The organism is Acinetobacter sp. FDAARGOS_559 (genome assembly GCF_003940475.1).
Classification (GTDB): domain Bacteria; phylum Pseudomonadota; class Gammaproteobacteria; order Pseudomonadales; family Moraxellaceae; genus Acinetobacter; species Acinetobacter baumannii.
In genome coordinates, this window is sequence record NZ_RKJG01000005.1 from 57,672 (window position 1) to 115,342 (window position 57,671).

A 57,671-nucleotide genomic window follows, 5' to 3' on the forward strand; every position below is an offset into this window, starting at 1 on the left:
GCAATCCGTTGGTATTTGTCCGAAAGCGATTTAAACCTGTTAAAGACTCATGTTGAATTTAAATTATTGCCACTACATCCTTGGCAAGCTCGTTATTTACAAGGTAAACCTTGGTTTGAGCAATTAAAACAAACAGGACAGTTAATTGATATCGGTTTACGTGGATGGCAATTTTCACCGACTACATCAATTCGGACCTTGGCAAGTTTTAACGCCCCTTGGATGGTTAAAACTTCACTATCAGTCATGATCACTAATTCAATTCGAGTGAATTTGGCAAAAGAGTGTCATCGTGGCGAAATTTCTTATCGTTTATGGCACAGTGAATTAGGTAAAAAAATATTAAAACAATGCCCAACACTGAAAGCAGTTAATGATCCAGCCTGGATAGCTCTGCAAATAGACGGCGAGATTATTAACGAGACAATTTGTATTTTCCGTGATCAACCATTTGCAGTACAGCAACAAGTCACTTGTATTGCATCTTTATGTCAAGACCATCCAAATAAAGAGTTAAATCGTTTTAATGCTTTATTTGACCAAATTGCTCAGAAAAATCAACAAACGAATTTTAAAGAAATTCCTTTGGATTGGTTTGATCATTTCTTGAAGATTGGCTTGGCTCCGTTAATGTATGTTTATCATAAATACGGTATGGCTTTTGAATCGCATCAACAAAATGTATTGCTTGAGCTAGAAGATGGTTTACCGAAAAATCTCTGGTTACGTGACAACCAAGGCTTTTATTATATTGAAGAGTTTGCAACTGAAATTGTAGAAGCATTACCAGATTTACTAGAAAAAGCTCATGCGGTTGGTCCTAAAGATTTTGTGGATGAACGCTTTAGTTATTATTTCTTTGGCAACACTTTATTTGGTTTGATTAATGCAATTGGAGCAACTGGCTATATCTCTGAAGATGAACTGTTAATCCATTTGCAACAAAATTTACTTCAATTATTAGAGCAATATCCAGATAGTACATTATTACAGGGTTTATTGTTTAACGATTCTTTACCGTATAAAGGCAATTTACTTACACGTTTACATGAATTAGATGAGCTTATTGCTCCATTAGAACATCAGTCCGTGTATGTGCAGCTACCAAATCCACTGTACGTTGAACAGAAGGATGTGAGCTATGCTTGATTTTATTGGAATTGGGCTAGGGCCGTTTAATTTAAGTCTGGCTAGTCTGTTACATGATAAAAGCGAGCTGCAATATCGCTTTTTTGATCAGCGTGAGAAATTTGACTGGCATGCTGGTATGCAATTGCCCAATGCGATGTTACAAGTTCCTTTTATGGCTGATTTGGTTAGTATGGTTGAGCCAACCAGCCCTTTTAGTTTTTTAAACTATTTAAAACACCATCAACGTTTATATAAATTCTATTTTAGAGAAAATTTGTATATACCGCGTCAGGAATATAACCATTATTGTCAATGGGTTGTAGAACAACTTAACCATATTGAGTTTAGTAGCCGTGTGCTGGACATTAAACCGATTATAGGTGGATTTGATGTGGAGGTAGTGTGTAATGGGCACCACCAACATTATCGTACTCGACAATTGGTATTGGGAGTGGGTACAACTCCACATTTACCAGAAAGCTTACAACAGATTTACTCAAAATCAGGAACCTGCCTGCATTCATCAGAATATTTACAGTACAGCTCCCAGAAGTTATCAGGAAATGTAATTTTAATTGGTTCTGGACAGTCCGCAGCAGAGATTTTTTTAGATCTATTTGATCGTCAGTATATGAATGGTCGAACTACACCAGACTTTCATCTTTATTGGTTAACCCGTTCTGCTGGTTTCTTTCCAATGGAAAATACACCATTCGGTTTAGAACATTTTAGTCCGGATTACATGCATTACTTTTACCATTTACCATCAGGTTTAAAGGCAGAGTTACCAGCGCAACAAGCAAATTTATATAAAGGTATTAGCAGTAAAACGATACGTGATATTTATGAGCGTTTATATCATCGTAGTATCGGTGGAATGCCTACAGATGTTACGTTGGCTGGACATCATCAACTGCAATATGCAGAGCTTCTAGAAAACCAGAAAACAAAGTTGTGTTTTGAACACCGTCAGCAAAATAAGAATTATATTCTGGAGGCTGATTGTGTTATTGCAGCAACGGGTTATCGTTATCCAAACCCTAAGTTTCTACAAAATTTACAATCTTTGATCCTACGAGATCAGGCCGACCATTGGCAGGTGGCTTCAAACTTTAAAGTCAATTATCAAGGTGAGGGATCTATATTTATTCAAAATATGGAAGTTTATCACCACGGCGTAGGTACGCCTGATTTAGGCTTAGGAGCATATAGGGCAGCCACAATTGCAAATCAATTGGTTGGTGAAGAGTTATTCAAACTTGATCATTCTCAGTCGTTCCAACAATTTGGAGTGAATGCATCAGCGCAAGAAGAAGTTTCTATTCGCAATATTGCAGCCTCAAAAATAACCGAGTTTTCAAGACCCTTAAATAAATCAGGGCCAATGCGTCATTCTGCTTTGGGAGCGTATGCACGAAGTAAATTATCTGAGCATATTGAATAAGCTGAACAGAGGATATGTGTATGGAACGTTCTTCTGTGTCCGCGGCTCAACCTCATGAGCAAAGTTTACAACGCTACGTACTTCTGACGGTTATGCTTGGTACAGGTACGGTTAGTTTAAATAACAGTAGTTTCAACCCTGCAATACCTCATTTAATGTCCTATTTTCAGGTAGGTGAGGTATGGGCAAGTTGGGTCGTTGTTGCCTTTTTATTAGCAATGAGTATCAGTTTGCCTTTAGCTGGGTTCCTAAGCCAGCGTTTTGGTAAGCGGTCAATTTATTTAATTGCCTTATTGGGGTTTGCTTTGGCTTCTACAGCAGGTGGTTTATTTAATCAGTTTGAATCGGTGTTGATTGCTAGAGCTCTGCAAGGCTTTTGTAGCGGATTAATGATTCCATTATCTCTTGGACTAATTTTTTCAGTTACTCCAAGTGAACAACGGGGAAGTACAACAGGATTATGGGGTGCCATGATCATGCTAACCTTAGCAGTTGGGCCTATGCTCGGAGCACTGGTTTTGGTATGGCTTAATTGGAAGGCCTTATTTTTTATCAATTTACCTGTTGCTTGTCTGGCATTAATTTTAGGCTATGTTTTTCTACCTAAAGAGCAAGGGGACAATAAGCAAGAGTTTGACTGGGCAGGATTCTTTTTTCTCGGTTCAAGCATAGTTTTATTACTTGGGACACTGAGCCAAATCCATCAAATTCAGGACTTATTTCAACCTCTATATGGTGCGCTTTTAGTTCTAAGTGTGCTGCTTTTTATAAGGTTTATTTTTTTACAAAAGAATAAGTCGATGCCATTAATCGAGCCAGCTTTGTTTGCTACGAAGGGTTTCCGCTACAGCTTAGTCATTTGTGTGGCACAAACAGTAGGCTTATTTATTGGCATGTTGCTCATTCCACTATGGATACAGCACCTTCTAAAGTTAAGCCCGCTTTGGACTGGTTTTGCGCTAATGAGCAGTGCAGTAGTTACCGGTATTTGTAGTCAACCTGCAGGAAAATATCTAGATCGTTACGGTGCTGCAAAAATCATGTCTCTTGGACTAATGATTACTGTGGCTTCTTTTCTTTTGCTTGCTTGGGCACCTATACAAAATGTCTGGTTCATTGTGTTTTGTATGATATTACATGGCTTAGGAATGGGACTTTCTTATATGCCATCGACTACGGCAGGTTTGAACAGCTTACGCCAGCATCAACAGCATCTAGTTACTCAAGCGGCCGCTCTAAATAATTTATTCCGACGTATTTTTGCAGCAGTGGCAGTCGTTATTGCCGCGTTATATCTTCAGCTAAGACAACAATCATTGCCGTTAAATACTCAAGCAATATTTACATCATTTCACACTATGCAGGAAATCTTTGTGTGTTGTGCAATTCTTATACTTTGCACTTTGCCTTTCGCATGGCGTTTTCCTGAACAGTACAGAATCGACCAATTAAAGAAATAGGATTAATAAAAATGGGACAATTACATCCAGTTTTATCAAATACACATGTGATTCAAAATGCTTTACAGGCTTGGCAGCATCCAAATTCGGATCAGGCAAAATATGTTGAGCAACGTGTTATTAAACAATTACTTCAAGCTTTAATTTTTGAAGATATTATTCATTCAGAATATGATGGAAAAAATTTTATTATAGAAGTACAAAATAGTCAGGGCCAAACCATTCGTTATGTCGCTGCAGGGCAAAGACAATATAGTTACAAACTAGTACGCCTCGCCCGTAATCAGGATGTATTTCGTCAAGATGAAAACGGTCATTATCAGATTGCTACTTTAAATTTAGTTATTGATGAAATTCTTAGAACCATAACCGATGCAGCAAAAGTTGAAGATTTTATTTTTGAATTAAAACGAACATTTATTCATGATTTACAGTCTCAAGCATGTTTTGATCACTATGCTTTGCCGGCAATTCAATATCCATATGATATTTTAGAATCATATTTAATGGATGGTCATCCATATCATCCGTGTTACAAGTCACGTGTAGGTTTTAGTTTACAAGACAATGTACGCTATGGTGTAGAGTTCGCCCAACCAATCGCCTTGGTCTGGTTGGCTGTGCATCAGGACATTGTTGCAACAAAACATTCAGAAGATATAGAGCCAGATTTATTTTTTAAGGAGCAATTGAATTCACAAGAACAAGAGCTATTCCTGCAACATCTCACAGATCGTGATTTGAAGGCTGATGAATATATTTGGATTCCGGTTCATCCTTGGCAATGGGAAAACCATTTAATTTCTATTTTTGCTGAAGAAATTCTAAATGGCAAAATTGTTTATTTAGGGCAAAGTCAGGATCGCTATTTAGCCCAACAATCTCTACGCACTATGACTAACTTGCAGCATCCGGAAAAGCCTTATATCAAACTGTCGATGAGTCTAACTAACACATCAAGCTCACGTGTTCTGGCTAAACATACAGTAATGAATGGGCCAATTATTACAGACTGGTTGCAACGCTTAATTAAACAGAGCAAAACCGCCCAAGAGCTTGATTTTGCTGTATTACGTGAAGTGTATGGTTTAAGCGTGGATTTTACTAAATTGCCAAAATCACATGCTCAACAGGCCTACGGCACAATTGGATGTCTATGGCGTGAGAGTGTGCATCAATATTTACGTGAAGGTGAAGATGCAATACCGTTAAATGGCGTGAGTCATATCCAAAAAGATGGGCAAGCATTAATTGCGCCATGGTTACAGCAATATGGTGTTGAATCATGGACACGTCAACTTTTGAAAGTTGTGATTACTCCTTTGATTCATTTACTTTTTGCGGAGGGAATTGCAACTGAATCACATGGCCAAAATATTATTCTTGTACATAAACAAGGTTGGCCAACACGAGTTCTTTTAAAAGACTTCCATGATGGTGTGCGCTATAGTCCAGCACATTTAGCGCACCCTGAATTGGCTCCTGAACTCGATCAGTTGCCGCCTGAGCATGCGAAAACCAACAGTATGTCATTTATTTTGACAGATGATTTAAATGGTATTCGTGATTTTAGCTGTGCCTGTCTGTTTTTTGTCGCTTTAACCGATATTGCAATATTTTTAAATCAAAACTTTGATCTTCCAGAAAAAAATTTCTGGCAATGGGCTGCGGAAGTCATCCAAAATTACCAGCAGCAACATCCAGAGCATGCTTCACGTTACCAATTATTTGATGTTTTTGCCGAAAAATTGCGCATTGAGTCATTAACTAAACGGCGTTTATTTGGCGATCGTAGTATACAAATTAAATTTGTCGATAACCCGTTAGCTCCTTTTAAATTGCAGGTGAAGTGAGATTTATCTATGAATGCACTTCAGCCCGTTTATCAAGTAATGAACCAAGGAATCTTACAGGGTTTTATCAATAGCCTACTGGTTGAAACGATTATTCCTGAACAGTTTATTTTTGATTTTGCGACTGCCCAAACTGCGCTAAATCAACATGGCAAAAATCTTCAAGAAGTTTTTAAAAACACGTCTGAACAATTTTCTTTTGTGCTATTACACGAAGAGAGTCGGCAAGGCTTGGTCACGTTTACGATACAAAAAGGTATTACTCAAGCCTGGAAGTTTGCTAATGAAACAGAAGTTTTTCTATTGGAACGTACAAATGATCATGTTCAGATCAATGTGATTGGGATAATAGAACTTTTTGAGTTTATTCAAGCGATAGGTCTTTTTAATCATTGTAGTGCTGATAAAGTTCAAGCCTTTTATGAGCAGCTGCAAAAATGTTTAAAGCAATATCATTTATTACAACAGCATCGGGTAAATGCACATGATTTATTGAATCAAAGCTTGGCACATAGATTCCGCATTTTAGAGCAATATGCAGGTTATCGGGACCGCCCATATCATCCTTTAGCCAAATTAAAAGAAGGTCTCAGTCAGCAAGAGTATATGCAATATTGTCCGGAATTTGCTCAAGAATTATCTATTCATTGGGTGGCTGTACATAAGGATAAAATGATGTTTGGTGAAGGGGTAGAAAATATTTTCAAACAACAGCCAAGCGAAATTTTTATTCCTCGTTCTGAGCGATATCAATTAAAACAGGAAATGTTTCAACGTGGGTTAAATGAAACCCACATTGCAATGCCAATTCATCCTTGGCAATTTGAGCATTTATTTCCCAAGTTCTATGCGGATGATATTGCCGACGGCGTTTGTCATCCTTTGAATTTTATCTCTAAAGGAATGTATGCCAGTGCGTCTATGCGTAGCCTCTTATCAAAAAATGTTTTAGAAGAAAGTCTAAAATTACCGATAGGAATTAAAGCTCTTGGTTCATTAAGATTTTTGCCTATTGTGAAAATGATTAATGGTGAAAAAAATCAGAAATTATTACAGCAAGTCAAGGCAAAAGATGCTGTCTTAAAACAAAAATTATGGCTTTGTGAAGAAACACAATGGTGGTCATATTTACCCGAGAAGCAAAATGACCGGACAGCAGACAATGAGTGGTTATTTGTAGAGAAACCTACCCATTTGGCAGCTCAGCGCCGTCATATTCCAGCTGAATTATTGCAAGAACCTTATCAACTTATACCAATGGCAAGTCTTGGACATACCATTACGGGACAGCCTGCCATTTTTGATTATATTTTGCAGCTTCAACACAAGGACATAAATTCCAAGCAGATACTTATCGAGTTTGAGAAACTGTGTACATGTTTCTTTGATGTAAATTTGCGATTATTCCGCTTAGGGCTTATGGGTGAAATTCATGGGCAAAACATATGTCTTGTGCTGAAAAATGGCGAATTTGATGGATTGATGTTCCGTGATCATGATTCATTACGTATTTATTTACCTTGGGTAGAGCAAAACGGATTAAAAGATCCTAATTATTTGAGTCCACATGATTTTAGAAATACGCTTTATCATGAATCGGTAGAGGCTCTGTTATTTTATATTCAAACTTTAGGTATTCAGGTTAATCTAGGGTGTATTGTTGATAATTTAGCGAGTCATTATCAAATTGAAGTTAAGAATCTATGGTCTGTACTTGCTCATGCGTTACAGCAAGTTATTCAAAATCTAAATTTCCAGCCAGAGATTTTGACTCAGCTCCAACATTTACTATTTGAAGTGCCTGAATGGCCATATAAGCAGTTACTTCGACCTTTGCTAGAACAAGATACACGGATTGGTAGTATGCCATCGGGAATTGGGAAAACCCGAAACCCACTTTGGTATGCCTTAAATTGTTAGTGATATCTGACGATGAATACGTCTTTTAAAATACAGGCAGAGAAGTGCGCAACTCTGCCTATATTGCAACAGCGTCTGAAATTAAATGTTCAAATACTACCTGAAAGTTCAACAACCTTAGATTGTCTGTTGAATGATGATGTATGTCGACAGGTGTTACAGGATTTTGCAACACGTATTCATGCTAAAAATCTAACTTGTGCGACCTCATTGTTTGTCAAATATTGGTGTACAAGTTGGATCTTACCTTTTTTATATTGCCATGTGGCTGTTTTGCCATTTGTAAAATGGGATAGTTCAGCATTAGTTATAGACTTGCCGGAACAATGGTATTGGGATAGGACTTTACAGTTAAACCAAACAAGTTTTTATTCTTTTCAGATTATACATTTGCAAGAGTTTAATGACTTGATAGAACAACTGAATGTGCTATTTAAGCAGTTAGCGAAAATAGGTCGCGTACCTTATGTATTACTCTGGGAAAATGTAGCTGTTCGAGTAGTACAGTTTTATCATTCTTTTACAAATCAAAATCTAAATCCGGATATACAGTCTCGGTTAGAACAGCAAAAACAATTCTTTAAGTCAAAAGCTGCCGAAAGTTTTTATTTAACTGAAAATCCATTTGTGCGTTTATGGAATGGATGGCATCCAGAATTTAATACTTTTATGAGACAAAAATGCTGTTTCTATTTTCAGCTCGAAGAGGCTGAGCAGACCTTATGCCGTAATTGTCCCTTACGTTTAAAAGAAATCGGAAAATTTAAAGATGAATCAAATTGATACTTCTAAAGCACTTGTTACAGCATATAAAGAAATAGCAACCTCTACTATTGGTCATGTACTTGATCAGGGATATATTCCTCAGGTATTCCCCTTAAGACCTGAAGATAAGGTGGTAGGGATTGTACGTACAGTTCGGATTGAATCGATCAATGCGAGTGGTTTAAGACAAGTCTTGATGAGTTGTCAACCAAATGAAGTTCTCGTTATTGATGCAAGATATGATCTACAACGTGCTTGCTGGGGAGAGCAAAGGAGCGTAGCCGCTATACACTGTGGTCTGGCTGGGGTTGTGGTCTTAGGTGCTATTACAGATCGGCAGGCTTTACTTAAACTCAAACTTCCTATATTTGCTCATACAACCAGTTGTTTAACCACTCGCAATGAAGGGGAAAGTCTCATTGAAATAGATGCCAAGATTCATATTAATCATACCATTGTACAAACTGGAGATCTGATTGTAGGGGATGCAGATGGAATATTTATAATAAAAATGGATGTGGCACAGCAATATTTAGATGAATTTCAAATGCTTGAGCAAAATGAACAAAATAAGAAAAATGAATTCTTTTTAAAAAATAAGATAGATGACTATTATTTTTAATAAAAATCATTCTCATTAATGTTCGTATTTAGTATGATGTCGTGCCTCTTGAAAAATCGTTGAGTAACATTTGGGCTAGGGAGAAATGGAAAAAATGAATGTAAACAATAAGATTGGGGTTAAATCACGTAATCACATACGTTCAAAACAAGTACTTTTTAAGATGACACCTTGTTGTCTTGCCATATCGGCTATTTTTGCACAGCAGGCTTATGCAGAAACCGTAACTCAAACGGCTGAGGTAAGCGAAAATGCAACACAAAAACCAGTAGCCCAATTGCAAAAGATTGTAGTAACTGCGACTCGTACACCAAAAAATATTGCAGAGATTGCAGGTACAGTTCAATCTATTGATCAGAAACAAATTATCCAGCAAGCTACGGCGGGTCGTAAAGTTGCTGATATTCTTGCTCAACTTGTACCATCTCTTGCATCAAGTAGTGGAACAACAAGTAATTATGGTCAGACAATGCGTGGACGAAACGTATTAGTCATGATCGATGGCGTTTCGCAAACAGGTTCTCGCGATGTTTCTCGTCAATTAAATAGTATTAGTCCTGGTATGATTGAACGCATTGAAGTAATTTCAGGTGCGACTAGTATTTATGGGTCAGGTGCTACTGGCGGTATTATTAATATTATTACTAAAAGAGCAGATACATCTAAACCACTTAGCTTTGAAACAAAAGTAGGCATTACATCTTCAGATACATTCCGTAGTGACGGCTTAGCTTATGAAGCCGGACAATCTGTCTCATTTAATAAAGGCAATATGGATGGTTTCTTAGGAGCTAATTTTACAAGTAGAGGGTCTCAATTTGATGGAAATGGCGATAGAATTTCCTTAAGCCCTTGGCAAGGTAGTACGATGGACACTGATACTATCGATGTAAATGGGCGTTTAAATTTCAATTTAAATGATACTCAGACATTGAGCTTTGGTGCCCAGTACTATAAAGATAAGCAGGATACTGACTACGGACCGGATTACTCTTATTTACCGACAACCTCTAAGAGTAATGATGCTACAACGCCAACTTATAAGGCAATTAAAGGTTTAAAGCTTAGTAATCCATTATTTACCGAGCGTTATGCTGTTAATTCACAGTATCAAAATCAAGACTTTTTAGGCCAAATACTAAATGTTGAAGCATATTATAGAAATGAAAAATCACGTTTCTTCCCATATGGCCTATCAAATAAATCCGTGACTTCTGTAAACCAGTCTCAATCAGAAATTGAAGTAGCTGGATTACGTTCAACTATGCAAACCGATCTTAATATTGCCAATCGGGATATGAAAATAACCTATGGCCTTGATTATGATTGGGAAAAAGATAAGCAATTTGTTGATATTTTGGCAACTCAATATCCTTATTTAGTATATACGCCAACAGGCCAACGTAAAGGTTATGGACCAAACACTGAAATTCAAAATATTGGAGCATTTGTTCAAAGCGATTATGCAGTTACGGATAAATTGAACTTGCAAGCAGGTATTCGTTACCAATATATTCAAGCGGATACCGATGCTTATATTCCTAGCCGAGAGACAACAATGGTTCCGGCAGGATCAACACATGATGATAAGCCGTTATTTAATTTAGGTGCAGTTTATAAACTTACAGATGCACAGCAGGTATATGCTAATTTCTCTCAGGGCTTTAGTTTCCCTGACGTACAACGTATGTTGCGCGATGTTTCTACTTATACCGTTTCAACAGCAAATCTACAGCCAATTACAGTAAATAGTTATGAACTAGGTTGGCGTTTGAATCAGGATGATGGCCTAAATCTGGGATTGACTGGTTTTTACAATACTTCGGATAAAACTGTCCAATTCAACAATCGTGCAGCAAAGGTTGTAGATACAGATCAAAGAGTATACGGGGCGGAAGCAACTATTAGTTATCCATTTATGGAAAATTATAAGGTCGGTGGCACTTTAGGATATACCCGTGGTCAGTATAAAGACGTGGCGAATAAATGGCATGAATTAAACTCATTTACGGTTGCTCCAGTGAAAGGAACCCTTTTTGCTGAATGGGATAATAATGAAGGGTATGGTGTTCGTGTTCAGATGCAAGCTATTAAAGGAACAAATAAAGCTTATAAAGATGACCGTGAATTAGCAGCATTTGCAACAACTCAAGATGAAGCTTTCCAAAACGCTGTAAAGAATGATGCGAATAGTGCTGCGCAAATCAAAGGTTATACCACTATGGATGTATTAGCACATTTCCCGGCTTGGAAAGGTCGTGTAGATTTTGGTGTTTATAATGTGTGGAACCGTCAGTATCGAACAGTATTTGCTCAGCAAGCAGCCGTCTCTAATGCTAATCCGTTGTTAGCAATCCCTGCAGAAGGCCGTACTTATGGTTTAAGTTATACTTTTAACTATTAATGCAACTAACGAAAGAGATACCTGTATAGAGCAGGTATTTCTTTCAATCAAATCTGGCATATTTAAATTTTTAAGGCCATTTAAATGAGTCATCTAAAAAAACAAGAAAATTTTAATTTTACGTATAGCAGGATCTTTTTTATCTGTTTAGCCGCTTATTGCTACAGTTCATGGCTCAGCCTTGTTTTGGCTAAATGGTTACCTTTTGCTAAAGCAGAGAATGTTTATTTTTCGGTATTTATCAGTTTTATCTTTTTTATTTTTTATATTGTCTTTACGAGTTCCATTTTATCAAAACTATGGTTTTGGATGATCAATAGCTTAGGCGTAGTGTTATTAGTGAGCTATTGGCTATTAGCTAAATGGGGAGTGGCTTAAATGAATTTTCGTCAAATTCAGGCAATACTACATAGTTGGTTTGGAATTATTGTTCTTTGGGTTATCTTTTTCATTTTTTTTACGGGCTCTATTGCTTATTTTCGAACGGAAATTAATGTTTGGGCACAGCCAGAAGCAATCAGCCATATTCAAACAATCCCTTCTGCACAACATTCTGCGCAAACTGCGTTTAACTATCTCAACCAACATGCACCAAATGCCAAAAGATGGCGAGTCACAGTAGCCAATGAGCAGATGCCTGTGAACCTACTTCAATGGCATGATAAAGAGGGGAAACATCAAGAGCTACAAAACCCTAATACCGGAGAGCTATTAGGACCTGTACGGAAGACTTTGGGTGGAGATTTCTTTTTCAAACTACATTACACGCTTTATCCTTTGCCAAGTACGTTCGGTAGTTTAGTTGTAGCAGTTGTTGCCTTAATTCTATTAATTAGTTTAATCACTGGTGTGATTACGCATAAGAAAATTATTAAAGAGTTTTTTACCTTTAGGGCTTTTAAAGGACAGCGTTCTTTATTAGATCTTCATCACATAACAGGAGTTATCACTTTTCCTTTTTATTTGGTGATGGCCTTTACTGGGCTGTTGATTTTATTTTATCTAGTTTTACCGTGGGGATTATCGGAACAATATGGTAAAGCTGGTATACCAAAGTTCTATAATGAAATGCAGTTTACCGAGATGGCAAAACCTCGAGAACCTTCCTTAACAGAAGCGATGCAACCTTTTAATCAATTCATGGCACAAATGCCTAAGCGAACAGAATCTGGAGCTATTTTAGATAAATTTGAAGTTCAAAAGCCTAATACAGCCGATGGCATGATTACATTTGACTATAACTATAAAAATATTATTACCTTAAATACTCCTCAATATATTTTTGCAACAAATACGGCTGAACGACTCAATCAACCACGAAATTTAAGTGCAATTGCACAATTAGGTTCATCAAGTTATGGGATTCATTTAGGTTACTTTGCTTCTATCTGGATGCGTTTTATTTTGGCTTGTTTAGGAATAATAGGATGTGTCATGTTGGTTGCAGGCGCATTACTATGGCAAAAAAAGCGCATCAAAGAACAAAAGAAATTTGGATATAGATTAGTAAGACATTTGAACTTTTTTACTTTCTTAGGGCTGCCTTTTGCCTCAGCCTTTTATTTAATGGTTAGTCGGATTATACCTGCTTCATTTGAGCCGAGGGAACTATACGAGGTTTCAGCATTTTATATAGCATGGCTATTAAGCTTATTGATTAGCTTTAGCTGCTCAATAAGGAAGGGAATAATCATCATGCTATATATTACGGCTGCTGTTTTATTGCTTATTCCTGTTATTAGTGTCGTTCTGGTACCAGAAGCCTCTTTATTAAATAGTCTAAAGTCTGTGCATTGGTCTCTTGCCGGTGTTGATCTGGCGCTCATACTGCTCGGGCTATTCTATTTAGTAGTATTACGCTTCTACCAAACCAAATTTATTACGTTAGGAGAGGCTAAATGAGCTTTGCATCATTATTTTGGGCTATTGCTGCCATGATGCAAGCATGCATGCTCAGCCAATTTGGTCAGAAAAAGCTTCAATATAGCTGGCTTAAAAGTACATCTAGACGAATTTTATATGGAACAACCATATTATTTTTGCTTAGTTCATTGTTTTGGAATTGCTCCTTTGAAGGAAGCTCTGTAGGAGTCTTATCATGGTTTTTTGCCATAATCACAACCGCTTTCTTTTTTCAAATTATTGTTTTTTATTTTTTTAGAAAATATTTTATTCCTATTTGGTTAATGGTAATCGTCGTTGCAATTATTTTCTCGATTGTTGAGTGGGTACCTTAAATATTAGTAGGGGGAAAGCTGAATTTTTTGTCCATGATTTATGCAATAAAAAAAATAGTAAAAATAAGCTTGCATCTTAAATAAAAATGATTATCATTATCAATTATAGGTTATGTCATAGCAAGGACCGTTATAATGCTTACGCTTTCACAAAAGCTCCCAGATTATTTTGAATATATTGAAAATGATGTTAGCTACTCATTACGTCAGGTTCAGTATCCTCAAGATATACCACTATTACACCGCTGGATGCATGAGCCACACGTTATTCCTCAGTGGCAATTAAATAAAAGCGAAATAGAACTCAAAGTTTATTTTGAAAAAATGCTAGCTGATGATCATCAACGTTTAATGATTGTAGGAATCAATGGTCAAGACGTGGGGTATGCCGAAATTTATGAAGGGAAGCGTGATCGCCTAGCTCGTTATTATAAAGGTGAAGACAATGATTTAGGTTGGCATTTACTATTTGGGGAGAAATCTGCTTTTGGTCAAGGCTTTTTGCGCCCAACAATTCGTTTATTGAATTTCTATATTTTTGAAAATTCCCCAACAAATAGAATTGTAGGAGAGCCAGATCATACAGTGAAGCCTTATGCGGCTGTAGTAGAAGACATGTGCTATGAAGAGCAGGGCTTAATTCCAATGCCGGAAAAAACGGCAATGTTGTATTACTGTTTCCGTGAAAAGTTCTATGACAGATTTTTTGAGTTATACCAGGCATCGCGACAAAAATTACAGCAAAAAGCGAGTTAATTTCTGGTATGGGTAGACCTGCAAGACATAATAAAAACAATGCAGGTTTGTTTAGCAGTAAATGGACCTAAGAAAAATAAACATGATCAGCGCATAAAAAGAAGAAGCAAAAGTAGCAAGCGAGGAAGGCTTGCTACTTTTGTGTTTAAACTCAGTTTCAGAATTATCTATATTGTTCAACCTTTTTGAGTTTTTAACTCTTCTCAGTAACAGATTGCTTATATTTTTGATTAAAAAATAACCACTAATGTTTCATTTATTATCATCCTGCCTTTTTTAGCAATTTTTTGTATACCCTGAATAAAACACGATCAAAAAAGAGGTAAAAACGTGCTTATTTTTCATGGAAAACCTGTTCATGGAGCTATCTTCGATATGGATGGGACAATGTTTGATACTGAACGGTTGCGGTTTCAAACATTGCAACAGGCATCTCAAGAACTCATTGGGCAGGAGTTTTCACACGAATATTTAATGCAATGTTTGGGGTTAAGTGCGACTACAGCGGAAAAGCTTGCACAACGTTTATACGGAGTAGATGTTCCATATAAGGAAATTCGAAAACGTGCCGATGAGATGGAACTAGAACATATTCGAAAACACGGCGTGCCTATTAAAAAAGGTTTGGTTCAAGTTCTAGAGCGTTTAAGAAAATCTGGTTTAAGAATGGCTGTGGCTACTTCAAGCCGCAGAGCAATTGCCGAAGAATATTTAATTAATGCAAATGTTTATAAATTTTTTGATGTCATTACTTGTGGGGATGAAGTAGAACAAGGGAAGCCACATCCAGAAATCTTTTTAAAAGCGGCTAGTCAACTTCATTTAGACGCTAACCAGTGTCTTATGTTTGAAGATTCGGAAAATGGTTTAACTTCAGCACATACATCGAAAGGTTTAACGATTTTATTAAAAGATATTAAAGAACCAAATGATGAAATGCTGGAAAAAGCGCATTTTTATTATGACCAGATGTATGACTTTTTAACCGACCTTGACCAATTTATTTCCGTTATGGATATGCCAGAGATACAGGAACCTTTTCCGCAAAGTCTGAATCAGCTTACTGTTGGAATACATGGTTTCGGTGCTATTGGCGGTGGTTATATAGCGCAGATCTTGTCGCATTGGGATGGATATACGAAACCAAAACGTATAATTGCGTCAACACGAAATAGTCTTTTCCGCGAAGCTGTAAATGCGTTTGGAACCTATAGTATTCGCTATGGGCAATTTTCTTATGATGAACGTATTGAGAATATGACCATTGTTGATTCTGACAATGAACAACAAATGTTAGAGATGTATACTCATTCAAGTTTGATTGCATTATGTTTGCCTGAGCAAGCGATCAAATCTGAATCAAAGATAATTGCAAAAGGGTTATATGCGCGTTTTAATTCGCAACTTGAAACATGTATAGAACCTTTAACCTTTCTAATTATTTTAAATAAGGTTGGTGCGAAATATTTGGTTATGAAGCATCTTAAAGAAGCTCTATTAGAGTTAACCAACGATGAAGATGTAACCGAGCATATTTTAAAAGAGCATTACTTTTGCGACACCGTAGTTAATCGCATGGTTTCAAAACTTTCTAATCAGAATTTATATCGTCAACTTCGTATTAAACATAATTTTCTTGAACAGCATTTAGAAGATGTGGAGCAAGAAGACCAAATCGAAATTGAAGACTGTAATAAACTAACTCCAGATCAACTAAATCAGGCTTCTATCTATGTTGATAACATGCGCCGTAATTTCCAGCCGGGACATATCTTACAAAGCATGGATTTAATCTTGTTCCATAGCGAAACTGATATGCCAATCTATGTAGAGAAAGGCAGTCCTTTACTTGAAAAGTTGCGTCAGGTGGTATTGGTTGACCAAATTACTGACATTCAACTCATTAAAAATCGTTTATGGAATGGTGTACATGCAATGCTTGCTTGGTATGCATCTTTAATGGGTTATGAATCTATTGGTGTTGCCATGGGTGATCATTTAGTTAAAGCATTTGCAGAGAACTTAATTGTAGAAGTGAAGCAGGGACTTGCTATTGTATTACCTAACTATGCAAAAGATCTGGATCGAATGTCACAAAGTTTTCTAGACTCATGTGAATATGCATTTAAAGATCCTTGTCAACGCGTAGCTAGAGATCCACTACGCAAACTCAATCATAATGAACGTGTCATGGCATCAATTGCAGTGAATATTCGTCATGATTTGTCTTATAAAAATTTATTAAAAGGTGCTGCTTTAGGTTATGCCTATGCGATTCAATTTTTAGAAATTGAAGAGACTAAAGCTGTTGAACATCTGCAGCAACAAATTCAGAACCTAGACTTGGGTACAACTCAAAGAAGACAGCTTGAAGCTGAATTGGTTCAACTTATCCAATATTTGTTTTCTGAACAAGGTAAACAACCTTTGGACATTAAGCTGAACAATACCAAAACTACATCAAATCAATATGTTTGAGTTTGCTTATTGAATTAACCTCAACAATTGAAAGACAAACATGTTTTAATACAAAATTTGAATAATTTTGAATTAAAACTGTGCTGTTAAAACCCTCCACACTCATGGTGCCAACACCTATACGGGATTATCCCGAATGGCACCTTGGGCGTCAAAATTACGCATTGTGGTATCTAGAAATTAATGATCAGAAATTAGTTCATTATCTAGATCAATTGCGTGCGCATTTTTCAGAATTTTTAGTAGCACCTAACCACCGTCAATATCATGTCACGCTGTTTATATGTGGATTCTTGACCCATGAAAATAAAGTTCATGATGATGACTTTTGTTTTAGTGGCTTTGTGCAGCAAAGGGAAATTTTAAGAAAAGAAGATATTGCACCATTTCAATTAAAAATTGGATCAGTTGATAGTTTTAGTAGTGCTTTATTTGTAGAAGTCCAAGACACCGAAAATAACTTATCTCTCATACGGCAAAAATTAGGTACAGTTTCTAATGAAATTGCCGCTTTAGATTATTGCCCGCACATTACATTGGGTTTGTATAAGAAAGACTATAGTAGTAATTTGATTTTACAAAAAATTTCTCAATTACCTGTACAATACACACAGGCTGAATTTGATCTTAAAGTTGAGCATTTAAGCTTTGGCTATTATCAGGCTCAAACTTTACAAGGTCAGCTGTATTCGTATCAGCATTTGTTTTTAGGTGATTCATGTTGCAATTGATTTTAGGTGGTGCCCGTTCTGGCAAAAGCCGATTGGCTGAACAAACGGCCATATCTATGCAATTAGCTGTCACTTATGTGGCTACGGCGCAAGCGCTTGATCCAGAAATGCAAAGCCGAATCGTCCATCATCAAAATCAGCGTCCTGCTCACTGGTCTTTGGTTGAAGAACCATTATTTTTAGCAAAAACTCTGCAAGAAATTGATCGACCTAACCAAATTATTCTGGTGGATTGTTTAACACTTTGGCTAACCAATTTGTTACTTTTAGAAGATCAAAACATTCAACAATTTGAGTGTGAGCAACTGTTAAGAGTTTTACCCACACTCGAGTCAGAAATCATTTTAGTAAGTAATGAAACGGGGTTAGGCGTTGTGCCACTTGGTGAAATTAGCCGCCGTTTTGTCGATGAAGCAGGAAGGCTACATCAGGCTTTAGGACAAATTGCAGATAAAGTTGTGTTTTGTGTGGCTGGTTTTCCAATGATTTTAAAAGGTGATAAGTAAAATGAACTGGTGGTTAGAATCCGTACAGCAACCTAATTTAGATGCAAAACAACAAGCTGAGCAACATCAACTCCAACTTACCAAACCTACAGGTGCCTTAGGCGATCTAGAGCAAATTGCAATTACACTTGCCAGTTTACAGTCAAATGCACATCCACAAGTTAGCCATCCATGGATCACAATTTTTGCAGGTGATCATGGTGTAGTTGAAGAAAATATCTCTGCATATCCCCAAGCTGTTACCCGTCAAATGTTGCAAAACTTCACAACTGGCGGTGCGGCAATTAGTGTCATTGCCAAATATCATCAAGCTCATTTGCAAGTGATTGACTGCGGTACAGCAGGCGAAGCATACGAATATGCAGGTGTTGAACGTCATTGTATTCGTGCTGGCACAGCAAATTTTGCCAAACAAGCTGCAATGAATGCTGACGAGTGCCGTGCTGCCTTAGAGTTAGGGAAAAAAAGTGTAGATACTGCTAAAGCGAATGGAGCAGATATTTATATTGCGGGTGAAATGGGGATTGGAAATACCTGTTCTGCCTCTGCTTTAGCATGCCTTTTATTAAATGATACTGCCGAGCAATTGACTGGAGTAGGTACAGGAATTGGTGCCGATCAGTTAAGACATAAAATTGAAGTAATTGAAAAAGCAATTGAACTTCATCATAAACATGTCATTGGTGATGTCTTCAAAACACTATGTGCTGTAGGTGGTTTGGAAATTGCGGCAATTGTCGGTGCTTACATTCGCTGTGCGCAGGTGGGTTTACCTGTGATTGTAGACGGTTTTATTAGTTCTGTAGCCGCTTTATGTGCGGTGCGGATGAATCTTCAAGTGCGTGACTGGATGCTTTTTGGTCATCAATCGGCTGAATATGGACACCGTCGTATTTTACAAGAACTCAATGCTGAGCCAATTTTAAAAATGAATTTGCGTTTGGGTGAAGGTAGCGGTGCTGGTACTGCCTTAGTATTGGTTAAAATGGCTTGCGCTTTACATAACCAAATGGCTACCTTCGCTCAAGCGGCTGTAAGCGGAAATAAAATTGGCTAAATTTAGGATTGATTTGCTCAGACATGGCGAAAGTCAATATAGCCATACTTTACGTGGCCATTTAGATGATGAGTTAACAGCAAAAGGTTGGCAGCAAATGCAGGCAACCATTGAGCAAGTTACAAACCAGACATGGGATGTCATTGTAAGTTCTTCATTAAAACGTTGTGCTTGTTTTGCCGAGCAACTGGCCAAAACAGCAGAACTCCCTTTACTTCTAAATCATGACTTAAAAGAAATGTATTTTGGTGAATGGGAAGGCATCTCAACTCAGCAAATTTATGAAACCTCACCCGAATTACTGGCAAACTTTTGGCAAAAACCAAGTCAATATTGTCCACCTCACGCAGAAACATTAAACCAGTTTCAAACAAGGGTTCTTAAAGGTTTTCAGGATTTGCTGGAGTATATGCAAAAGCAAAACTTACAGCATGCTTTAGTTATTACTCATGGCGGTGTGATTAAGCTATTGGCTTGTTTAGCCAGACAACAGCCTCTAGATGACTTACTTAAAATGCCGGCAGAGCTTGGAAAATTATATTCACTCAAATTTTCTGAAGCAGATGGTCAATTAACTTTTATATTGAGATAGTAGTTTTATATTTTTATACACTTGTAAGTTATTATTTTTAAAATGTTATTTTAGTCTGTGTAATAGAACTGTCATTGCTAGTATCTAAGCTATTGGCATTTCTTATTAACCATACATCTGGCTTATGAATATTTTATTTAAAACAACTGTGCTTGCAGCATCATTATTACTCGCGGCTTGTAATAACAATGATGATCAAGAAGCTCAAACTGCACCATCTACAAACCCATCAAAATATTATCAAACGAAAACGCCTTACCAACCTCAACAAGACTTAAAAAGCTATGAACAAGCGCCGACTGGGTTCCAGCCAGTTTTTACAGAGTTAGTGGCACGTCACGGTTCGAGAGGTTTATCAAGTCTGAAATATGATTTAGCACTTTATAATTTATGGAAACAGGCGAAAGCTGAAAATGCCTTAACGCCACTAGGTGAGCAATTAGGTGCTGATTTAGAAGCAATGATGAAAGCTAATATTTTGTTAGGTTATGGTGTTGAAGGGATCCGTCAGTACGGTTATGGAAATGAAACCATGACTGGTATTTTAGAACACCGCGGTATTGCCGATCGATTATTACAGCGCTTACCAACTCTTTTAAATACGCAGGCGTCTATATTGGTACAAAGTTCTGGGGTGGATCGTGCGGTAGATAGTGCTAAATTTTTCACTGCTGAACTCATTAAACAACAACCCCAACTGAAAGATAAAATTGTTCCATTGTCTTATACCAATTTATCGAGTGAAAGCGTGCCAAGTTTTGAAGATGGTGGCGTTGATCGTTTTAAACTTTATTTTCATAGCTTGAATGCAGACGAAGACTTAGCTCAACCACTGAGTGTTAGCCAACAAAAAATTTATGATGCAAGTCAGGCTTATCAAGATTTTGAAGAAAATAATAAAGATTTAGCTCAAAAGTTAGATGAGTTATCTAAAAATACTCAGGCTGAAAAAACTGCCCAAATGGTACTCAGCCCGATTTTTAAAGCTGACTTCATTAAAAAGCTTGGTACCACGGGTTATAGCTTTAGCAATAACGGATCCTTTACCGTAACTTCGCCGAAAGGTGAGCAAATTACAGAAAAAGGTAAGGGGAAAAATACAATTGCCAGCGCAGTTGATGCAGCGGCTTATATTTATGAACTCTATTCAATTTCTGGTGGTATGAAAGATGAGTTAAAAGGTATTGATTTTGATAAATATATGCCTTTGGAAGCCGCAAAATTTTATGCTGAATTTAATGACGCCAATGATTTTTACGAAAAAGGCCCAAGCTTTACAGAATCAAATAAAGTCACCAGTGAAATCGCTCAAGGACTTAAACAGGATCTGTTCCAACAAGTTGACGCCGTAGTGAATAAAGCTCAACCTTACAAAGCAGTTTTACGTTTTGCCCATGCTGAAATTATTATTCCTTTAGCAACTAGCTTAGATTTGCATAATATGATGCAGCCGTTACCACTACGCCAGACTTATAATTACTCGACAAGTGCATGGCGTGGTGAAGTAGTTTCACCTATGGCGGCAAATGTACAGTGGGATATTTACCAAAATAGCCAAGGCAATACTTTGGTAAAAATGCTTTATAACGAAAAAGAAACTTTGTTCAAATCTGCATGTAACTATGCACGTTATACACCAACCAGTTTTTACTACGACTACATCAAATTGAAACAGTGCTATCAAATGCAATAGATTTTCAGTTTTTGAAGTCTTTAATGGGAATAGGGATTGCTATTCCCATTTTTATTTCTTCATAATTCAATTTGTTTTTAAATATAGACCAGTTAGAGACTTGGATATGACACCTTTTTGGATAGCATTGCAATTTTTAACTGTTCTGCCTATTGAGCTAAAAACAATACCAACGGCGCAACAAAATGGTCGAGCTATTCTGTTTTATCCTCTAGTTGGTCTGATTATTGGGGGCATACTTTTTCTTGTTACCTGTATTTTTGTTAAATTACCCGCTCTTTTACTTGCGGTAATCGTACTCGCTTTATGGATCTGGCTAACGGGTGGATTGCATTTAGATGGGCTAGCAGATACTGCCGATGCGTGGGTAGGTGGTTTTGGAGATAAACTACGTACTTTACAAATCATGAAGGATCCAAGTTGTGGTCCAATTGGAGTCCTCAGCTTAGTTATCATATGTTTGCTCAAATTTTCACTGATTTATGTGTTGATTGAACAGCATCAATCTTTATTTTTAATATGCATTCCTATCCTTGGGCGTGTGGTGCCATCTATTATGTTTTTAACTACACCATATGTCCGCGAAAAAGGCTTAGGCCGTTCTTTGACAGACTATTTACCCAAAACTGCTTCATGGATAATAACTGGGTTCGTTCTGTTATTACCTTTGTATTGGGAGTGGCAAGGGCTTATTGCCATCATTAGTTTTTTAATCAGTCTTGTTTATTTAAGACATGTGTTTATAAAAAGGATTGGCGGTATTGTCAACGGCAATTTAAAACTGACCCCTTTTACCTTAAAACAGCAAAGTAAAATTGACCCCTTTGATGATTTATTAAGACTCAATTTGTGGTTGAATTCCTACTCTCTTTTTATCTTTTAGACGATAACTTTCCCCAGATATTTGTACAACATGACAATGATGTAATAAACGATCCAACATTGCTGCTGTCAAAGTAACATCATCTGCGAATGATTTAGACCACTGGCTAAATGGTAAATTACTGGTCAAAATCGTACTGCCTTTTTCATAGCGCTTGGCAATAACATTAAAAAATAAATTTGCTTCTTCACGACCAAATGGTAAATATCCTATTTCATCGATAATCAATAACTTTGGAGCAAGTACAACACGTTGCATGTAGTTTTTTAATTTACCTTGTTGATAAGCTAGGCTAAGTTGCAACATTAAATCAGCTGCAGTAATAAACTTAGTCTTAATATTATTCATAATTGCCTTATAGCCTAAAGCCATTGATAGATGTGTTTTCCCAACACCACTTGCACCAATAAATACAACATTTTCAGCTCTTGGAATAAAGCTTAAATTAAATAGTTCAAGCAACTGCGACTTTGGAGCACCTAAAGCATAATTAAAATCATAAGCCTCCAACGTTTTGATTTGAGTAAGACCTGAAAGTTGTAAAAGAATCTGTTGACTACGTTGCTGCTTGGCTGTGTATTCATGTAATAGCATAGCTTCAACGAAATCTGCATAACTGCCATCCTTTGCTAAGGTTTGTTGTGCATGATGTGACCATTGTGATGCCACTGTTTGTAGACCAAGCTGACGGCAAAGCTGTTCAATACGCTCATACTGTAAATTCATTAAGAAACCTCCAGTAATTCATCATAGATTGATAAGGGGTGTTGAACACTCTCATGAGGTATGAGTGATGATGGGCTAACATCATCAATTACAGATTTTTTAGAACCATCATTAAATAAAGGTAATGAAGAAAAATATTGTTGTTCTTCAAGCAAACGAGTACTTGGTTTTTCTTTAGTTGTTGCATGAATGCGTTGATTTGCTGTTTCACTAAGCCATCGACCAATATAGGCATTTGCCATATCAACATCTAAGCTAAGGTCAACCACCTTTAAACTTGCTTTTAATGGCACGATAAAACTTGATTTCAAATAACTATTAAAGCGTTCTACTTTACCTTTTGTTTGCGCACGATATGGCTTACAAACACGTGGTCGGAAGTTATATTTCTTAGCACAATCAAGTAATTTAGCATTCCAGCGATGTTGACCATCTTGATAAGCATCACGTTCAATCATAATGGCCTTAGCATTATCAAATAATACATCTTTAGGAACACCACCAAAGAACTGAAAAGCACTTTCTAAGCCATCAATCCATGCATCAGAACGTTCATGATCATAAAACTTAACAAAGGTTGCTCTAGAGTATCCCAAAGTTGCAACAAATGCTTTTAATGTGGTGTGATGACGTCGAATTTTTGTGAAATCAACCTGCATTTGTTGACCTGGTTGAGTCTCAAATCGCTTAATCGGCTCTGGTTGTTTAGTTGGCTTTAATGTATTGAGATAATTTTGTAGTGTTCTAATTTTCCCCGTGTAGCCTTTTTGCAAGATTTCTTGATACAACACTGCAGCCGGTATCCATTCTGGATCGGCGGCATTTACACGTTTGATTAAATACGGTTTATAAGGCTCAAGAATACTCACTTTAGATTGTGTTCGTTGATATTTAGGTGTTACTTGAGATCGTAAATATTTACGCACAGTATTTCTAGAAATACCGAGTTCGCGGCTAATTGCCTTAATAGATTGACCTTGTTGATGAAGTATTTGGATTGTCACTGCTTGCTCCAAAGTTAACATGTTGAGCAGTCCAAAAAGACCACTATATTAACCAAGGGGGTCAATTTTCAAATGCTGTTGGGGGGTCATTTTTACATTGCCGCTAACAGTATTACAGGGGATACCGTCGGTGCAGCGATTGAAATAGGTGAAACTGTACTGATGTTTACTTTTGTCGTAAGTTATTTTTATTTAGTTTGATGTTGAATTCCACCTCAATAAAATAAAAAAGCCCTCAAAAAATGAGGGCTTAATTTTCAATCTCAAAAAGATGAATTAGCGGTTTGGTAAAACTTCTTTTAAAGCTTCATGCATTTCAAGCAATGTCTTTTCAGTAGTTTCCCAGTCAATACAACCATCAGTTACTGATTTACCATATTCAAGGTCACAAAGATTGTCAGGAATATCTTGGCGGCCGCCTTTTAGATGGCTTTCAACCATAATACCTACAATTGACTTATTGCCGTCTAAAATCTGTTCAGTAATGTTTTTAAGAACAAGCGGCTGTAAGTACGGGTCTTTATTCGAGTTAGCGTGGCTTGCATCAATCATAATTTTGTTGCTCACTTTTGCTTTCGCTAAAGCGTTTTCTGCTTCTGCAACAGAGCCAGCATCGTAGTTTGGTTTACCATTACCGCCACGCAATACCACATGTGCGTAAGGGTTACCTTTTGTATTAATGATTGAAACCTGACCGTCTTCATTTAAGCCTAAGAAACTATGGCCATATTTAACAGACTGCATGGCATTGGTTGCGACAGTTAAACCGCCGTCTGTACCATTTTTAAAACCTACTGGTGATGATAGACCAGAAGACATTTCACGGTGAGTTTGGCTTTCGGTTGTACGTGCACCAATCGCAGACCAAGAAATTAAGTCTTGATAGTACTGTGGAGAGTTAGGGTCAAGTGCTTCAGTTGCACAAGGTAGACCTTTTTCATTTAACTCAAGCAAAAGTTTACGGCCAATACGTAAACCTTTTTCGATGTTAAATGAGTCATTCATATCCGGATCATTAATTAAGCCTTTCCAGCCAATTGTGGTACGTGGTTTTTCAAAATAAACACGCATAACCAGATATAAAGTATCTTTAACCTTTTCGCTTAGCGCTTTTAGGCGATCAGCATATTCGTGAGCAGCTTTTGGATCATGAATAGAGCAAGGACCAATAACGACAAATAAACGTTTATCTGAACCATCTAAAATATTACGAATAGTTTCGCGGCCTTTTAGAACAGTTTGTGAAGCAACATCAGATAACGGAAGTTCTGATTTAAGCTCAGCTGGTGTTACAAGAGTTTGGATGCTTTTAATGTTAACGTCGTCGATATCTGGCTTGGAAACGGAATTTGAATGTGTAGTCATTGCTGTCACTGGTTCGATCATACTAAAGGTTGTTTTGTGTACTGAATATACCATGAAATAATTATGAAAATACTACATCTCATGGCAATTCAGTTTGGAAAAATCCCATTGATTTTGCTATCTTTCGGTCGAGTTGCCTGTTTTTTCAGCAACTACTGCTTGTTGTTGTACCACAGCTGCTTTTGGTTTGGCTTTGACTGGGTGGACCATAAAGTTAACACCAAGAGCAAATAGTGTAATACCCAAAATTTTACGGATTAAACGTTCCGGCATACGTGAGCTAATTAATGTTCCAATAATAATTGCCGGAATTGAACCTACTAATAACCACATAAGCAGCACAAAATCGACATTACCGGCACTCATATGCCCAAGACCTGCGACTAGGGTTAAGAGTACAGCGTGTACGACATCGGAACCAATAATACGAATCATTGGTAAGTTAGGGAACATGATTACAAGTGCCATAATTCCAAAGGCACCAGCGCCGACTGAGGATAGTGTTACGAATACGCCCAAAATAATACCCATAATCACAATATAGGTGCGTTTATTTTGAACAGCTAATTGCTCATTTTCAGTTTGAGTATTCTCTTTATTTCGGAATTTATTAAAGAACTTTTCAATCCGAGTACGGAAAATGATAGAAACACCAGTTAAGGTCAACATAAAGCCTAATACCATGGTTAATACAGCTTTATAATGAGTTGACTGACTTAAATAATGCTCAAGTACCCACGCAGTACCAAAAGATGCAGGAATACTACCGACCGCTAGCCATAAAACAATCGGCCACACGATATTGAGTTTTTTTGCGTGAACCATCGATCCACAGAACTTAGAGATCGCGGCGTAAAGTAAATCAGTACCAATTGCGATATGCGGTTCAATCCTAAAAAGACCAATTAAAATTGGTGTCATTAATGATCCACCACCAACTCCTGTAATACCTACACAGAAGCCAACTAACATACCTGCCAAGATAAATTCAAAAGCACCAGACATCTTTATCGCCACTTATCACGAAACGCAGATATCTTATTCCTTTTAGAGATAAACAGTTGTCATGAATAATGTAAGCGTCCGCTGAATCCCATACCTATTTTTTAATTCGATTTAGGTTTCCAGCAGTGCGGCAGTAACTCTTCAATCTGGGTCACTTTATGTGTCGGTAACCTTTTCAGCACATCACTTAAATAGGCATACGGATCCAGCCCATTCAGCTTTGCTGACTGGATTAAAGTCATGATGTTTGCCGCTCGCTGACCACTGCGCAGCGAACCTGCAAACAGCCAGTTCTTGCGCCCCAACGCCCAGGGACGCATCTGATTCTCTACCCAATTGTTGCATATCGGTAGATTGCCATCATCCAGATAGCGGCTTAAGGCTGGCCAACGCTTCAGAGTGTAATTGATGGCCTTGGCGGTGGGAGAACTCGATGGCACTGTCAGATGATGTTGGTTGAGCCATTCATATAGTTGTTGCATCACTGGTTGACTATGCTGTTGTCGGTATTCGCGGCGGTCTTCCGCTGTACCATCGGTCTTTTTCCTGAGTTCTGCTTCTATCGCATACAGTTTCTGAATCAGCACCAATGCCTGTTCAGCGACCTGACTTTTCCCGGTCACATGCAGTTCATGGAATTTACGACGTGCATGGGCCATGCAGCCGACCTCTATGACCTGGCCTGATTTAAAGCGTGCTTTATAACCACTGTAATCATCACAGACTAGATTGCCCTGCCAGCCTTTCAAGAACTCTGCAGCATGCTGGCCTGAACGACTATCCTGAAAGTCATAGATCACCGCCTGAACTGGATTGTACTGTGTGGTGGCATAGGCCCAGACATAACCTTTCTTCGGTTTTTTCTCATTCTCACCCATCCGCATGATGGTGACCGGTGTTTCATCTGCATGCAGCACCCGCTGTTGCAGCACCACCTCTTTTAAGGCATTGGCCAGAGGTTCCAGTTCTACACCGCAGCGACCTATCCAGTCAGATAAAGTTGATCTAGAAAGTTCGATTCCCGCCCGCTGATAGATCAGACGTTGACGGTACAGCGGCAAATGATCGGCATACTTCGATACCAGCACATGGCTGAGCAATTCAGGTGAAGCAATGCCTTTATCAATCACATAGGCGGGCATCGCTTGCTGAGTCAGAGTGTCACACTGATCACAGACCCATTTACCACGCACATGCTGTTCCTTATAGAACTGTGCCGGTCTGAAATGCAGTTTCTCACTGACATCTTCGCCGATACGACGGAGTTGGCATCCACAAGTGCATTGGGTTGATGCAGGTTCATGCTCAATACGGATGGTGTGTAGATGATCTGGCAGTGGTCGACGTTTAGGTTTATTGGTTTTGGCTTTCTGTGTCGCTGCATCGGTTTTATCTGCATTTAATCGTTCTAATTCCAGATCAACAGCAGCAATATCTTCTTCAACCGCTTCATCCCATAGGTGGATTTGTTTTGCCGTTAAGTGTTCATTCTTTTGGGCGAATTTGTGCTTTTTAAACAGCGCCAGTTCATGCTCGTATTTTTGATTGAGAATAGAAAGATGTTGAACTTTGGCATCCAATTGTTGGTTTGATTGTGCTAGAGACTGATGCTGCATCGCCAACTGTCTGGTGAATTCCAGCAGTTGTTCATGGGTCAGTTGGCTTAAGTCAGGCAGCGTATTCATGACCGCAGTATGCCTGAGGTCATGAAGAGAATGAAATAGAACGTTTGGAGGATGGCAGAATGGTCGAGCTTGGTTTAGAGCATATTCACCACTTGCTGCAATCCAATTCTCTGCCAGGGCAAACCTTGGATTAATGCCTGTAACTGTTCCGGGCTGAGGGCCACGGTTTCACCTTGGTGAACTTGAGCCCAGTGAAATTTACCCTGTTCCAAACGCCGGGCACACAGCCAGATGCCCAGTCCATCATGTACCAACACTTTCATACGATGACCACGTTTATTACAGAACAGGTAGGCGCAATGCGGTTTGATGTAGCCAAAGGCTCTCACCACCTGAGCCATGACAGTATCCATTCCTGCTCGCATATCCATGGGCTGGGTAGAGAGCCAAATTTCATTGATACGGATCATGTTGCCAGTGCCTTGAGTAATTCTGCCAAGGCAGGTATTTCTGATGTCTGCCATTTTAGCTGAATATCATTATTCGTATGAGGCACGGTGATACACAACGTGATCCTCTCATCAATAGGTTGGCTGATTGCAGCAGTGTAAGGCAAAGCAATAAATGCTGGATTCACATGAGTAGGATCCTGCACGGCACCCTCATGATGGCTGAAGATCCTGATCCAACGACTGACAAGGTTGGCATTAATACTATGTTGCAGTGCGACCGAAGCGATCGAGGTATTAGGATTTTTACAGGCATTGACAATACTGAGTTTGAATTCTTTGCTGTATGTTCTGCGTTTTTTAGCAACAGGAGGTGTTGCTGAATATATATCCATGTTCATGGATTAAGTCCCCACTTGTTTTTAGGTGGGAACTAAATTAAGGCTTATAGGACCGCTTGGTAAGGCTGTGTTAGCCGGATGCTTACTGAATAATGATTTACTTATGCAAAAAAAAGCTAAGCAATTAAAATCATGCTTAGCTTGAGGAAATTTTATTCAAATTGATGACTTAGATGAAGTTTTTGCTGGCTTGAGTGGGTTAAGCCAAAGTATCAGTAAAAAGGTTAGGGGTGTTGCAAAGATCCACCAACTGACAAAACCAATTGAAAAACCATATTTCTTGATGAGAATAAACCCACCCAAAGCAAATAATAAAAAGGCCAATATCCTCAACAATGAATAATATTTTTGAGCAAATAATTTAAAATTGCCTGTCGACTTCGGTGCTCTATATTTTTCGCTCGACATAAATAGTAAATACATACCCAGCAAAGTTAGGGCAAAAACAATTATCATCATGAATTCACCTCAATATTTAACTTACTCAGCTTTTTTTGAATTTTATCTGAAGCTTTATGTTGAATAGGCTTAATTTTAAGAAATATAAAAAAGGCTAAAGCTGCAAATAACCAGAAAAATATATCTATACGTGCAAAATCCCAATAACCACTAAAGTTTTGAATATAATTGTTTTTTAGTAAATAACTTATATTCAAGATAGGGAGAGCAATACAAAGTAGAATAAAAATACCTAGCTGAGTTTGCCATAAATATTGTTTTTTAGTGATGAGCGCAATAATAAAGCTCATGAGCCACACGAAGAAGAAACTATAAATTTCATAATTAACAGTGGTGGCCGTGACAGTAAACAATCGATTCGCATACAAATAAGCAAGAGTTGCACAAGGCAAGCCTATAAAGGTAGCGACATTTAAACGGTCAACTAAATAGTGCCCGAAATGAAACTTACTATTTTTATTTTGAAGTTGGCGTTTAAGGCTCCAAAGCAACAAGCCAGAGGCAATCATTACACAGCCTAAAATGCCAGAGAAAAACAATCCTAAACGAAGTAGAGGCTGAGCAAAAGTTGCCATATGTAGACCATATACTCCAGCATAAAGTGTGGCAATAGGACTATGATTACGTGTATCACCCAAGACTTTAGCATTTGTAGCATCTAATGTGATTTGTGCTTGATTGCGGGTAATAGAATGGTCTTCTTGCTGAATGAACGTAATTTGAGCCTGATTCGTATTTGGATTTTTAACACTCATAGTTGCTAAAGTTTGATTTCCCCAACGCTGTTTAAGTTGGGCTAATAGCTTTTCAACTGGTAAATTCTGTGCAGGATGCGGTGTTGTACTCTCTGTGACCGTTTTTATACGTATATCATTGAAATATTGATAGGGATTCTCTGGATAGAGTTTTTGCATTCCCCAAGGCAAATATAAATAGAAGAAAATAGCCAAGCCAGTAAAAGTAACTGTTAAAAAGAAGGGCAGTGCAATAACAGACGAAATATTATGAAAATCTAACCATGAGCGCTGCGATTTAAAGGTACGCAAGGTAAAAAAATCGGTGAAGATTTTTTTATGAGTAATAATGCCTGAGATTAACGCAATCAACATAATAAAAGCTGCTAAAGATACGACTAACCGCCCAATTAATATCGGGACACCAAAAAGTTGATAATGGAAACGGTAGAAAAAGTCACCGCCTTCAGTCGCAGAAAGTTTTAATTCTTGACCAGTGTTTGCATCGAGGGTTGCATTCCCATAACTACCATCTGGTTTTTCCCAATACATCGTATTCACCGGACTTTCAGGTGTAGCAACAGTTAAATACCAAGATTTAGCATCTGAAGCGTGTTCTTGTAAGTATTGATATGCCGTTTTAATTGCCACATCTTGTTTTATTTCAAATTGTGCAAGGGGTGGTTGCATCCACAAATTAATTTCATGGCGGTAATAAGACAAACTTCCCATTAAAAAAATAGCAAATACGAGCCATCCAAAAATTAAACCAGTCCACGAGTGGAGCCATGCCATAGATTGACGTATACCTTTATGCATAACCTACCGTCCGTGTCACAATAAAGAAAAAGGCAAATAGTGCGATTGATAAAATGGTCAGTCGCAATAATGATTGGATGCAGAAACCAACAATCACGAAAAATACATAAAACAAAATAGAAATAAAGGCCGCCAAATAGATAGCTTCTGGTTTGTCTAAGTTAAAATGGAAAATTTCAGTTAGTCCAAGACTTAAGTACGCAATACAGGCATAACCCATACCGAAAACAACTAAGAATCGATAGAAAACTTTTATGCGATATAACATGGGAAGATTTAAAGTTTTGGACATATTTACTGACACATAAAAAAATAAAAAAGAAAGCCAACCCCAAATTGGGATTGGCTACGCTATTAATATTTAAACTTTACAGCAACTGTATAGTTGGCTGGGGCACCATAGTAACCCTGACCACCAGATAAACCTGTCAAATACTTTTCATTTGTTAGATTATTGCCATTCACTTGGAACATTACATGTTCGTTTAAATCATAGCTGGCCATAACATTAAGCAATGCGTAAGCATCTTGTTTTACAGTTGAGTAAGAGGTGTCATGTATATCATCTTGCCATTTAATGCTTGCACCAACTTTCAATTTTGGAATTTGGGGAACAGTATAAGAAGCTAAAACGTTAAGTGTTTGAGTTGGGATATTTGGTCTACCTCTTTCACCTGATTCCATATTTTTTAGACTAAATGTTGAGAAACCAAAAACTAAATCTAAGTTATCAGTTAATTTTCCAGTTAATCCAACTTCAACCCCTTGCGATCTAATCGTTCCTATTGGTGACGAGTATTTATTATAGAGCGGATCCCATAATGGGTTTAGTGCAAAGTTATCTTCGTCTGTTCTAAAGATAGCGATATTTCCAGTTAAAGCACCATCTAACCAAGAGCTTTTTACACCTACTTCATAACTTTCACCCTCTACTGGTACAGCGGTTTGTTTAGTAGAAAGATCGATAACCGTTTGTGGCCTAAAAATAGAGGTATAACTCATATAACCTGTGTATTCAGGAGTAAAGTTATATGTAATACCCGCATACGGGGAAACTTTATTCTTTTTATAATCCAAAGTTTCGATTTCAGTATAGTTAGCACCTAAGATAAATTTCAGATCCTCACCTAAATGAAGACGTGTGGCACCGTAAACAGACTTCATTATTCTTTCTTCTGGGTCAGCATAGGTAAAGTCTCCCCAAGTCGGTTCTTCAGGTGTCCAGCTTGGTAAGTCTGTAGTAATAACGCCTAAACTACTACCATACGAATAAACACTTTGTGCATTATACTTTGACCAGTTATAACCAATATTTGCTTCGTGTTGCTGCCCTAATAAATTAAACGTACCTTGAATATCTGCATTTGCTGTAGTTTCTTTAAATTTTTGATTATAAATTTCTGGTAATAGTGAAATACCAGATGTATTGTCTGTAGCAGAAGGAGAACCATTGAGATAAAGCATTTTATCTTTAACCTCTGATTTTTTGAGGTTATAACCTAACCTTAGCTTCCAGTCTCCCCATAAATTTTGTTCAATATTGGCAAAATAATTATCAATTTCCCAATCGTAGTATGTCCATGATGGTGCATAATTATAGTTGCGTGAATAATTTAATGGTTCTCCTTTTGAGTTAACTAAGGGTAGTGCACCCCATTGCGAACCATTAGCGTATTGACGAGTTTTTGAATATCCTGCTGAAATATTTGTAGTGTCTGTAACGTCAGCTTCTAAAATTCCTTGAAAACCGTTTTTTTCTTCTGAATAGCGATCAAGATAAGAATCTCCGACTTTCTCATAACCTACGAGACGTCCTCGTACTCGCCCATCTTGTGTAAGAGAACCTGAGATATCAGCTTCATAGCGCTGCGTATCCCATGAACCATAGCTCACCCCAGCGTTTGCTTGAAATTCTTTGGTAGGGCGTTTACGGATATAGTTAATTGTAGCCCCAGGATCACCTAGAGCATTTGTTAGAGCATCAGCACCTTTTACAATTTCAATGCGATCATAGAAATAGCTATCTGCATCACTATTATTATAATTGTAGCTATCAACTTGAGGAATACCGATTCCGTCAACCAAAATATTTGAAATATCAAAACCACGAGCAGTATAAGTTGTTCGGTTTGTTTCTAATCCAGTTACTGTCACACCTGGTGTATTACTTAAAACATCACGAGTACTGGTAAGGCCAAAATCTTCAATTTGCTGACGAGTAACGACATTAATGGTTTGGGGTGTTTCCTTCGCCTCAATATTAAGCTTGGTTGCACTACTTGAGTTTTTAACATTATATGCCTTGGTCTGTTCAGAAGACTGCTCTGCATTTGATGCTTTGACTTGAATCGTTTGCAAAGCTTGTACCTGTGCATCTTGGGCATAGGTGAGATTGGCATAACAAATCGCGCAGGCGATTACAGACAACTTAAATGGTCGAGGTGGGATATTCATAAGATTAAAGATAATGTAAATAATTCTCATTTATTTTATTGTTTGTAAATGTAAGCTACAATTCAAATAACATTGTTAATTTAGATTAAAAGATAGTGTATGAATGTAATTTTAGATAGTGATGTGCTAGGGCTAGGTTTAGCTGGGATTGATTAGGCAAGTTCAAGATTAATAAGCCTCTATGCTAGAATGCATTATTTCAAATTCTTGGGTAAATCGCCTTGGCAAACCGAAAACTTAAAATAGGCATTGTAGTTGGAGAAGTTTCTGGAGATACGCTCGGCGTAAAACTCATGCGTAGTTTTCGTGAGCAGGGAATCGATGCTGAATTTGAGGGAATCGGTGGCCCTCAAATGATTGCGGAAGGTTTTAACAGTTATTACCCAATGGAAATTCTGTCTGTGATGGGCATTGTTGAGGTATTAAAAGACTTAAAAAAACTATTCGCCGTACGTGATGGCTTAATTAATCAATGGACTCAGCATCCAGTTGATATTTTTATTGGTATTGATGCACCAGACTTTAACCTCAGACTTTCGAAAAGTATCAAAGAAAAGAATCTTCCAATAAAAACAGTTCAATATGTGAGTCCATCAGTTTGGGCATGGCGCCAAGGGCGAGTACATGGCATCAAACAAAGTATAGATTTAGTACTTTGCTTATTTCCTTTTGAAAAAGTTTTTTATGAACAATATGAAGTTCCAGCGGCATTTGTAGGCCATCCATTAGCTAAACAATTACCGCTTGAAAACCCTATTCAAATTGCTAAACAAGAATTGGGTGTTGATGAAAATCAAAAACATATTGCTTTGTTGCCTGGTAGCCGCAAAGGTGAAGTAGAAAGACTTCTTCCTATGCTATTGGGGGCAGCCAATATTTTGCATACAAAATATCCAGATATTCAGTTTTTAATTCCGGCAATTAATGATGCGCGCAAACAGCAGATTGAGCAGGGGGTTGAACAATTAGCACCGCAGTTAAAAGCAAAAATTCATATTTTAGAAAATACGGATAGCGAATCGAAAATTGGTCGTATGGTCATGAACGCGAGTGACATTATTGCCTTAGCATCTGGAACGGCGACATTAGAAGCAATGCTCATGCATAGACCAATGGTCACTTTCTATAAACTGCATTGGCTAACTTATTTAATTGCTAAATTCTTGGTGAAAATACCTTATTACTCCTTGCCAAATATCATCGCGGGTAAAAAAGTAATTGAAGAGCTGATTCAGGCAGATGCAACACCTGAAAATTTAGCGGCTGAAATAGAAAAACTAATGAATGTTGAAACCGCTCAAATTCAAGTAATGCAACATTTAACTATGCATAAACAGCTTATTTCTGGAAATACAGAAGATCCAGTTCAAGCCATTTTGCAATGTTTGAATAGCTAATTTTTAAGATTTGATTGGCTAATTGCTTTTAATCCAGCTAATGAAAATTTTTTAAAGTGTTCAACTAAATCATGTAAGGGCATCTGAGCAATATTTTTAAGTGGCTCAGGTGCTTGAGCATTAGGTCCGGCAATAATAAGCATCATGCACGGGGTCATCACGCTTAAAATACAAGGTAAAACGGCCGGATCATTTTCATCTAAGTTCGCCACTTGGCTAATCAACTTTCGAATAAGAAAAAATTTTCTCATACCAGTTAATTCAATAAAACTTAATAAATGCTCAGACGGTGAAAACAGTTCGCGAATAAAAACTTTGCCATGCCAAACATCTTTTTCCGTCAACTTATGTAATAAAGTTTCAAGTAATAAACTCAATTTTTCTTCGGGAGAGTAAGTACTTTCAACAAGTTCTAGTAAGTATTGTTCATCTAGATAATGGGCATGAGCTTCCATTAACACTGCTTGGTATAGCCCATCTCGGCCATCAAAGTGATAATTAATTGCTGCTAAATCGACATTTGCTACTTTGGCAATTGTTTTGTTTGCTGTTTTTGCAAAACCATATTGGGCGATTAAGGGTCCTGCTGCCTCAATAATTTTAGTCTTTGTCAAATCACCATCACTTCGTCTAGATCTGGACATGTTTAAACCTAATTTTATTTCATCATAAAAGTATATCTTTTATTCAAAGATTAAGGTAATTTAAATTTAAATTGAATTTAAACTATGTAAATTTGAATTTAATAAGAAGGCCAAAAAGATGAATAAAAAAGTGATTGCCGGCATTTTAGTTGTTATAGCTGTAGTTGCCATCGGCTTTTGGGTATGGGGATATAATCATAAAAAACAATTAGATAATGATGTATTAACTTTATATGGAAATGTGGATATCCGCCAAGTTTCACTTGCATTTGAACAGTCTGGCCGTATTCAGAAACTTTTAGTTCAAGAGGGCGATAAAGTTCAAGCAGGTCAAGTACTGGCGACTCTTAATACCAATGCATTACAAATTCAGGCAAAGCAAGCTCAAGCACAACTTAAAGCTCAACAAGAGGCAATTATTAAACAAGAGGTTGGAGCTCGCCCTGAAGAAATCACCCAAGCAAAAGCTCAACTTGCGTCTGCCCAAGCTGAGCTTGATAAAACCAATAAAAACTTGCAACGCTTACAAATTTTGGTAAGTAGTACCGATGGTCGAGCAATTAGCCAACAAGAACTCGACTATGCCAAAAGTAATCAACATAGTGCTGAGGCAGCGGTCCGTGAAAGACAAGCCAATTTAGAATTATTAATTAAAGGTGCACGAAAAGAAGATCGTGAAGCAACCAGAGCACAATATGAAGTGACTAAGGCTAATTTAGATTTAATTAAGTATAACCTTACTCAAGCAGAACTAAGGTCTCCTGTAAATGCAGTGGTACGAGCTCGGTTGCAAGAAGTTGGCGACATGACAACTGCTCAAAAGGCCGTTTATACATTAGCCTTGACCAATCCAAAATGGATTCGTGTGTATGTAAATGAACAAGATTTAAGTTCAATTAAAATGGGAGGCACGGCTCAAGTTATTCGTGATGCTTATCCCAATCAGCCTATTAATGGAAAAATTGGCTATATATCTTCAGTGGCTGAGTTCACACCTAAAACAGTACAGACAGAAGAGATTAGAACAACACTTGTTTACGAAGTTCGGGTGTATGTAAATGATCCGAATGATCAATTAAAAATGGGTCAACCTGTGACAGTAAAAGTCCCACTTGCTTTCAGTGAGAAAGCCCATGATTGATAGTAAAGCAGTGGTTCAAGCCCATAATTTATTCATGACTTTTAAGGCCGAAAATAAAAATTCAGCAGATATTAGTGCAATTGTTGATTTGAATATGCAAATCAAAAAAGGAGAACTTACCGCTTTAGTCGGTCCAGATGGTGCGGGTAAAACAACTTTATTAAGGTTAATTGCAGGATTATATAAAGCGAGTTCAGGTTCTCTTCATGTGCTTGGGTTTGATATTGAAAAATATCCTCAAGTTGTCCAAGACCGTATTAGTTATATGCCACAACGTTTTGGACTCTATGAAGACTTAAGTGTACAAGAGAATCTAAATTTATATGCCGACTTACACGGCGTTCCAAAAAATGTACGTAACCAAAGATTTAAACGTTTATTGGAGATAACGGATCTTACTCAGTTTACTCAACGTCTAGCAGGGCAACTTTCTGGTGGAATGAAGCAAAAGCTAGGATTGGCATGTACTCTAGTTCGTTCCCCAGAGTTACTGTTGCTCGATGAACCTAGTGTTGGAGTAGACCCTTTATCACGACGGGATTTATGGATCATTATTGAACAACTTGTTCAGGAAGAAAATTTAAGTGTAATTATAAGTACCGCTTATATGGATGAAGCAGAAAAGTGCGCTTACGTATATATAATGCATGAAGGCAAAATTTTAAGACAAGGTTCACCTGAGCAATTAAAAGCGTTAGTACATGAGCAAACATGGCAAATAAAACCTTCAGAGCAGATTAAGACTCGGATTGTACAAGCCCAGTTGCTTGGAAATTCTGGAGAGATTATTGATGCAGTGCCAAGGGGAGAGCAAGTAAACTTTATTAGCCGCCAAAAAGAACTATCAACAAATATTTTACCTCTGGGGCTAGTGGCAAATAGGCGACCACCTGAACTCGAAGATGCTTTTATGATGTTGTTACAACAAAATCAAAAACAACAAATCTCTATTTCTCAGCAAACTTTTCGATCAGAACAAAACAATAATTCGCAATCAGACCAAGCGGTCATTGTAGTTAAAGATTTAGTGAGAACTTTTGGAGATTTTACTGCTGTTGCCAATACGTCATTTACTGTACAGCGTGGAGAGATCTTTGGGTTACTTGGGCCAAATGGAGCTGGTAAAACCACGACATTTCGCATGTTATGTGGGTTACTACCGGCAAGTAGCGGTTACCTAGAAGTTGCAGGTAAAAACTTACGGACGGCCCGTGCTGAAGCAAGAGCTAAAGTAGGCTACGTCTCTCAAAAATTTGCACTGTATAGCAATTTAACTGTGTTGGAAAACTTAAAGTTTTTTGGTGGAGCCTATGGTTTATCGGGCAAAAAACTAGATCAACAAATTGATAAAGCTTTACAGCAATATGATTTAAAGCCGCAAATTAAAAGTGGTGATTTACCTGGTGGTTATAAACAGCGCTTATCTATGGCGGCTGCATTATTACATGAACCAGAAATTTTATTTTTAGACGAACCTACGAGTGGAATAGACCCACTTGCACGGCGTTCATTTTGGTACAGCATTGGTAAACTCGCAAATCAAGGCATTACCATCATTATTACCACTCATTTTATGGAGGAAGCAGAATATTGTGACCGCATTGCTATACAAGATGCAGGAAAGTTACTAGCCCTAGGTTCTCCTCAACAGGTCCGCGAATTGGCAAGTAAAGATAAACATATTGTTGATATGAATGAGGCTTTTATTGCAATTGTGGAACAAGCACGTGCATTAAAGCATGCGGGTTAGGAGACCTACAATGAGCTTTGCATTTTGGAGTCGCTTGAAAGCCTTAGTTCGGAAAGAAACTAAACAGCTTCTTCGTGACAAAAGCAGTCTCGGAATTGGCCTAGTTTTGCCTGTTATCTTAATTTTACTGTTTGGTTATGGACTTTCTTTTGACTTGAACCAAGCACGAGTTGGTGTTGTAGTTGATCAGTCCTCGCCGCAGGTCAATCAGGTCTTAGCTGGCTTAAATGGATCGCGATATTTAACCAGTCTAGAATTTCATAATTTGCCTGAAGCAGAACAGGCCATTCGAAATGGCAAAATTGATGCGATTTTGCATTTGCCTTCCGATTTTGCAAATCAGGCCCAACAAGGTAACGCAAAGGTTCAATTGCTATTAAATGGTGGATCGACCACCATAGCAACTGTTTTAGAGGGGTATGTCGCGGGTGCTTTGGCTACCGCGCCATCAATACAAATTGATCGTAGCCCAATATTAGCATCTGCAAGCGCCGTTAAAATTGAACAAAGAATATGGTTTAACGAATCTGGTAACAGTACTTGGTTTTTAGTACCGGGTTTAATGGTACTCATTTTAACTTTAATTGGCGCATTTTTAACGGGTCTGCTTATTGCCCGTGAAAGGGAACGGGGAACATTAGAAGCCTTATTTGTCACACCAGTACGGCCATTTGAAATTGTGTTGGCAAAACTCATTCCGTACGTTGTTGTCGGCATGATTGATATCGTTATTTGTATTGTTGCTGCACATTTTATTTTTGAAGTACCTATGCGCGGTTCATTATTAACAATTTTATCTGCTTCATTTCTATATTTAATCGTTTCATTATTACTTGGTTTAACTATATCTGGCTTTGCCCAAAGTCAGTTTCAGGCGAGTCAAATTGCTTTGTTGGCAAGTTTTATGCCAGCACTGATGCTTTCCGGATTTGTTTTTGATACACGCAACTTGCCTTTGGTTGTGCAAATTATTAGCCAGTTACTTCCAGCGACGCATTTTATGGTTTTAATTAAAACTTTATTTATGGGAGGGGATGATTGGAAGCTATGGTTTAAAGAGTGCGGTATTTTATTGGGATATATCGTTGTTTTGATATGTGCTGTGAACTTTTCACTGAAAAAACGGTTGAGATAAAGTTATGGGGCAGCAATTAATCACGTGGCTGAAACAATTAAGTTTTTTAGTCAAAAAAGAATTCTTAACCATTTTTAGTGATCCTACAAATAGGGCTATTCTATTTGTACCCGCTCTGATGCAAGCACTTTTATTTGGCTATGCGACTACTTATGACGTTAACCATGTAGATTATGCAATTTTAGATCAGAGCAACGGGCAGATTTCACATGAGCTGATCTCGAAGCTCGATGGCTCTGGTATTTTTAAGCGTGTTGCAACACTGGAATATACCGAACAAATCAAACAGGTCATTGATAACCGTCAGGCATTGCTCATAATTACGATCCCTAATGATTTCGAGAGTAAATTAAACAATAACCAAAGCGCTCCTATACAGGTCATTGTTGATGGTAGAAATTCATCTACAGCTATGGTTGCAGGATCATATCTAAATAAAATTATTGGTCAGTTCAATCAGCAAAAGTTTAATTCAGCTTTACCGATTAGCCTTGAAACAAGAACATGGTACAACCCAAATCAGGAATCTCGTTGGAGCTTAATGCCTGCATTAATTGCAGCATTAAGTATGATGCAGACATTACTTTTATCTGCTTTATCAGTTGCGCGTGAACGTGAGCAGGGTACGTTTGATCAATTATTAGTGACACCTTATACGCCATTAAAAATTATGATTGGTAAGGCTTTGCCGCCGATTTTTGTAGGTTTGATGCAATCGACCATTATTTTATTGATTATTTTGTTCTGGTTTAAAATTCCAATGAATGGCTCTATTGGACTGCTTTATTTTGGATTATTCAGCTTTAACGTGGCTGTAGTTGGTGTGGGCTTATCAATTTCAGCTTTATCTTTAAATATGCAACAAGCCATGCTTTTTACATTTTTATTGATTATGCCTTTGATGTTACTTTCAGGCTTACTGACACCTGTAGAAAACATGCCAAAAGCATTACAAGTAGTAACTTATGCAAATCCATTAAGATTTGGAATTAACTTGGTACAGCGGGTTTATTTGGAAGGTGCAAGCTTTGCCCAAGTCAAATTGAACTTTTTACCAATGATTGTGCTGGGAATAGTAACTTTACCTTTAGCAGCTTGGTTATTTAGAAATAGATTATCTTAATTATATTGATTAAAAAAGCCCCATTTTTATGGGGCTTTTTTAAATCGACTTTTATGCACGTACAATCAGCTCGTAACCTGTATATTTACGGATATTAATAACACCAATATCAAAAATTAAATATTGGCCCTTAATACCTTGCAATACTCCACGAATTTTTGGTGTTTTATCTAAGTTTAAAGACTTAATTTTTTCAGGATATTGTTCAACTGGATAAACAAACTCACGTGGCAATTCATTTTCTAGTAATTCAACCGTTTCGTTAAATTCAAGGTTTTGACTAAATTCTTCACGAATAGTTTGAATTTTAGGGGCGAACTCCTCAATTAACTGATCACGTTGTTCAATCAAATTTAGAGGTTCAGCTTCGCCTTTGAGAAGTTTACGCCAATCTGTCTTATCCGCAATTAAGGAACCAAACATGGTTTCAAGCTGACCAGATAAACGACGTGAACCAACTTTTAAAATAGGTAAGGCTTGAGTTGCCCCTTGATCTAACCAACGACCAGGCATATGGCTAACGCGAGTAATACCTACTTTTAAAGCACTTGAATTTGCTAAATAGACAATATGAGGCTGGAAACATACGCTATGGGCAAAGTCATCTTCACGACATGTACCCAAATGGTAGTGGCATGTTTCAGGTTTCATAATGCAAAGGTCACATTCCGCTTTCGTTTTAAAACATTTAAAGCAATGGCCTTGCGAATAAGACTTTGGTGTTTTAGCACCACAAGAGGTGCAATAAATATTACCTGTCCATTCGATTTCTAGTTCTTGTCCTAAATTAAAAGGAAGATCAATTTCTGAACGGTCTAATACAAATTTGTATTCAACATTTGCCTTGGTTGTCTGTTGATCAGTTACACTAGCATCTTTTAGGCCTGCATGCATTTTATGGCAAATGCCTTGTAGTTCCATAAAGTTTAAACTCACATCTTTCAATTAAGGGTTGCAGTTATGGCTGAACAAAATGTCATCACTTCTATGCTAGACGATTTATCAAATGAACAGCCTATTCATACTGCACTTTGTATTGGCCAGAAAATTGACCAGAATAACGCAATTCAATGGCACTATTTTACCGTAACTGAGCTGTTAAGTCTGCCTTTTACTCAGCGTTATGATTTGGGTTTTGTATTGTTTGATACTGATGAAATGCAGGACATCAGCGATGTGCAGAAATCACAATTATTAGTAAAGCTAAGAGATTTATTAGCAAAACGAATTGTTGTCGTGAGCAAACGCAGTGATGAACAACTTCTGCGTTCTTTAGGTTTTACCCAACTTATTGATAAGACTTCACATGATAGTGATTTTGCTTTATGGCAATTTAATATTTTGACCTATAAGCATGTACCAGATTGGTTTAATTCAAAATTTTGGGCAAATCCAGAAAATTGGAATAAATTCCGTTGGTAAAAGACCTTGCAATCTCTTTCAAAATTTAACAATTTGATTTTTGCTGTCTTAACAAAAAAACGCGTATGCTCATGTATAAACCATACATAAGAGTTACTCATGACAAATTTAAGCAACATTGTAGAAGTTTTGGCTAAGCAAGCTTTAGGTGGGAATCAGCAAGCGTCGGGTCAAGGTGGTTTAGGTGGAATTTTAGGTTCTGTATTAGGACAAATGGGCGGTAATACTTCATCTGGTGCCCAAGGTGGTCTTGGTGGAGTATTGGGTTCTGTATTAGGACAAGTCACTGGTAATAACAACACACCTCAAGCTGGTGGCGGTGTACAAAGTTTATTAATTGCAGTGGTACCTTTAATCTTAGGCTGGGTTCAGCAACAAGGTGGTTTACAGGCTGCTTTAGAAAAGTTAAAAGGCGCTGGCTTAGGTAGCCAAGTTCAAAGTTGGGTTGATCCAAACCAAAGTAATAGTGAGGTTCCAACCCAGCAATTACAAAGTCTGTTTAATCCAGCAGACATTGAACAAGTTGCTCAGCAAGCTCAAGCACCAAAAGAACAAGTTTATGGTGCAATCGCTTCTGTCTTACCTCAAGTCATTGATTCTTTAACACCTCAAGGTGAGAGTACAGATCATCAAGAAGCTAACCAAGATATTCAAAATGTGATGAATCTTGTAAGTGGTTTCTTAAAATAAGATATAAATTTTTTAAAAGCCGATATTTTTATATCGGCTTTTTTGATAGCACAATAAAATAAAAGGGCATAAGCCCTTTTATTTTAGATCTGAATCAAACATAACTGATTAGAAGTTATATTCAATACCAGTACCTACAACAGTTTGTTTGTCGTCGTCGTTCAACCAGTCACGTTTTTGTTGAGCAACGATACCGTAGAAGCGAGCTTGTTTATTGATTTGATAATCAAGACCTAAACCATACAAGTCAATTTTACGATCTGCCTGACCACTTACTTGTGTTTCAGCAGAAGCATATTCTGCTTTTACTTTAAGTTTAGTGTTAGGAATTTTATAAGCAGCAGTTACCGCGTATGCTTCTTCTTCTAAACCACGGTAAGCTTTACCAGCTTTATCGATTGAACCATCTGATTTATATGTTTGACCATATGCAGTCAAGTCATCAGTAGGTTCAGCATGTTGCCATAAAGCACCTACTACAAAACCAGATTTAGCAATGTCATAAGAACCAGTTACACGGTAAGCGTCTGTATAAACATCTTTCAAACCGTAAGCAGCATATTTACCTTTGATACCGAAGTCACCAGCAGCAGCGATTGCTAAACCTAAGTCTTTATTTTCATAACCTAGAGAAGTCGAAACTGAATCGAAGCTATCATTTTTGCTGTCTTTACCAGTTTCGCCTTTTTTACTATCAGAAGTGCTTTCACCAGTTTGAGCCATGATATTGAATGTCAAACCAGCTAATAATTTAGGGTCTAATTCAAAACCAACCACGTTATCTAAGCGGTTTTCACCGTACATAATATTTGTAATATCTAAACGTGTGTCATCGTTAAAGATGTCTTGGTTGCTACCAGCAGAGGTTTTGAAGTAAGAATCATATTTACCTACTTTTAACGTACCGACGCCTTCAGTTTTTAAACCAATAAAACGGTTACGGGCGCTAAGGTCAGTATCTGAACCAGAACCGTCAGTAGAAATTGCCCATTCAGCTAAATAAACAGCAGATAGCTTATCAGTCAACTTCTCTTCGCCTTTTACCCCAATACGAGAAGAGTTTGAGTTAACTTCGGTAACGTCACTTTTACCATCGAAATTTTTGTTGTCAACTTGGTTAATGGAAACGTTTAGTTTGCCGTACAAAGTTGGCGCTGCTTGCACCGCGTTTACGCTCAAAGTTGCAACTGCGGCAGCGAGAAGCAATTTCTTCATTGAGATTTCTCCAAAAGGTATTTTTAAATGGCGTATGCCTAGCTAACTTTTATTTTTTAGTTGGCTTATGTACAAAAAGTTACAGAAGCTCACCAACTTGCTAAGAAGTATCTGTAAACTTTGTGACAATGGAGTGAAGAAGAAATGACAGTTTTATGACAATTAAAAATTGGAAATACTTTATTTTCTTTTGATTTTATTACACTTTTTAAATAAAAAAAGCGGAGTTTAAACTCCGCTTTTATCTCTTAAAATCAAAGTGCTGCTTTAATTTTCTCAGCCAAAGCTTTGATTTTATCTTGGTCTCCTAATTGCGCCGCATGTTTGCCAAGTTGGTGAACATTTGTCGGAATTAGGTGAAAATGAACATGAGGGACAGTTTGTCCGGCAGCTGCTCCAGATAACTGCATGAGCACAATTCCATCCAAATTTAATGCAGTTTCCATTGCCTTAGCAATTTTTTGCACGATCTGGATGGTATAAGCTGCCGCTTCAGGAGGTAAATCAAGTAAAGTTACTGCAGGAGTTTTTGGAATAACTAATGCATGACCATCGGCTTGGGGCATAATATCCATAAAAGCTAGAACTTGATCATCTTCATAGAGTTTTATCGCTGGAAGTTCACCACGTAAAATTTTTGCGAAGATATTTTGATCATCATATGCCATGTATTATTCCTTTAAATACTATTTACATTTCAATTCTTTTTGACGTTCTTTAATTGCGTCTAGACGTTGCTGCTCTTTATCAGAGAATTTTGGCTTAGTCGTATGACAGTTTTCATTACCATATTTTTCTTTAGCATCTTGGTCTTTAAAACAAAAGCCTTTTGACGCATAAATCAAATTGTAATCATCTTGCAATTTTTGACATTCTTGCTCAGGTGTTGCAGCTTGAGCACTGAAACCGGCAAGGGTCACCATTCCAGCGAATACCGCAACCATTAATTTATTCATGAGCTTTTCCTCAGTTAAAGGTATGAACCTGTACTCAATATAAGGTTTATTCCCAATATTTCAATGACTATTAATTACTCAAGTGTTATTTAAAGTCACATTTCACCTTATAATATAAAAAAGCTTTATATATCAAGATCTTTTTTATAATCTGTTTTAAATCAAAAGATTAGATATATTTTATATTAAACAATTAAAATATATACTTAACCAATATTTAAAGTCATGATTAAAATTTTTATAGTAATGAAATAAGTACGTTATATGATTAACATCGGTTCTTGTTTATGCCATAAAGTAAAATTCTCTGTACCTTGTGAAATCAAAACGGTTTATCACTGCCATTGCAGCTTATGCCGAAAACAAACAGGTACTGGAGCGAATGCCGCTACTTTAGTAAAAGAAAATCAGTTTAATTGGTTGATGGGTAAGGAATATGTGGCTACCTATAAAAAAGAAACTGGTTTTACTTCATCATTTTGTAATAGATGTGGTTCGCCTGTCCCTAATAAAATTAATGGTACAAACTATATGTGGATACCGTTGGGGCTTCTCGAACAACCGTTTAAACCAGATTTAAAACTTAATTTTTGTATAGAGTCAAAACATGATTGGGTTGTGTTAGGGGATGCTCATAAAAACTTTGCACATTTACCTGAGTTAGAAGAGTTTTTAAAATATTTTGAATAACACTATTTAACTTTTTATATATTTTAATAATTTTTAAGTATTCTTTACATAAATGATGTGTGTTCACTGTTGAATATATCCGATATTTATTTGAGCATGAAATCACATAGCTTAAAAAAGGATGGTTCACATGATAGATGAAGAAAAGCCTTTAAATTTTGAAGATGATGACGAGCCTCTTGATTTTGAAGATGAAGAATTCATAGACGATAAAAAAGAGGACGAAATGTATAACTCGATTACTAAGGATGGCTCTAGTGTCGATCCTGCTGATGATGGGACACGACATATTCGTCCTGAAGACGGCGATCCGATTGAAATTGATGAGTAAATGCATCAGTTTAAAAAGATTAGTCTTTTTAATCTTTAAGTATAAGTGTAATATCCGAGCGCTGTCACAAACAGCAAAAAGTCCTGAATGATCAGCGCAAAAAATCAAAAAGGGTAAAGCCTGCTTACAAAGCGGGCTTTTTTTGTATTTATAAAAATCTAGACTAAAGAAAGTAAGTAAACGCTTTTAAGAAAATAATTAATTTTTCAAAAATATTTAGCAGATGAGAAGAACAGATACAAATACCTAGTGTTTGTAATGAGCATTTAAGAGGAGTACAAAGGTAAATAACAAAAATAAGAAAAGTAAAAAGATCATAAGTTAAAACATATCATTAAATTATTTAGGTATTTTACACAATTTAACACTTTATGCAAATTACTTTACATTTCATTGAGTTTTTGTAAAGAATTGGCTTAGACTCAATCGTTTTAAAAATGTGACAATCAGTAGATAATTTGTTAGATTGTTTGATTTTTATAATAACAGGTGAGACAGATGAAGAGATTGTTACTTGTATTGGCTACAGGATTTGGTTTAGATGGGTGTGCATCGTTAACACAAAAAGCAGATGAAAATTATATTACTAAATCACCTGTTACTCCGGTCAATACTGCCTTTAATGGTACTAAAGTACTTGAACATGGAATTTTTACTGAGCAGGATATTGCTGATATGCCTGAACACTCAAGTATAAATTCACGTTATAAAATATCTTTTTAAAACGATGCTGAAAATTATAATTAAATAGTTAAACTAAATAATCCTCGTAAATTAGCTAAAATCTAGAATTTGCTAAGAACATATTTAGTAGTAGCTATTTAGCATAAAACCACCATTTAGGTGGTTTTTAAAAAGATAAAATGTTAAATTTTAATCGTTGAAAAAATTGGTTTTATAAATGAAAAACGTCATTATTTTAACTTCTATATTGTTATTAAGTGGGTGCACAATTAATTCTAAGTTATTATCACCAGCAAAAAGTGATGATGACAAAATTATTGTAGAAGCAGAAAAGTACAAGCAACAATATCAAAAAAAGATCTTTAAAATTTGGAATGTTCCGCCTTCTTCAGTGGGAATGAGTGCTAGCGTTAAAGTCTTTTTAAGTGATACTGGTGAGATTGAACAAATTATTTTTCTAGATAAAGAAGACCAAAAGTTTAAGTCGAGTATTGAAAAGGCAATATGGCGTGCAAGTCCCTTTGTTTTACCTTCTAATCCGGAAGTTAGAAAACAAGTAAGAAAGTTCAACATTAAATTTACTGCAAAGTAATTTTTAAATATGAACTTGGCCTTACATTAAAAAACCACCATTTGGTGGTTTTTTTATTAAGAATTGATAGAGATACAAATTATAACTTTATTTTATTAATTATTGAAAAACTAATCATTATTTTTTATCTACTTTTTCTTTTATGGTTAACTCATCAAAGAAGAGGAATAAGCCATGTTGAAACAACATGAGATAAATTTAAAACAGTATCAAAATAAATCTTTAAGTTATTTGAATAGCACAGCTCACTCTGAAGGGGTCGAGTTTGATAAATTCATTAAAGAAATTGATGAATATCCAAATGCCGTTGTTTTAGATTTAGGTTGCGGTGGTGGTCATGTAGCTTATAACGTTGCTCGCCATGCAGATCTGGTTTTTGCTTATGATTTATCTCATGAAATGCTCGATACAGTTTCAAAAGCTGCCAATGCTCGAAAAATAAAAAATATTTTTGTACAGCAAGGTATTGCTGAAGATATGCCTTTTACTGATGAACAGTTTGATGTAATTATTAGTCGATATTCTGCCCATCATTGGCAGCATGTCCCAACAGCAATGAAAGAAATTAATCGTGTATTAAAGCCAAATGGCACTGTTATTTTTGTTGATATTATTAGCTCAAGTTTCCCTATTTTAGATACATTTTTACAGACTATAGAAGTGATTCGAGACCCTAGTCATGTAAGAAATTACAGTATTAAAGACTGGGTTCACTTTATTGAAGATGCTGGTTTTGAATTAACAATTTTAGAAAAACAAATTCTCAAACTAGATTTTGATAGTTGGGTACAGCGCATGAAGACACCTGAAGGTCAAATAAAAACGCTTAGGTATCTCCAAGAAAATGCAGCAGGTGTTGTTAAAAAGTATTTTAATATTCAAAAAGATGGAAGTTTTGAAAGTAAGGTCGGGTACTTTGTATTTAAAAAACTATCCTTCTAGTGAGTCTAAGCTTGGATTTGTGTTCATAGAGAAAATGTTAGATAAAAGCCCTCATATAGAGGGCTTTTTTATGCCTAAATTTAGATTTTTGTTGAACGCTCACTCAGCCATGTTGCTAGCTTTGGCCAGAATTCCTGCGCACTTGCTTGGCTTGACATTAGACCTAAATGACCGCCAGGAATAAGAGTAAACGTAACATCTTGGCTACTGGTTAACTGGCTTAATGGCTGAGCTGCATCAGCCGTAACTAATTGATCACTACGACCAGCTCCGACTAAGAGTGAACAGTCGATATTTTTTAATTCGATTTTTTTATCTTTTAACTGAATAGAACCTTGTCTTAATGGATTTTGCAGCCAAACATTAAATAACATGTCCTGATTAATGCCTCCCGGATAATCAATCATATTGTTTAAAAAACTGCTTAATGTGGCATGTTCTTGTACGAACTGAAGATCATTAAGGTTCTTAAGTAATTGAATATGACCATCGAACCAGCCTTTAGGGTCAAGAATTTTAAAGCCTAAGGAATTTAAAATGCCCGGAGTATGAATCAAACGCTTCGGTAAACCTGAGTAAATACGTTCCTGAAGCTTTTTATTGCGGGCAATAGTGTTGTTTATGGTTCGGTAGAGTTTTCCAATATAACCAGAAGCATAGCTATCGATTGGGCTACCTAAAACTATAAGGTTTTTGACATAATTCGGATGATTATGCGCTGTATATAAAGTAACGAATATGCCAGCCATACTCCATCCGTGTAAAGAAATTTGATCACTGCCTGAATGTGTGCGAACAAACTCTATAGCTTTAGGAATAAAATCTTCAATAAACGATAAAAAGTTAAGATGTCTATCTTTAAAGCCTAAACGCCCCCAATCGACAAGGTATACGTCAAAACCTGCATTTTGGAAGTATTTGATAAGAGAACGATATGGATATAAATCATAAATCGCCATATTAATAGCTAAAGGTGCCACAAATACTAATGGTTCTCTAAAGCTCTTTTCTGTAGCTGCATAATAACGAACACGGGTTTGATTGAATTCACCAATCACTTCAAACGGAGTGCTTTGTGACAATACTAATGTTTGAGGACGAAATAGTCGGGTAGAGAGGTGCTTGATTTGACTTTGTTCTGAGACAAGGGACTTTAAGCGTTTCATCTTGTTTTACCAACTATACTAAAGATTGATTGAAGTCTAAGCGATAATTTTCAGGTTTACCTTGACCTTAAATACCTTAGGCACTCAAAATGATGATAGTTTTTAGTACATGACCAGTAAAGGCGAACATTTAATGAACCAGTCTGATGATTTAGAATACCAACTTGATACTTTAGCCATTCGTACAGGACACACTCGTAGTTTTGAAGGTGAACATGGCGAACCAATTTTTTTGACTTCATCTTTTGTATATGAAAACGCTGCTGAAGCAGCTGCAAAATTTTCTGGTCAGGTTCAAGGAAATATCTATTCTCGTTTTACTAATCCGACTGTATCGATGTTCGAAAAACGTTTAGCGGCTTTAGATGGGGCTGAACGTGCCGTGGCTACAAGCTCAGGTATGGGAGCAATTCTATCGATTGCTATGGCGTATCTAAAAGCAGGTGATCATGTTATTTGCTCAAGAGCAGTTTTCGGTTCTATTGTCGCTTTATTTGAAAAATATATTGCCAAATTTGGTGTAGATATCACATTTGATGATCTACGCGATTTAGATGCATGGAAAAATGCAGTACGTCCAGAAACTAAACTATTATTTGTTGAGTCACCGTCTAATCCATTAGCTGAAATCGCAGATATCCAAGCGCTTGCAGATATTGCACATGCAAATGGCGCATTACTTGCTGTTGACAATAGTTTCTGTACACCTGTTTTACAGCAACCGTTAAAGTTGGGTGCAGATCTCGTGATTTACTCTGCGACTAAATATTTAGATGGCCAAGGCCGTGCGTTAGGTGGTGCAGTGGTAGGTAACCATCAACTCCTAGAAGAAGTTTTTAGCGTAGTGCGTACTTTAGGGCCATCTATGAGTCCGTTTAATGCATGGATTTTCTTAAAAGGATTAGAAACTTTACGTTTACGTATGAAAGCGCACTGTGAAAATGCTCAAAAACTTGCCGAGTGGTTGTCTACCCATGAAAAAGTAGAAAAGGTCTATTATGGCGGGCTTCCAACTCATGAAGGTCATGAACTTGCAGCAAAACAGCAAAATGGCTTTGGCGGGATAGTTTCTTTTGTAGTTAAAGGTGAGCGTGAAGGCGCGTGGAAGGTTATTGATAACACCAAATTTATTTCTATCACGGGTAATTTAGGTGATGTGAAATCAACAATTACGCATCCTGCTACAACCACACACGGCAAACTTTCTGCTGAAGCAAAACAAGCTGCTGGTATTCAAGAAGGCTTAATCCGCGTTTCGGTTGGCTTAGAAGATATTAACGATATTATTGGTGATATCTCACGTGGATTAGATTTGATCTAATAAAATTTATATATCTAAGAACTAAGCCACACTCTTTTAGTGTGGCTTTACTTTAAGGGAAGTTACTCACAAACAACGATTGAAATAAAAAAGCTACATTTTGTTGTAAATGAATTAAAAATCACAACGTATAAAAGTTCTAAATTTAATAAAAATAACAAAGTGAGTTTTTAACCATGCTTAAGCCTATAATTATTTTAGTTGCTATAGGGGCAATTGGTTTGGTTGGATACAAAGTATTTGCCCAAAAGGATGAACCGACTCAAATTAATGAAACTGTTCTATTGATTAATGATGCAAATAAATCAGTTGAAGAAGCTGATCATACAATAGAAAAAGCGAATGCCTCTTTTCAGAAAATTCCTTTAAATGAATACAAACCTGACAATAGCACCCTCCAAGCCTCGCAGTAGTTTAACTTAAATTTTAGAACTGGCCTTCACAGTAAAAAGTTTCGTATAGAAAGCTTTAAATGGATGAGTTACCTAAAAGAGTTTCATAGATACCAATAGAAAACATTAATTTATTGTGTCAGAATTGCGGATTAATTTTGATTTAAACGTACTGACCTCAATGATCTTATTGATCGATAGGGGCGTTCAAAGAGTTTAAGTTCCGAAGTGTTATATGACTATCAATAATACTTGAAATATTTGATAGAGATACGGAGTTAGGTTTATGAATATCAATATGCTCATGCAGCAAGCGCAGCGCATGCAAAAAGATATGGAATCAAATATAAAAAAGGCTAAAGAAGAGCTTGCTCAAACTGAAGTACACGCTGAAGCGGGTGGTGGTTTAGTTAAAGTAACAATGACTGGCCGTTATATCGTAAAACGTATCGAAATTAATCCAGAATTACTTCAAGACGAACCAGACATGATTGAAGACTTAATCGCAGCTGCGGTGAATGATGCTGTGCGTCAAGCTGAAGTAGTTTCTGAAGAAAAAATGCAAAAAGCTAACTCAGGTATGGGTTTACCTCCTGGTTTAGCAGGCATGTTCTAAGGAAGATCAGTGTTTAGTGATAGATTTGAACAACTCGTTCAAGCTTTACGTATTTTGCCTAGCGTTGGACCGAAGTCGGCCCAACGTATGGCTTTACATCTTTTGATGAAAAATCGTGAAGGTGCATTTGCTTTAGCACATGCTCTACATGAAGCATCAAGTTATATTCATGAATGTAGTGTTTGCCACTCTTTAACAGAGCATGAAATTTGTGATATTTGCGCTTCAACAGAAAGAGATGATCAATTGCTTTGTGTAGTTGAGTCTCCGGCAGATGTTATGGCAATCGAGCAAAGTGGTAGTTTTCGTGGCAAATACCATGTGTTGGGTGGGCATCTTTCTCCATTAGATGGAATCGGGCCAGAAGAAATAGGTATTCCTTATCTAATCCAACGTTTAAGCCAAGGTACGATCGAAGAAGTCATTTTGGCAACTAATGCTACTGTGGAAGGTCAGGCGACAGCGCATTATTTGGTTGAAGCGACGAAGCATTTACCTATTCACATGACACGTATTGCTCAAGGCGTACCACAAGGTGGCGAGCTTGAATATGTGGATAGTCATACCTTAAGTCAGGCTGTTCATAACCGTATGCGTATGAAATAAGTACCTCGGTGCTTATTTCAAATATTTTTTGAATAATATCGTATTATCAAAAATCTTTTTAAAAGACAAAAACATATTTTTAAAAACGACTCAGTGAATATATAAATTAAAAAAATCTTTTGTAAAAAATAAACATTTAGAAGGACATTAAATTTGAAAAATTTAAAATAATGATCAAAAAATTATCTCTTTTTTGGAAAATTGTTCAAAAATAGATTATTCATCAAGGATTCAGTAGCATTTTTCTAATCCTATGTTATATATACCAGAGTTTAAAGCACTCTTTGCATTTACTTGAGAAAGCATGTTTCAGTTTATCCAACAGCAAACCGAATTGGTTGATGTTCTTCAACAAATGGATCAATGTTCAACTTATGGGCTTGATACAGAATTTATTAAGGTTGATACCCTTTGGCCTAAACTTGGAGTATGTCAAGTCAATGTCAACGGAAATGTATATTTGCTGGATGGAGTGTCTTTAGATTTAAGCGAGTTTTGGAAAAAAATCTTTCTTGCTCAACAAAATATTTTTCATGCATGTGGTGAAGATATTGATTTAATCTATCACTATGCCGATGAACAAAACCTATTAAATGTTTTTGATACTCAAGTTGGATTATCCTTTTTGGGACATGGTTTACAAGTAAGTTATCAAGGTGCATTAAAGCTTTGTTTAGAGATTGATATTGAAAAGGACCAGACTCGATCAGACTGGTTGGCACGTCCTCTATCTCCGCAACAGCTATGCTATGCGGCAAATGATGTTTTATACCTTATGCAATTGGCTAACCATATTAAAGATCAGCTCAAACAAAAAGGGCTTTATGAGTATGTTCTTGAGGATTGTAGTAGTTTAACGAAAGAAATTATTAGTGAAACACCAACCCCATTGTTATATACAGATGTGGGCAATTATCGTCATTCACGCCGCCAATTAATGCAATTGCAAAATTTAAGTGAGTGGCGTGAAGAGGTGGTTAGAGCAACAAACCAGCCACGTAGTTTTATCCTTAGAAACTCGACGATGATTGATTTAGTCGAAAAAAATCCACGCAATAGTTTCCAATTATCTCAAGTAAAAGATATTCGTCCGAATGTTGTCCGTGAATACGGTAAGATTATTCTTGATCTTTTAAAAGACTTACCTGTTGAAGGACACTGGCCAGCTAAAATTGCTAAACCTTTTAAAATTACATCCAAAGAAACCCTAAATAAAATGGATGCATTGATTGCTAAAGCGATAGAACAAACCTCTATACCAAAAGAAGTTTTACTTCGTAAGAAATGGTTAAATGCGATTCATCAGCATGTGCTTACTAAAGGTGATGAACAGGATCTCCCAGATTATTTATTGGGTTGGCGCTATGAGCTTTTAACTAAGCCGCTTATTCAGTTATTTAAAGAAGAGAAAGCCAGTCTTTTATTTTAGGTTTATGTATTAAGAAAAATTTTCAGTTAAATTGAATTTTAAGATTCAAAATAACTTATCTGATTAATAACTGATTATTTGGTGTTCGTTAATATAACTTTAAAATAAAGTCATTTAATAAGTTAGCCTTTATAAGATTAACTTTTTGTTTAGTTTGAGTTTACATTTTACTGATTTTATAAAGTTTAAATTATAAAAAGATGATTTAATCTTAATTATAGAAAGTCATGCTGAATTAAATTAACTTTATTAGTGAGAAAAATTCAATTGTGTATATATACAGGTCTGTATATTCTTGGTAGCAAGAAAAACAATTTCAAAATAAACAATATATAACTATAAGTTTGTTTCGGTGCAGAAATATAGAGGCCTTCTCGGGGAGAGGAGGCCTCTAATTTTATATATGGAGGTGTAAAAAGTTTTTAAAATCAATAATAAGCTAATATTGAGATCAATTTTTTTATGTTATAAATGAAAACTACTAATAATTAGAGATATAAATATGACGAATAATTTTAATGCTGAACAGGCAAGAAAAAATGCGAAAGACGTAAAAATAGATCAAGCACTATTGTTAGAAAAAATTTTATCTGGAACCGAGGAAATCTCGAAAGAAGGTAAGCGACGGGCAGTTTTTCAATTTCCAATAGATGCTTTGCATCCTGAACATATCACACAGGTAGAGGAAGAGTTAAAAATACGAGGTTTTAATGTTTCAACCAATATTGAGCAATCTGGTACAACAGTCAATATTGAAGTCAGTTTCTAAGCTTTTGTTTAATGAAAACGCCCATGGTTTTGGGCGTTTTTTATAATTTTTTACAATCTAAATTTATAATAATCAACATATTGTTTGACAGGTTTATCCTTCTTCTGTAGCTTTACTTTTTAAGTGGAATATGGATATGAACTTCCAAACAATACTTTCATCTTTCAAAAATCAATCTACTGGTGCAGATGCATTTAAGAATTTAAAAAGTGCCTGTGAACACCATCTCAAACATTCATCAGACCTAAACGAAAAAGCTGTAATTTATCTCATTTATGGGTTTGCCCGTAGTTATGTCATCTTATATGAAGATGAAGCGGTAACTACCGATTTCGCTCAAGCTTCGAAAGAAATGTTAGTGAATTACATGAATCGCTTAAATGAAGCCTTACGTACTCAAGATGACCATATAATCTTAAATACTTTAAATCAGGTAAGTAATGATTATATGCAAGGCTCAAGAATCTTTTAATGCTTGCGTTAACATGTTGATAAGATACTTCTTTAGTCATAGGCCAACTAAAGAAGTATCCAGTGGTAGTTTTAATGTGATTTTTTCTTGCCGCCGCCATCTTGTTTATTGACGGTAGACCATGCAATACGTTCAGCTTCTTCTTGAGAATGACCTCTATCTACTTCACTCTCAACAATATGTTTCGCCTGACGTTTTTGTTTTGCTGTATAAGATGATTTGTCGCCACGAGACATAGCATAACCGTAAGCATCCGGCTAACACAGCCTTACCAAGCGGTCCTATAAGCCTTAATTTAGTTCCCACCTAAAAACAAGTGGGGACTTAATCCATGAACATGGATATATATTCAGCAACACCTCCTGTTGCTAAAAAACGCAGAACATACAGCAAAGAATTCAAACTCAGTATTGTCAATGCCTGTAAAAATCCTAATACCTCGATCGCTTCGGTCGCACTGCAACATAGTATTAATGCCAACCTTGTCAGTCGTTGGATCAGGATCTTCAGCCATCATGAGGGTGCCGTGCAGGATCCTACTCATGTGAATCCAGCATTTATTGCTTTGCCTTACACTGCTGCAATCAGCCAACCTATTGATGAGAGGATCACGTTGTGTATCACCGTGCCTCATACGAATAATGATATTCAGCTAAAATGGCAGACATCAGAAATACCTGCCTTGGCAGAATTACTCAAGGCACTGGCAACATGATCCGTATCAATGAAATTTGGCTCTCTACCCAGCCCATGGATATGCGAGCAGGAATGGATACTGTCATGGCTCAGGTGGTGAGAGCCTTTGGCTACATCAAACCGCATTGCGCCTACCTGTTCTGTAATAAACGTGGTCATCGTATGAAAGTGTTGGTACATGATGGACTGGGCATCTGGCTGTGTGCCCGGCGTTTGGAACAGGGTAAATTTCACTGGGCTCAAGTTCACCAAGGTGAAACCGTGGCCCTCAGCCCGGAACAGTTACAGGCATTAATCCAAGGTTTGCCCTGGCAGAGAATTGGATTGCAGCAAGTGGTGAATATGCTCTAAACCAAGCTCGACCATTCTGCCATCCTCCAAACGTTCTATTTCATTCTCTTCATGACCTCAGGCATACTGCGGTCATGAATACGCTGCCTGACTTAAGCCAACTGACCCATGAACAACTGCTGGAATTCACCAGACAGTTGGCGATGCAGCATCAGTCTCTAGCACAATCAAACCAACAATTGGATGCCAAAGTTCAACATCTTTCTATTCTCAATCAAAAATACGAGCATGAACTGGCGCTGTTTAAAAAGCACAAATTCGCCCAAAAGAATGAACACTTAACGGCAAAACAAATCCACCTATGGGATGAAGCGGTTGAAGAAGATATTGCTGCTGTTGATCTGGAATTAGAACGATTAAATGCAGATAAAACCGATGCAGCGACACAGAAAGCCAAAACCAATAAACCTAAACGTCGACCACTGCCAGATCATCTACACACCATCCGTATTGAGCATGAACCTGCATCAACCCAATGCACTTGTGGATGCCAACTCCGTCGTATCGGCGAAGATGTCAGTGAGAAACTGCATTTCAGACCGGCACAGTTCTATAAGGAACAGCATGTGCGTGGTAAATGGGTCTGTGATCAGTGTGACACTCTGACTCAGCAAGCGATGCCCGCCTATGTGATTGATAAAGGCATTGCTTCACCTGAATTGCTCAGCCATGTGCTGGTATCGAAGTATGCCGATCATTTGCCGCTGTACCGTCAACGTCTGATCTATCAGCGGGCGGGAATCGAACTTTCTAGATCAACTTTATCTGACTGGATAGGTCGCTGCGGTGTAGAACTGGAACCTCTGGCCAATGCCTTAAAAGAGGTGGTGCTGCAATGTCAACGGCAATTTAAAACTGACCCCTTTTACCTTAAAACAGCAAAGTAAAATTGACCCCTTTGATGATTTATTAAGACTCAATTTGTGGTTGAATTCCTACTCTCTTTTTATCTTTTAGACGATAACTTTCCCCAGATATTTGTACAACATGACAATGATGTAATAAACGATCCAACATTGCTGCTGTCAAAGTAACATCATCTGCGAATGATTTAGACCACTGGCTAAATGGTAAATTACTGGTCAAAATCGTACTGCCTTTTTCATAGCGCTTGGCAATAACATTAAAAAATAAATTTGCTTCTTCACGACCAAATGGTAAATATCCTATTTCATCGATAATCAATAACTTTGGAGCAAGTACAACACGTTGCATGTAGTTTTTAATTTACCTTGTTGATAAGCTAGGCTAAGTTGCAACATTAAATCAGCTGCAGTAATAAACTTAGTCTTAATATTATTCATAATTGCCTTATAGCCTAAAGCCATTGATAGATGTGTTTTCCCAACACCACTTGCACCAATAAATACAACATTTTCAGCTCTTGGAATAAAGCTTAAATTAAATAGTTCAAGCAACTGCGACTTTGGAGCACCTAAAGCATAATTAAAATCATAAGCCTCCAACGTTTTGATTTGAGTAAGACCTGAAAGTTGTAAAAGAATCTGTTGACTACGTTGCTGCTTGGCTGTGTATTCATGTAATAGCATAGCTTCAACGAAATCTGC

The 57,671-nt window shown here is 37.0% G+C and carries 58 protein-coding genes and 3 pseudogenes (2 of these 61 cut by a window edge); 42 read left to right on the forward strand and 19 right to left on the reverse strand.

Annotation, left to right across the window (positions count from 1 at the left end):
- From EGS71_RS01705 to EGS71_RS01800, 19 genes are all read left to right on the forward strand, one after another.
- A protein-coding gene (locus EGS71_RS01705) for an IucA/IucC family protein (protein WP_001156892.1) crosses the window boundary here: on the forward strand, nt 1-1,149 show its 3' portion. 636 nt of this gene lie to the left of the window's left edge; 1,149 of the gene's 1,785 nt are visible here — the last part of the coding sequence; its start codon lies beyond the left edge, outside the window; its stop codon occupies nt 1,147-1,149.
- Nucleotides 1,142-2,575 carry a lysine N(6)-hydroxylase/L-ornithine N(5)-oxygenase family protein gene (locus tag EGS71_RS01710; protein WP_002009204.1) on the forward strand — a complete coding sequence of 478 codons (1,434 nt, stop codon included), beginning with the start codon at nt 1,142-1,144 and terminating at the stop codon, nt 2,573-2,575. Before EGS71_RS01705 ends, EGS71_RS01710 begins: the two co-directional genes overlap by 8 nt.
- Nucleotides 2,576-2,595: 20 nt before the next feature.
- Entirely contained in the window at nt 2,596-4,035 is a 1,440-nt protein-coding gene (locus EGS71_RS01715; RefSeq protein WP_000442382.1) for a DHA2 family efflux MFS transporter permease subunit, read from the forward strand.
- An 11-nt stretch (nt 4,036-4,046) separates the two neighbouring features.
- Nucleotides 4,047-5,888, forward strand: a complete 1,842-nt coding sequence (locus EGS71_RS01720; RefSeq protein WP_000531127.1) for an IucA/IucC family protein — start codon at nt 4,047-4,049, stop codon at nt 5,886-5,888.
- Nucleotides 5,889-5,897: 9 nt separating this feature from the next.
- Entirely contained in the window at nt 5,898-7,808 is a 1,911-nt protein-coding gene (locus EGS71_RS01725) for an IucA/IucC family protein (protein WP_000993059.1), read from the forward strand.
- 12 nt (nt 7,809-7,820) lie between these two features.
- Nucleotides 7,821-8,591 carry a (2Fe-2S)-binding protein gene (locus tag EGS71_RS01730; protein WP_001097748.1) on the forward strand — a complete coding sequence of 257 codons (771 nt, stop codon included), beginning with the start codon at nt 7,821-7,823 and terminating at the stop codon, nt 8,589-8,591.
- Nucleotides 8,578-9,195: an RraA family protein gene (locus EGS71_RS01735; RefSeq protein WP_001071702.1), complete on the forward strand. Its 618-nt coding sequence runs from the start codon at nt 8,578-8,580 to the stop codon at nt 9,193-9,195. Before EGS71_RS01730 ends, EGS71_RS01735 begins: the two co-directional genes overlap by 14 nt.
- An 85-nt stretch (nt 9,196-9,280) precedes the next feature.
- Nucleotides 9,281-11,599, forward strand: coding sequence for a TonB-dependent receptor (locus EGS71_RS01740; RefSeq protein WP_000413988.1), 2,319 nt, complete (start codon nt 9,281-9,283; stop codon nt 11,597-11,599).
- Nucleotides 11,600-11,683: 84 nt separating this feature from the next.
- The gene (locus EGS71_RS01745) at nt 11,684-11,977 is read left to right on the forward strand and encodes a hypothetical protein (RefSeq protein WP_000018791.1); all 294 of its coding nucleotides are present in this window, start codon (nt 11,684-11,686) and stop codon (nt 11,975-11,977) included.
- Complete coding sequence (locus EGS71_RS01750; protein WP_001011336.1) at nt 11,978-13,501, forward strand: PepSY-associated TM helix domain-containing protein; 1,524 nt, start codon at nt 11,978-11,980, stop codon at nt 13,499-13,501.
- Entirely contained in the window at nt 13,498-13,836 is a 339-nt protein-coding gene (locus tag EGS71_RS01755; protein WP_000006586.1) for a hypothetical protein, read from the forward strand. Before EGS71_RS01750 ends, EGS71_RS01755 begins: the two co-directional genes overlap by 4 nt.
- Nucleotides 13,837-13,971: 135 nt before the next feature.
- Nucleotides 13,972-14,592 carry a GNAT family N-acetyltransferase gene (locus EGS71_RS01760; RefSeq protein WP_000956974.1) on the forward strand — a complete coding sequence of 207 codons (621 nt, stop codon included), beginning with the start codon at nt 13,972-13,974 and terminating at the stop codon, nt 14,590-14,592.
- Nucleotides 14,593-14,922: 330 nt separating this feature from the next.
- Nucleotides 14,923-17,070: a bifunctional mannitol-1-phosphate dehydrogenase/phosphatase gene (gene mtlD / locus EGS71_RS01770; RefSeq protein WP_002015681.1), complete on the forward strand. Its 2,148-nt coding sequence runs from the start codon at nt 14,923-14,925 to the stop codon at nt 17,068-17,070.
- Between the two features lie 104 nt (nt 17,071-17,174).
- Nucleotides 17,175-17,801: a 2'-5' RNA ligase family protein gene (locus EGS71_RS01775; protein ID WP_000249268.1), complete on the forward strand. Its 627-nt coding sequence runs from the start codon at nt 17,175-17,177 to the stop codon at nt 17,799-17,801.
- On the forward strand, nt 17,789-18,307 hold the full coding sequence (cobU, locus tag EGS71_RS01780; protein WP_000939711.1) for a bifunctional adenosylcobinamide kinase/adenosylcobinamide-phosphate guanylyltransferase: 519 nt from the start codon (nt 17,789-17,791) through the stop codon (nt 18,305-18,307). Before EGS71_RS01775 ends, cobU begins: the two co-directional genes overlap by 13 nt.
- Before the next feature lies 1 nt (nt 18,308).
- Nucleotides 18,309-19,364 (forward strand): nicotinate-nucleotide--dimethylbenzimidazole phosphoribosyltransferase, encoded by a 1,056-nt coding sequence (cobT, locus tag EGS71_RS01785; RefSeq protein WP_001104719.1) that lies wholly within the window; start codon nt 18,309-18,311, stop codon nt 19,362-19,364.
- Nucleotides 19,357-19,956, forward strand: coding sequence for a histidine phosphatase family protein (locus EGS71_RS01790; protein ID WP_001051572.1), 600 nt, complete (start codon nt 19,357-19,359; stop codon nt 19,954-19,956). Before cobT ends, EGS71_RS01790 begins: the two co-directional genes overlap by 8 nt.
- A gap of 124 nt (nt 19,957-20,080) precedes the next feature.
- Nucleotides 20,081-21,649 (forward strand): histidine-type phosphatase, encoded by a 1,569-nt coding sequence (locus EGS71_RS01795; protein WP_001023038.1) that lies wholly within the window; start codon nt 20,081-20,083, stop codon nt 21,647-21,649.
- 106 nt (nt 21,650-21,755) lie between these two features.
- A complete protein-coding gene (locus EGS71_RS01800; RefSeq protein WP_171252302.1) occupies nt 21,756-22,532 on the forward strand; it encodes an adenosylcobinamide-GDP ribazoletransferase in 777 nt (258 codons plus the stop codon).
- On the opposite strand, the gene istB (EGS71_RS01805) is transcribed toward EGS71_RS01800, so the two are convergent.
- Both istB (EGS71_RS01805) and istA read right to left on the reverse strand, forming a co-directional pair.
- The gene (gene istB, locus EGS71_RS01805) at nt 22,485-23,258 is read right to left on the reverse strand and encodes an IS21-like element ISEc57 family helper ATPase IstB (protein ID WP_001053381.1); all 774 of its coding nucleotides are present in this window, start codon (nt 23,256-23,258) and stop codon (nt 22,485-22,487) included. The genes EGS71_RS01800 and istB (EGS71_RS01805) overlap by 48 nt on opposite strands.
- Nucleotides 23,258-24,283 carry an IS21-like element ISEc57 family transposase gene (istA, locus tag EGS71_RS01810; RefSeq protein WP_002009888.1) on the reverse strand — a complete coding sequence of 342 codons (1,026 nt, stop codon included), beginning with the start codon at nt 24,281-24,283 and terminating at the stop codon, nt 23,258-23,260. The genes istB (EGS71_RS01805) and istA overlap by 1 nt, the downstream gene beginning before the upstream one ends.
- 90 nt (nt 24,284-24,373) lie before the next feature.
- On the opposite strand from istA, the pseudogene EGS71_RS01815 reads away from it, so the two are divergent.
- Nucleotides 24,374-24,463, forward strand: a pseudogene (locus EGS71_RS01815) (adenosylcobinamide-GDP ribazoletransferase); the annotation flags it as partial.
- 75 nt (nt 24,464-24,538) lie between these two features.
- On the opposite strand, the gene EGS71_RS01820 reads toward EGS71_RS01815, so the two are convergent.
- From EGS71_RS01820 to EGS71_RS01860, 9 genes are all read right to left on the reverse strand, one after another.
- Nucleotides 24,539-25,648, reverse strand: coding sequence for a 3-deoxy-7-phosphoheptulonate synthase (locus tag EGS71_RS01820; protein WP_000572397.1), 1,110 nt, complete (start codon nt 25,646-25,648; stop codon nt 24,539-24,541).
- A 96-nt stretch (nt 25,649-25,744) separates the two neighbouring features.
- Nucleotides 25,745-26,632, reverse strand: a complete 888-nt coding sequence (locus EGS71_RS01825) for a sulfite exporter TauE/SafE family protein (RefSeq protein WP_000011876.1) — start codon at nt 26,630-26,632, stop codon at nt 25,745-25,747.
- Nucleotides 26,633-26,733: 101 nt separating this feature from the next.
- The gene (locus tag EGS71_RS01830; protein ID WP_001094424.1) at nt 26,734-28,317 is read right to left on the reverse strand and encodes an IS66-like element ISAba25 family transposase; all 1,584 of its coding nucleotides are present in this window, start codon (nt 28,315-28,317) and stop codon (nt 26,734-26,736) included.
- 74 nt (nt 28,318-28,391) lie between these two features.
- The gene (tnpB, locus tag EGS71_RS01835; RefSeq protein WP_000619347.1) at nt 28,392-28,727 is read right to left on the reverse strand and encodes an IS66 family insertion sequence element accessory protein TnpB; all 336 of its coding nucleotides are present in this window, start codon (nt 28,725-28,727) and stop codon (nt 28,392-28,394) included.
- Nucleotides 28,724-29,107, reverse strand: coding sequence for a transposase (locus EGS71_RS01840; protein WP_001055589.1), 384 nt, complete (start codon nt 29,105-29,107; stop codon nt 28,724-28,726). The genes tnpB (EGS71_RS01835) and EGS71_RS01840 overlap by 4 nt, the downstream gene beginning before the upstream one ends.
- Before the next feature lie 156 nt (nt 29,108-29,263).
- Nucleotides 29,264-29,566 (reverse strand): hypothetical protein, encoded by a 303-nt coding sequence (locus EGS71_RS01845; protein ID WP_000972773.1) that lies wholly within the window; start codon nt 29,564-29,566, stop codon nt 29,264-29,266.
- A complete protein-coding gene (locus EGS71_RS01850; protein WP_000548733.1) occupies nt 29,563-31,119 on the reverse strand; it encodes a PepSY-associated TM helix domain-containing protein in 1,557 nt (518 codons plus the stop codon). The genes EGS71_RS01845 and EGS71_RS01850 overlap by 4 nt, the downstream gene beginning before the upstream one ends.
- Entirely contained in the window at nt 31,112-31,411 is a 300-nt protein-coding gene (locus EGS71_RS01855) for a hypothetical protein (protein WP_000047699.1), read from the reverse strand. Before EGS71_RS01855 ends, EGS71_RS01850 begins: the two co-directional genes overlap by 8 nt.
- A 62-nt stretch (nt 31,412-31,473) precedes the next feature.
- Entirely contained in the window at nt 31,474-33,573 is a 2,100-nt protein-coding gene (locus EGS71_RS01860; protein ID WP_001025126.1) for a TonB-dependent siderophore receptor, read from the reverse strand.
- Between the two features lie 221 nt (nt 33,574-33,794).
- Between EGS71_RS01860 and lpxB the strand changes: the two genes are divergently transcribed.
- Nucleotides 33,795-34,970: a lipid-A-disaccharide synthase gene (gene lpxB / locus EGS71_RS01865; protein WP_000013431.1), complete on the forward strand. Its 1,176-nt coding sequence runs from the start codon at nt 33,795-33,797 to the stop codon at nt 34,968-34,970.
- Here the strand turns inward: lpxB and EGS71_RS01870 are convergent.
- Nucleotides 34,967-35,614, reverse strand: a complete 648-nt coding sequence (locus EGS71_RS01870; protein ID WP_000091623.1) for a CerR family C-terminal domain-containing protein — start codon at nt 35,612-35,614, stop codon at nt 34,967-34,969. The two genes, lpxB and EGS71_RS01870, sit on opposite strands and share 4 nt — an antisense overlap.
- A 118-nt stretch (nt 35,615-35,732) precedes the next feature.
- Here EGS71_RS01870 and EGS71_RS01875 point away from each other — a divergent pair, with 118 nt between their 5' ends.
- From EGS71_RS01875 to EGS71_RS01890, 4 genes are read left to right on the forward strand one after another with little or no spacing between them, the layout of a single operon-like run.
- A complete protein-coding gene (locus tag EGS71_RS01875; protein WP_001036885.1) occupies nt 35,733-36,755 on the forward strand; it encodes an HlyD family efflux transporter periplasmic adaptor subunit in 1,023 nt (340 codons plus the stop codon).
- Nucleotides 36,748-38,505: an ATP-binding cassette domain-containing protein gene (locus EGS71_RS01880; protein ID WP_000567293.1), complete on the forward strand. Its 1,758-nt coding sequence runs from the start codon at nt 36,748-36,750 to the stop codon at nt 38,503-38,505. Before EGS71_RS01875 ends, EGS71_RS01880 begins: the two co-directional genes overlap by 8 nt.
- A gap of 10 nt (nt 38,506-38,515) precedes the next feature.
- On the forward strand, nt 38,516-39,640 hold the full coding sequence (locus EGS71_RS01885; RefSeq protein ID WP_000006388.1) for an ABC transporter permease: 1,125 nt from the start codon (nt 38,516-38,518) through the stop codon (nt 39,638-39,640).
- Between the two features lie 4 nt (nt 39,641-39,644).
- Nucleotides 39,645-40,763 carry an ABC transporter permease gene (locus tag EGS71_RS01890; protein WP_000531471.1) on the forward strand — a complete coding sequence of 373 codons (1,119 nt, stop codon included), beginning with the start codon at nt 39,645-39,647 and terminating at the stop codon, nt 40,761-40,763.
- Nucleotides 40,764-40,814: 51 nt separating this feature from the next.
- Here the strand turns inward: EGS71_RS01890 and EGS71_RS01895 are convergent, their stop codons facing one another.
- A complete protein-coding gene (locus tag EGS71_RS01895) occupies nt 40,815-41,684 on the reverse strand; it encodes a DUF2797 domain-containing protein (RefSeq protein WP_000422836.1) in 870 nt (289 codons plus the stop codon).
- 39 nt (nt 41,685-41,723) lie between these two features.
- On the opposite strand from EGS71_RS01895, the gene EGS71_RS01900 reads away from it, so the two are divergent.
- Nucleotides 41,724-42,185 (forward strand): DUF6231 family protein, encoded by a 462-nt coding sequence (locus EGS71_RS01900; protein ID WP_000840537.1) that lies wholly within the window; start codon nt 41,724-41,726, stop codon nt 42,183-42,185.
- Between the two features lie 99 nt (nt 42,186-42,284).
- Nucleotides 42,285-42,875 carry a YidB family protein gene (locus EGS71_RS01905; RefSeq protein WP_000183448.1) on the forward strand — a complete coding sequence of 197 codons (591 nt, stop codon included), beginning with the start codon at nt 42,285-42,287 and terminating at the stop codon, nt 42,873-42,875.
- A gap of 108 nt (nt 42,876-42,983) precedes the next feature.
- Here the strand turns inward: EGS71_RS01905 and EGS71_RS01910 are convergent, their stop codons facing one another.
- From EGS71_RS01910 to EGS71_RS01920, 3 genes are all read right to left on the reverse strand, one after another.
- Nucleotides 42,984-44,090 (reverse strand): porin, encoded by a 1,107-nt coding sequence (locus EGS71_RS01910; protein WP_000734917.1) that lies wholly within the window; start codon nt 44,088-44,090, stop codon nt 42,984-42,986.
- Nucleotides 44,091-44,344: 254 nt separating this feature from the next.
- Nucleotides 44,345-44,758, reverse strand: coding sequence for an HIT family protein (locus EGS71_RS01915; protein WP_000312749.1), 414 nt, complete (start codon nt 44,756-44,758; stop codon nt 44,345-44,347).
- 18 nt (nt 44,759-44,776) lie between these two features.
- Complete coding sequence (locus tag EGS71_RS01920) at nt 44,777-45,046, reverse strand: YARHG domain-containing protein (RefSeq protein ID WP_001037927.1); 270 nt, start codon at nt 45,044-45,046, stop codon at nt 44,777-44,779.
- A 264-nt stretch (nt 45,047-45,310) separates the two neighbouring features.
- Between EGS71_RS01920 and EGS71_RS01925 the strand changes: the two genes are divergently transcribed.
- The 5 genes from EGS71_RS01925 (at nt 45,311) to EGS71_RS01945 (ending at nt 48,285) form a co-directional block, all read left to right on the forward strand.
- Nucleotides 45,311-45,736 carry a GFA family protein gene (locus tag EGS71_RS01925; RefSeq protein ID WP_000608152.1) on the forward strand — a complete coding sequence of 142 codons (426 nt, stop codon included), beginning with the start codon at nt 45,311-45,313 and terminating at the stop codon, nt 45,734-45,736.
- Between the two features lie 130 nt (nt 45,737-45,866).
- Entirely contained in the window at nt 45,867-46,067 is a 201-nt protein-coding gene (locus EGS71_RS01930) for a hypothetical protein (protein WP_000564581.1), read from the forward strand.
- A 498-nt stretch (nt 46,068-46,565) separates the two neighbouring features.
- Nucleotides 46,566-46,790: a hypothetical protein gene (locus tag EGS71_RS01935; protein WP_000826151.1), complete on the forward strand. Its 225-nt coding sequence runs from the start codon at nt 46,566-46,568 to the stop codon at nt 46,788-46,790.
- 178 nt (nt 46,791-46,968) lie between these two features.
- Nucleotides 46,969-47,343 carry a TonB C-terminal domain-containing protein gene (locus EGS71_RS01940; RefSeq protein WP_000800035.1) on the forward strand — a complete coding sequence of 125 codons (375 nt, stop codon included), beginning with the start codon at nt 46,969-46,971 and terminating at the stop codon, nt 47,341-47,343.
- Nucleotides 47,344-47,517: 174 nt separating this feature from the next.
- Nucleotides 47,518-48,285 (forward strand): methyltransferase domain-containing protein, encoded by a 768-nt coding sequence (locus EGS71_RS01945; RefSeq protein ID WP_000917650.1) that lies wholly within the window; start codon nt 47,518-47,520, stop codon nt 48,283-48,285.
- An 80-nt stretch (nt 48,286-48,365) separates the two neighbouring features.
- Here EGS71_RS01945 and EGS71_RS01950 read toward each other — a convergent pair whose 3' ends face one another.
- Nucleotides 48,366-49,451, reverse strand: a complete 1,086-nt coding sequence (locus EGS71_RS01950) for an alpha/beta fold hydrolase (protein ID WP_000825830.1) — start codon at nt 49,449-49,451, stop codon at nt 48,366-48,368.
- Nucleotides 49,452-49,584: 133 nt separating this feature from the next.
- Here EGS71_RS01950 and EGS71_RS01955 point away from each other — a divergent pair, with 133 nt between their 5' ends.
- From EGS71_RS01955 to EGS71_RS01985, 7 genes are all read left to right on the forward strand, one after another.
- Nucleotides 49,585-50,772: an O-succinylhomoserine sulfhydrylase gene (locus EGS71_RS01955; RefSeq protein WP_031946199.1), complete on the forward strand. Its 1,188-nt coding sequence runs from the start codon at nt 49,585-49,587 to the stop codon at nt 50,770-50,772.
- Between the two features lie 176 nt (nt 50,773-50,948).
- Nucleotides 50,949-51,185: a hypothetical protein gene (locus EGS71_RS01960; RefSeq protein ID WP_000917295.1), complete on the forward strand. Its 237-nt coding sequence runs from the start codon at nt 50,949-50,951 to the stop codon at nt 51,183-51,185.
- Between the two features lie 265 nt (nt 51,186-51,450).
- Complete coding sequence (locus EGS71_RS01965) at nt 51,451-51,780, forward strand: YbaB/EbfC family nucleoid-associated protein (RefSeq protein ID WP_001024697.1); 330 nt, start codon at nt 51,451-51,453, stop codon at nt 51,778-51,780.
- 9 nt (nt 51,781-51,789) lie between these two features.
- On the forward strand, nt 51,790-52,386 hold the full coding sequence (recR, locus tag EGS71_RS01970; RefSeq protein WP_000490551.1) for a recombination mediator RecR: 597 nt from the start codon (nt 51,790-51,792) through the stop codon (nt 52,384-52,386).
- Between the two features lie 304 nt (nt 52,387-52,690).
- A complete protein-coding gene (locus EGS71_RS01975) occupies nt 52,691-53,815 on the forward strand; it encodes a ribonuclease D (RefSeq protein ID WP_000486120.1) in 1,125 nt (374 codons plus the stop codon).
- A gap of 502 nt (nt 53,816-54,317) precedes the next feature.
- Nucleotides 54,318-54,584, forward strand: a complete 267-nt coding sequence (locus EGS71_RS01980; RefSeq protein WP_000183702.1) for a hypothetical protein — start codon at nt 54,318-54,320, stop codon at nt 54,582-54,584.
- Nucleotides 54,585-54,714: 130 nt separating this feature from the next.
- A complete protein-coding gene (locus EGS71_RS01985) occupies nt 54,715-55,056 on the forward strand; it encodes a hypothetical protein (RefSeq protein WP_001985689.1) in 342 nt (113 codons plus the stop codon).
- Nucleotides 55,057-55,127: 71 nt separating this feature from the next.
- Here the strand turns inward: EGS71_RS01985 and EGS71_RS01990 are convergent, their stop codons facing one another.
- Complete coding sequence (locus tag EGS71_RS01990) at nt 55,128-55,292, reverse strand: hypothetical protein (protein ID WP_000086293.1); 165 nt, start codon at nt 55,290-55,292, stop codon at nt 55,128-55,130.
- Between the two features lie 95 nt (nt 55,293-55,387).
- Here EGS71_RS01990 and EGS71_RS01995 point away from each other — a divergent pair, with 95 nt between their 5' ends.
- From EGS71_RS01995 to EGS71_RS02005, 3 genes and pseudogenes are all read left to right on the forward strand, one after another.
- Nucleotides 55,388-55,771 (forward strand): transposase, encoded by a 384-nt coding sequence (locus EGS71_RS01995; RefSeq protein ID WP_001055589.1) that lies wholly within the window; start codon nt 55,388-55,390, stop codon nt 55,769-55,771.
- The gene (tnpB, locus tag EGS71_RS02000) at nt 55,768-56,103 is read left to right on the forward strand and encodes an IS66 family insertion sequence element accessory protein TnpB (protein ID WP_000619347.1); all 336 of its coding nucleotides are present in this window, start codon (nt 55,768-55,770) and stop codon (nt 56,101-56,103) included. The genes EGS71_RS01995 and tnpB (EGS71_RS02000) overlap by 4 nt, the downstream gene beginning before the upstream one ends.
- A gap of 74 nt (nt 56,104-56,177) precedes the next feature.
- A pseudogene (locus EGS71_RS02005) lies at nt 56,178-56,945 on the forward strand (IS66-like element ISAba25 family transposase); the annotation flags it as partial.
- A gap of 67 nt (nt 56,946-57,012) precedes the next feature.
- Here the strand turns inward: EGS71_RS02005 and istB (EGS71_RS02015) are convergent.
- A pseudogene (gene istB, locus EGS71_RS02015) lies at nt 57,013-57,671 on the reverse strand (IS21-like element ISEc57 family helper ATPase IstB) (it continues 114 nt past the right edge of the window).

What these genes read in the sequence shown, in the direction of transcription:
- EGS71_RS01775 (WP_000249268.1), top strand. Translation starts at nt 17,175, where the DNA reads ATGGTGCCAACACCTATACGGGATTATCCCGAATGGCACCTTGGGCGT.
- EGS71_RS01870 (WP_000091623.1), bottom strand. Translation starts at nt 35,614, where the DNA reads ATGTCCAGATCTAGACGAAGTGATGGTGATTTGACAAAGACTAAAATT.
- EGS71_RS01720 (WP_000531127.1), top strand. Translation starts at nt 4,047, where the DNA reads ATGGGACAATTACATCCAGTTTTATCAAATACACATGTGATTCAAAAT.
- EGS71_RS01910 (WP_000734917.1), bottom strand. Translation starts at nt 44,090, where the DNA reads ATGAAGAAATTGCTTCTCGCTGCCGCAGTTGCAACTTTGAGCGTAAAC.
- EGS71_RS01980 (WP_000183702.1), top strand. Translation starts at nt 54,318, where the DNA reads ATGACGAATAATTTTAATGCTGAACAGGCAAGAAAAAATGCGAAAGAC.
- EGS71_RS01725 (WP_000993059.1), top strand. Translation starts at nt 5,898, where the DNA reads ATGAATGCACTTCAGCCCGTTTATCAAGTAATGAACCAAGGAATCTTA.
- EGS71_RS01840 (WP_001055589.1), bottom strand. Translation starts at nt 29,107, where the DNA reads ATGAACATGGATATATATTCAGCAACACCTCCTGTTGCTAAAAAACGC.
- EGS71_RS01925 (WP_000608152.1), top strand. Translation starts at nt 45,311, where the DNA reads ATGATTAACATCGGTTCTTGTTTATGCCATAAAGTAAAATTCTCTGTA.
- EGS71_RS01950 (WP_000825830.1), bottom strand. Translation starts at nt 49,451, where the DNA reads ATGAAACGCTTAAAGTCCCTTGTCTCAGAACAAAGTCAAATCAAGCAC.
- EGS71_RS01755 (WP_000006586.1), top strand. Translation starts at nt 13,498, where the DNA reads ATGAGCTTTGCATCATTATTTTGGGCTATTGCTGCCATGATGCAAGCA.
- tnpB (WP_000619347.1), top strand. Translation starts at nt 55,768, where the DNA reads ATGATCCGTATCAATGAAATTTGGCTCTCTACCCAGCCCATGGATATG.
- cobU (WP_000939711.1), top strand. Translation starts at nt 17,789, where the DNA reads ATGTTGCAATTGATTTTAGGTGGTGCCCGTTCTGGCAAAAGCCGATTG.
- istA (WP_002009888.1), bottom strand. Translation starts at nt 24,283, where the DNA reads ATGTTAACTTTGGAGCAAGCAGTGACAATCCAAATACTTCATCAACAA.
- EGS71_RS01710 (WP_002009204.1), top strand. Translation starts at nt 1,142, where the DNA reads ATGCTTGATTTTATTGGAATTGGGCTAGGGCCGTTTAATTTAAGTCTG.
- EGS71_RS01745 (WP_000018791.1), top strand. Translation starts at nt 11,684, where the DNA reads ATGAGTCATCTAAAAAAACAAGAAAATTTTAATTTTACGTATAGCAGG.
- EGS71_RS01860 (WP_001025126.1), bottom strand. Translation starts at nt 33,573, where the DNA reads ATGAATATCCCACCTCGACCATTTAAGTTGTCTGTAATCGCCTGCGCG.
- EGS71_RS01855 (WP_000047699.1), bottom strand. Translation starts at nt 31,411, where the DNA reads ATGTCCAAAACTTTAAATCTTCCCATGTTATATCGCATAAAAGTTTTC.
- cobT (WP_001104719.1), top strand. Translation starts at nt 18,309, where the DNA reads ATGAACTGGTGGTTAGAATCCGTACAGCAACCTAATTTAGATGCAAAA.
- EGS71_RS01985 (WP_001985689.1), top strand. Translation starts at nt 54,715, where the DNA reads ATGGATATGAACTTCCAAACAATACTTTCATCTTTCAAAAATCAATCT.
- EGS71_RS01800 (WP_171252302.1), top strand. Translation starts at nt 21,756, where the DNA reads ATGACACCTTTTTGGATAGCATTGCAATTTTTAACTGTTCTGCCTATT.
- EGS71_RS01945 (WP_000917650.1), top strand. Translation starts at nt 47,518, where the DNA reads ATGTTGAAACAACATGAGATAAATTTAAAACAGTATCAAAATAAATCT.
- EGS71_RS01965 (WP_001024697.1), top strand. Translation starts at nt 51,451, where the DNA reads ATGAATATCAATATGCTCATGCAGCAAGCGCAGCGCATGCAAAAAGAT.
- EGS71_RS01905 (WP_000183448.1), top strand. Translation starts at nt 42,285, where the DNA reads ATGACAAATTTAAGCAACATTGTAGAAGTTTTGGCTAAGCAAGCTTTA.
- EGS71_RS01895 (WP_000422836.1), bottom strand. Translation starts at nt 41,684, where the DNA reads ATGGAACTACAAGGCATTTGCCATAAAATGCATGCAGGCCTAAAAGAT.
- EGS71_RS01890 (WP_000531471.1), top strand. Translation starts at nt 39,645, where the DNA reads ATGGGGCAGCAATTAATCACGTGGCTGAAACAATTAAGTTTTTTAGTC.
- EGS71_RS01730 (WP_001097748.1), top strand. Translation starts at nt 7,821, where the DNA reads ATGAATACGTCTTTTAAAATACAGGCAGAGAAGTGCGCAACTCTGCCT.
- EGS71_RS01920 (WP_001037927.1), bottom strand. Translation starts at nt 45,046, where the DNA reads ATGAATAAATTAATGGTTGCGGTATTCGCTGGAATGGTGACCCTTGCC.
- EGS71_RS01975 (WP_000486120.1), top strand. Translation starts at nt 52,691, where the DNA reads ATGTTTCAGTTTATCCAACAGCAAACCGAATTGGTTGATGTTCTTCAA.
- EGS71_RS01915 (WP_000312749.1), bottom strand. Translation starts at nt 44,758, where the DNA reads ATGGCATATGATGATCAAAATATCTTCGCAAAAATTTTACGTGGTGAA.
- EGS71_RS01760 (WP_000956974.1), top strand. Translation starts at nt 13,972, where the DNA reads ATGCTTACGCTTTCACAAAAGCTCCCAGATTATTTTGAATATATTGAA.
- EGS71_RS01960 (WP_000917295.1), top strand. Translation starts at nt 50,949, where the DNA reads ATGCTTAAGCCTATAATTATTTTAGTTGCTATAGGGGCAATTGGTTTG.
- EGS71_RS01795 (WP_001023038.1), top strand. Translation starts at nt 20,081, where the DNA reads ATGAATATTTTATTTAAAACAACTGTGCTTGCAGCATCATTATTACTC.
- EGS71_RS01830 (WP_001094424.1), bottom strand. Translation starts at nt 28,317, where the DNA reads ATGAATACGCTGCCTGACTTAAGCCAACTGACCCATGAACAACTGCTG.
- EGS71_RS01845 (WP_000972773.1), bottom strand. Translation starts at nt 29,566, where the DNA reads ATGATGATAATTGTTTTTGCCCTAACTTTGCTGGGTATGTATTTACTA.
- EGS71_RS01955 (WP_031946199.1), top strand. Translation starts at nt 49,585, where the DNA reads ATGAACCAGTCTGATGATTTAGAATACCAACTTGATACTTTAGCCATT.
- EGS71_RS01995 (WP_001055589.1), top strand. Translation starts at nt 55,388, where the DNA reads ATGAACATGGATATATATTCAGCAACACCTCCTGTTGCTAAAAAACGC.
- EGS71_RS01935 (WP_000826151.1), top strand. Translation starts at nt 46,566, where the DNA reads ATGAAGAGATTGTTACTTGTATTGGCTACAGGATTTGGTTTAGATGGG.
- EGS71_RS01820 (WP_000572397.1), bottom strand. Translation starts at nt 25,648, where the DNA reads ATGATCGAACCAGTGACAGCAATGACTACACATTCAAATTCCGTTTCC.
- EGS71_RS01880 (WP_000567293.1), top strand. Translation starts at nt 36,748, where the DNA reads ATGATTGATAGTAAAGCAGTGGTTCAAGCCCATAATTTATTCATGACT.
- EGS71_RS01750 (WP_001011336.1), top strand. Translation starts at nt 11,978, where the DNA reads ATGAATTTTCGTCAAATTCAGGCAATACTACATAGTTGGTTTGGAATT.
- EGS71_RS01825 (WP_000011876.1), bottom strand. Translation starts at nt 26,632, where the DNA reads ATGTCTGGTGCTTTTGAATTTATCTTGGCAGGTATGTTAGTTGGCTTC.
- EGS71_RS01930 (WP_000564581.1), top strand. Translation starts at nt 45,867, where the DNA reads ATGATAGATGAAGAAAAGCCTTTAAATTTTGAAGATGATGACGAGCCT.
- EGS71_RS01735 (WP_001071702.1), top strand. Translation starts at nt 8,578, where the DNA reads ATGAATCAAATTGATACTTCTAAAGCACTTGTTACAGCATATAAAGAA.
- tnpB (WP_000619347.1), bottom strand. Translation starts at nt 28,727, where the DNA reads ATGATCCGTATCAATGAAATTTGGCTCTCTACCCAGCCCATGGATATG.
- EGS71_RS01740 (WP_000413988.1), top strand. Translation starts at nt 9,281, where the DNA reads ATGGAAAAAATGAATGTAAACAATAAGATTGGGGTTAAATCACGTAAT.
- EGS71_RS01885 (WP_000006388.1), top strand. Translation starts at nt 38,516, where the DNA reads ATGAGCTTTGCATTTTGGAGTCGCTTGAAAGCCTTAGTTCGGAAAGAA.
- EGS71_RS01940 (WP_000800035.1), top strand. Translation starts at nt 46,969, where the DNA reads ATGAAAAACGTCATTATTTTAACTTCTATATTGTTATTAAGTGGGTGC.
- istB (WP_001053381.1), bottom strand. Translation starts at nt 23,258, where the DNA reads ATGAATTTACAGTATGAGCGTATTGAACAGCTTTGCCGTCAGCTTGGT.
- EGS71_RS01715 (WP_000442382.1), top strand. Translation starts at nt 2,596, where the DNA reads ATGGAACGTTCTTCTGTGTCCGCGGCTCAACCTCATGAGCAAAGTTTA.
- EGS71_RS01990 (WP_000086293.1), bottom strand. Translation starts at nt 55,292, where the DNA reads ATGTCTCGTGGCGACAAATCATCTTATACAGCAAAACAAAAACGTCAG.
- EGS71_RS01900 (WP_000840537.1), top strand. Translation starts at nt 41,724, where the DNA reads ATGGCTGAACAAAATGTCATCACTTCTATGCTAGACGATTTATCAAAT.
- EGS71_RS01850 (WP_000548733.1), bottom strand. Translation starts at nt 31,119, where the DNA reads ATGCATAAAGGTATACGTCAATCTATGGCATGGCTCCACTCGTGGACT.
- EGS71_RS01875 (WP_001036885.1), top strand. Translation starts at nt 35,733, where the DNA reads ATGAATAAAAAAGTGATTGCCGGCATTTTAGTTGTTATAGCTGTAGTT.